Source organism: Leptothrix sp. (in: b-proteobacteria), assembly GCF_965250675.1.
Taxonomy (GTDB): domain Bacteria; phylum Pseudomonadota; class Gammaproteobacteria; order Burkholderiales; family Burkholderiaceae_C; genus Sphaerotilus.
The window spans coordinates 115,344-169,285 of the sequence record NZ_CBDFPH010000012.1 but is presented as its reverse complement, the minus strand read 5'-3'; the positions used below and the strand labels follow the sequence as shown (position 1 = coordinate 169,285).

The following is a 53,942-nucleotide window of genomic DNA, read 5'->3' as shown; positions in this document are numbered from 1 at the left end:
AGAAGTCGCGCGGATGCGGCTCGAAGGTCAGCACGCAGCTGGGCAGGCCACGGTGGCGGGCCTCGTTGGTCAGCAGCGCGAGCATGGCCTGATGGCCGCGGTGCACGCCATCGAAATTGCCGATGGTGAGCGCGCAGGCCGGCGCCAGGCCGGGGTGGTGGTAGCCGCGAAAGATTTGCATGGCGGCGGATTATCTGTGCGGCCAGACCAGTTGCCAGTCGGCGCGGTGTGCCACGGCCGCAATACGGCGCGCATTGGGCTCGTCGGTCTGATCGATCCAGGCCAGCGCGGCCTCGCGGCTGCGACCGTAGCGCATGTGGCGCGCCAGCAGCCAGTCGGCGCGGGCGGCCTCGTCGGTGGCGATGTACCAGACCTCGTCGAGCAGCCCGCGCACGCCCACCCACGCCGGGTCTTCCAGCAGCAGGTAGTTGCCCTCGGTGATGACCAGCTGCGTCTCGGCAAAGACCGGAATCGCGTTGGCGATGGGCTCTTCGATCTCGCGCCGGAATTCGGGCGCGTAGATGGTGGCTCCGCCGTGATGCTGGTCCCGCAGGCGTTGCAGCAGCGCGGTGTAGCCGGCAGCGTCGAAGGTGTCCGGCGCGCCCTTGCGCTGGGCGCGGCCCAGGCGCTCCAGCTCGGCTTGCGCGAGGTGATAACCGTCCATCGGCACCACCTGCGCCGCGCCCGGCAGCGCGGCCAGCAGTGCGGCCGACAGGGTCGATTTACCGGCACCCGGCGGGCCGACCAGGCCGAGCAGCTTGCGCTGGCCGGTGGCCGTCAGGGCTTGCAGGCGGGCGAGGGCTTCCGGTGGAAGGCTTTGGGGCACGGAGGTGGGCGGGGTGGTGTCAGGCATGGCGCGAGTCTGCCTCAAGCCCGCGCCCTCACGGTTTCGCCGCCAGCCTCAAATTGGTCAGGCAAACACGCCCGCCGTGTCCTGCAGGCCGGCGCTGACCTCGCCCAGGTGGTGCAGCGTGTCGCCGAAGGTGAGTTCCATGCAGGTCAGGCGCTTGAAGTAGTGGCTGCCGATGTACTCGTCCGTCACGCCGATGCCGCCGTGCAGCTGCACGCACTGCTGGCCGACGAAGCGCAGGCTCTGGCCCAGCTGCACCTTGGCCTGCGACACGGCGCGGCGGCGCACCTCGGGTGCATCGCCCAGCCGCAGCGTGGCCAGGTAGCTCATGGAGCGGGCGAGTTCGAGCTGCATCTTGCAGTCGGCCACGCGGTGCCGCAGCGCCTGGAAGCTGGCAATCGCCACGCCGAACTGCTTGCGGGTGTTGAGGTAGCCGGCGGTCAGCGCCAGCAGTGCCTCCATCGTGCCGACGCCTTCGGCCGCCAGCGCGGCAATGCCCACGTCCACCGCCTGCTCGATGACCGGCAGGCCGGCGCCGGGCGCGACCAGTAGCGTGGCGGGGCTGGCGCTGAAGTGCACTTCGGCAGCACGGCCGCCGTCCTGCGTTGAATAACCCCGGCAACTGACGCCCGCCGCGCCGCGCTCGACCAGCAGCAGGGCGATGCCGGCGTCGGTGCGGGCCGAGACGATGAAGGCGTCAGCCCAGTCGCCCACGGGCACGAGGCTCTTGGCGCCGGTGACGGTCCAGCCGGCTGCCGTTTCTGTCGCCGCGCAGTTCACCCCATCCAGTCGATACCGCGCCGCACGCTCCTGCTGCGCCAGCACCACCAGCGCGTCACCGCTGGCGATGCGGGGCAGCCACTGCGCCTGCACCGCGTCCGGCGCATGCGCCAGCACGGCGGGTGCCATCAGCGCGCCTTGGGCGTAGGGCTCCAGCACCAGGCCGCGGCCGAGTTCTTCTTGCACCACCATCGCCTCGACCGCGCCCCAGCCCAGGCCGCCGTGTGCCTCGGGCACGGCCAGCGCGGTCAGGCCGAGGTCGGCCAGTTCGCGCCAGACGGCGCGGCTGAAGCCGCCCGATTTTTCGATCTGGCGGCGGCGCTCGAAGGCGTAGTCCCTGGCCACCCAGCGCTGGACGGTGTCGCGCAGTTGCTGCTGCTCGTCGGAGAAATCAAAGTCCATGTCCTGCTCCTGCCGTGGGCTTAACCGAGCACCGTCTGCGCGACGATGTTGCGCTGCACTTCGTTGCTGCCGCCGTAGATGGTGGTCTTGCGGTAGTTGAAATAGACGCTCGCCAGCGGCGCGCAATGGGCCGCGCCCACATGCTCGCCCTGCCAGCCGGCGTCCATCGCCTCGAAGATGTGCGGCAGGCTGTAGGGACCTGCGGCCAGCATCATCAACTCGGTGTAGCGCTGCTGGATCTCGCTGCCGCGGATCTTGAGCAGGCCGGCCACGTCGAGCGACTTCTTGCCGCCGCGTTCAGCTGACAGCACGCGCAGCACCATCATCTCCAGCGCGACGATGTCCACTTCCAGCAGCGCGATCTGGTCGCGCAAACGCAGGTCGTCCCACACGCCTTCGAGCTTGGCGATGCGCTTCAAGCGCTCCAGCTCGCGCTTGGCGCGGTTGACGTCGGCGATGTTGGTGCGCTCGTGCGCCAGCAGGTACTTGGCGTAAGTCCAGCCCTGGTTTTCTTCGCCGATGAGCTGGTCGGCGGGCACCTGGACGTTGTCGAACCAGACTTCGTTGACCTCGTGCTCGCCGTCGAGCGTCAGGATGGGCCGCACCGTGACACCCGGGCTTTTCATGTCGATCAGCAGGAAGCTGATGCCGGCCTGCGCCTTGACGTGCGGATTGGTGCGCACCAGGCAGAAGATCCAGTCGCCGTACTGGCCGAGCGTGGTCCAGGTCTTCTGGCCGTTGACGAGGTAGTGGCTGCTGTCGGCGCTGAGTTCGGCGCGGGTCTTGACGCTGGCCAGGTCCGAGCCGGCGCCGGGTTCGCTGTAGCCCTGGCTCCACCAGATCTCGCCGCTGGCGATGCCGGGCAGGAAGCGCTCCTGCTGTGCCTTGTTGCCAAACGCCATGATCACCGGCGCGACCATCACCGGCCCGAAGGGCACCACGCGCGGCGCGCCAGCCAGCGCACATTCTTCTTCGAACAGGTGGCGCTGCACGGCGTTCCAGCCCGGTCCGCCGAACGCTTTCGGCCAGCCCCAGCCGAGCCAACCCTGGGCGCCCAGGATGCGCGCCCAGCGCTGCAGATCGTCACGCGTCAAGCGCAGCGCGTGGTGCACCTTGTGCGAGATGTCGGCGGGCAGGTTCGCCGCCACCCACTGCTTGACTTCGGCGCGGAAGGCAAGCTCCTCGGCCGTGAAGTTCAGATCCATGCGTTGTCTCCTCACTGGGGGAGACGATTTTTAGCACGGTCGTTCGATCAAGGGCTGTCGCTGCAGCGACAGCCCGCCATCAGTCTGGGATCAGCCCCCGATCAATCGCGGAAGTTGTTGAAGCTCAGCGGGTAGTCCGCTACTTCCTTCTTGATGACGGCCATCGCCGCCTGCAGGTCATCGCGCTTGGCGCCGGTCACGCGCACGGTGTCGCCCTGGATGCTGCCCTGTACCTTGAGCTTGCTTTCCTTGAGCGCTTTCTGGATCTTCTTGCCCACGTCGCCCTCGATGCCGGCCTTGACCAGCACCTTCTGCTTGAGCTTGTCGTGGCTCATCTTCTCGGGCTTGGCTTCGAGGTCGAGGAAGCGGATGTCCACGCCGCGCTTGGCCATCTTGCCCAGCAGGATGTCGGTGACGTTGGCCAACTGCAGGTCGTTGTCGGCAAACAGCGTCAGCTCCTTGTCCTTCTGCTCGACGCGGGCGTCGCTGCCCTTGAAGTCGAAGCGGGTAGTGATTTCCTTGTTGCTCTGGTCGATGGCGTTTTTCACCTCGACGAGGTTGGGTTCGAGGACGGTGTCGAAGGTGGGCATGGCGGTGTCTTTGAAGAGAAGTAAAGCGCGATTTTCTCATTGCGGCCTGCGCACACTCACGTCGCCGGATTCACCGTCTTGCGTGGCCGCCCGCCCAGACGGCCGTTGTCGCGTGCGGCCTGTGCCTTGGCGGGCGAGCGGCTGCGCCCGCCGACAGCGCCCAGGGTGGCGGCGGTCTGGCGCTCGGCGGCGCGCTGGCTCATCCAGGCTGTTGAGCCGAGCAGGCCTTGCAGCAGTGCGGGCAGGTAGAGATCGGCGTCCAACGCCGGAAAGTGCAGACCCAGGCCGCTGGGTGAAATCTCGATCACAGCCAGCTGGGCCGGTTTGGCCTGCTCCAGCCCCTGCGCGTCATGGGGTCGAAAGCCCAGTTCCAACCCATTGTTGAGCGTGATGACCACCCGGCCGGTGCGTCGGTCATAGCGTGCAGCGATGGCACCGGGTTGGGCATTGCGCTGCTGTTGACCTTGCTGGTTGGCGGTGGCGAAGGCGGCTTCAGTGATGTCCATGAATTTGGCTCCAGGCAAGGCAGGCGCGGTCCAGTCGTGCCTGCAGGGCGGTGGCGATGCCACCAAGCGCTGCCCGGCTGAACCCATGGTTCTCACGCAGCTCGGGCGGTCCTCCTGGGCAGTGCAGGATGAACACTGCCTCATGACCCCGGCCCATGACGTGTACATGGGCCGGCCGGTGATCGTTTGGGTAGACCACCACGCGCAAGCCGTCGATGGTGTCTATCGTTGGCATTTCATTAAACCGGACTGCTTGGGTTTTTAGATTATCACGCCCTGCGCCACCGCCCTTGCCGCATGGCACCGCAGTTAGCCACGTCGTGGCCGAAACGCCAGCCATGTCTCGATGGCCTGTGACCGCCACTGAGGCCAATCCAGCCCGATATAGAGCCCCGGATGCACGGTTGAGCCATCTCGCGCCCATTCCTCCGGTCGGTAGCGGTCCGAGCTGATGAAATCCAAGAATGCTTCGTAAAAGCAGCTAATCAGCTCGGACAGCTGGAGGTCAAAACGCAATGTCTGGCGCCTGGGGATCACCTCGTCGTGTTTCATGTCGTTGAGCGGGCGAATCTCAAGGCGAACAATATCCGTCATCCAGCGCACATAGGCGTTCAGCTCGACCCGGTCGTTCTCTTCATCGAGCGTCCATCCGCATCGGTCCAGCCCGCTGGCGAGGGCTTCCAGCCAGGCCAACAGCTTGGGCAACGGGTCATCGAAGTGAGAGCACCAGAGAGTGATGTCCTGCAGGCCATTGCTGATGTGCAAGCGTATCCAGCCTGCTTGGCATAGGCCAAAGTGCACGCTGAGCTTGGGCTTCATCGGCGTCCTTGCCTCCTTATGCCGACGCATAAATGCTGTTGCGTGTGAAGCCGCTCACTTCCTCAGCACCAAAGCCAGCACCGCCACGACCGGGCCGAAGAGTAGGGTGGCGAGCACCACATCGTCAAAGTGATTGGCGATCCAGGCCAGGATGGCGAGGGCAAAGATGGCGCCGAAGAAGGTGACGACCGCAGTCGTCAGCAGGCTGCCGGGGCTGAGGTCGAGTTGGCGTTTGGGCATGGGTTGGGCGAGGTTTGTTTTGAGCGGGTTTTTCGTACTTTATGCCGCTCGCCAGCCATCACCATCGGCACGCGCCCGGGCCAGCGCCTCCAGCGTGTCCAGCAGATCGGGCAGGCGTTTTTTCCAGGGACCTCGGCTGGTGTAGCGGTCGGCGATCTGGTCGATGGAGAGGGCGATGGGGCTGGCGGACAGCAGGTCGGCGACGCTGCGGAGCTGGGCCTTGAGGTCGGATGGCCAGGGTTGGCGGGCGGGTGCGGTGATGGCGGGTGGCGCGTCGGCGTCGATGGTTGGCGTGGCGATCGACGTGGTGACCGATTCGGGTAGGGCCAGGGTGGCTTGCACTGCCACGGCGCGGCGCGTGGGGTCTTGAAACTCTGGGCGCAGCCAGCGCACGGTGCCGGCGGCTTCTTCGGCCGCGCGGCGGGTGTTCAGCGCCACCAGGCGTTCGAGCAGCGATTCGGTCCAGGCGGCGCGGGCTGGCGCGTCGGCCCAGGGTATGGGCCCGAGATCAGCCCAGCCGTAGGCTTGCAGCACGGCGGCGTCCAGCTCGTCGTGCAGGCTTTGCAGCACGCCGACGAGGGCGTGTTCGTGCTGCGCCTTGTCCTTGACCGTGAGCGCCTCGCTGCGGCGTAGCTTGTCGAGCACGTTGTACATGCCGGTGAGGGTGACGGACTCATGCGCTGCCTGCCGCGCCTTGCGGTGCGCGTCGAGTTGCTCGGCTAGGCTGCTGATGCGGTCGGCCAGGGCGGGGGTCAGGCCGGTGTCGGCGGCGGGGAAGGGGAAGGTTTCGAAGCAAGTGGTGTTGTTGTAGACCGGGCGGTCCTCCAATGTCCCGCCGGTAGCCAGCGCCCAATCAACATGAATCGAGCTGCTCAGTGTTCCGAGGATGACGGCGTCATCACTGCCAATGACGCGGATCTTCTGATCTGGCGTTACCGAACCGTCGATGAAACTGAAAAGCCGATGCTTGGCCGTTTCAGTCGTGCCGATGTAGCGCGGCAGGCCCGCGATCGCTTGCCGCAGTTGGATATTCGTGCGGCGGAACAGCCACCAGTTTTCGCGCAGAGACTTATCTTTGCTGACATCACGTTCAGGCTTGACGCGGTCATGCAGGCGCTGAAAGCAGGCTGGGTGGCGCGCTCGCACTTCATCCATCGACAGCCCGTACATGTCGATGACGTAGACCCCGCGTGAACGTTGAGTCAAATCCTTGCCGTTGAGGTACGGGCGAATGCGCTCTGGTTCTGCTGTCAGCAAGGGATCACCATGCTCAATGATGAAACCGCCTCCGACCAGAATCATGCCCATGGCTGAAATGACGCTGTTTGAAGCCAGTCGGCGTGCGTTGGCGACATTGGCACCGATGGCGAGCGTTGGGTGGATGGCACCAAGGCTGCTCGCGAACTTGACGATGACCTCACCGTTCTCACCAGCAACTTCTTCTTGGACGGTGTGCAGTCGGCCGGACGCTTGGCCGGATGCAAGCACAGTCATTGCAATACGGACGGCAGCACCATCTGCAACGTCCACCCACGGGTGATCCGGAATGGCGAACGCCAGATGCACTTCGCCCAAGCCGGGCCGGGGCGTGCCGGCGCCCGATTTCGGCGTATGTCGTGGCATGAGGGCGCCGGCATGCCCTGGCTCGGCGCCGCTCGGTGTTGGCAGACCGGCATTAGCAAGCTGGTCAGACTGTTGGTGGTGATGAGCCCCATGCGCCGTGTCTCGCCAGCCTGAACAGCAAGCGCAGCCTTCTGCCACCAGTACATGACGAAGTCGGCGCTCTCGGGCACATCGCTCCATGCAGCCCGCAAGGCTTCGGCATAGCCATCGCCCAATGCTTCGCGCATCTTCAACTTGCCAATGAACGGCGGATTCCCCACGATGAAATCCGCCTGTGGCCACTCGGCCCGGCGGGGGTTGATGTAGCGCCATTGCGGTACTTGCGCGGTCTCGTCGGGCACTTTCTCGCCGGTGACAGGGTGGGGCTTGCGCGTGACGCCGTCCCAGCGGGTCAGCAGTTGACCGGCGGCGTCAAAGGCGGGTTCTTGCGCGTCCCAGGCCAGCACGGCGTCGCGGCAGTCGATGTTGCGGTAGTCGTGCACCACCGGCTCGGCCACGCTTTGGTTGCCGAAGCTGCGGATTTGCCACTGCAGCCAGCCGATCCACAGCACCAGCTCGGCCAGCGCAGCGGCGCGGGGGTTGAGTTCGATACCCATGAATTGCCGCAGCGTGACGGTCTCGCCTTCCATTCCAAGGCGGCTCTGCACTTCGCCCAACTCGGTCATGCGGTCGAGCACCTCGGCCTCCAGGCGCTTGAGGTGTTCCAGCGTCACGTAAAGGAAATTTCCGCTGCCGCAAGCGGGATCCAGCACGCGCGTGTGGCACAGCTGGTGGTGAAAGCGGCTTGCAGCTCGGCGCGGGCTTCGGCGAGTTTGTCATCGCGCTTTTTGCCGTCATGGATGCCGTCCAGCGCATCGGCCTCACGTGCCAGCAGCAGCGCGGCGGCCTGGGCTTCGGCCCAGTCGGCACGCAGCGGCTCCATCACCGTGGGCAGCACCAGGCGCTCGACATAGGCGCGCGGCGTGTAGTGCGCGCCCAGCGCGTGGCGCTCGGTCGGGCTCAAGGCGCGCTCCAGCAGCGTGCCGAAGATGGCGGGCTCGACCTCGCGCCAGTTGGCCTGCGCAGCGCGCTGCAGCAGCGCGATCTGGTCGCGGTCGAGCGGCAGCACGTAGTCATCGGCTGCGCCGCCCTTGAACAGCTTGCCGTTGAAGCGCATCAGATCGTGCGCCAGCGCGGGCGCGAAGCCGCCGCTGTCCATCGTCATCCACAGCGCGCGCAGCATGCGCGTCAGTGTGTCGGGCTTGCCGGCCCATTGCGTCAACAGGCCGATGAAGGCGCCGTGGCCGTCGGCGCTCGCGTGGCAGCAGCTCGACGTCCTCGGCAAACATGCAGAACAGGCAGCGGCTCAGGAAGGCAGCGACCGACTGCGGCGCGTGGCCGGCGGCTTTCAAGGCTGCGTGCCAGGTCGGCCAACAACGCCGAAACCTGGCGCGTGACGCGGGCGCTGGCGCGGCTGGGGTCGAGGCTGAGCGGGTCGAGCCAGGCGCTGCGCAGGCGCTCGCGCAGCTTGCCGCCGTCCATGCCCGGCCTCGCACAGCGCGGCCAGAGTGATGCGGTGGCTGCGCGCATCCGGAAACGGCGTGTAGGTGGCGCCGCTACGGCTGAATTCGGCGTAGACCTCGATGACATGGCCGACGTCGACCACCAGCAGCAGTGGTGGCCGGCCCTCGGCGGCGGGCAGCGCGCGGGCGTAGGCCTCGGCCTGGCTGCGCGCACGCAGCAGGGCGTCGTCGAAGGTCTTGCGGCCGAGCTTGGCCGCGCCGTCGGCGATCTTCTTGGCCTCCAGCACGAAGTGGCCGCGCCGGTAGCAGTCGATGAAGCCGTTGCTGCTGCTGCCATCGCCATGCGCAAAGACGATGCGGCGCTCGAAGACGTAGGCGTTGTCGCGGGTCTCGTCACGCGCCGGGTCGGGCAACGGCACGCCGAGCAGGGCACACAGCTCGGTGATGAAGAGTTGGTAATTCGCGCGCTCGGTACCGCCGGAGGCTTGCCACCGCGCAAGGAAGGTGTTTAGCCGCTGGTGGGGACCAAGATCAGGGTTGGTTGGTTGGTTGGTTGGTTGGTTGGTTGGTTGGTTGGTTGGTTGGTTGGTTGGGTGGATATGAGGCAAAGGCTGCAAATGCATTTCAATCCAGCCGAATTCGCAGTTGTCGAAATGCACGACCAAGGTCTTCTCGTTCATGCCGCCCTCAACGCCAAAGTCATGGGCGTCCCTGGTTTTGTGTGGCCGCGATTATGTGGAGGTGATGACCGAAAATACCGGCATGCCTTCCGAACTCGCCATCGATCACGCCGTCAACCTCCAGTCCTTCAACACCTTCGGCCTGCCGGCGGTGGCCGAAACCCTGGTCCGCATCCGCAGTGACGCCGACGTGCGCCGGGTGGTCGACCACCCCACGCTCGGCCCTGCGCCCAAGTTCATTCTGGGTGGCGGCAGCAATGTGGTGCTGTTCAAGGACGTGAGCGCCTGTGTGCTCAAGGTCGAGGTGCCGGGGCTGCGGGTGGTGGAAGAACGGGTCGATGCGGTCATCGTCGAGGCCGGTGCGGGCGAGAGCTGGCATGGGCTGGTCGCCTGGACGCTGGACCAGGGCCTGCCCGGGCTGGAAAACATGGCGCTGATTCCGGGCAGCGTGGGCGCCTCGCCGGTGCAGAACATCGGCGCCTACGGGCTGGAGCTGAAGGACCGCTTCGAGTCACTCGACGCGGTCGACCTCATCAGTGGCCGCACCGTGACGCTCGACCGCGCGCAGTGCCGCTTCGGCTACCGCGACAGCGTCTTCAAGCAGGCCCCGGCGGGCAGGAGCGTCATCACCCGCGTGCGCCTGCGCCTGCCGCGACCGTGGCAGCCGATGCTGAGTTATCTGGACCTGCAGCGGCGCATGGACGAGACCGGCATCCACCAGCCCGACGCGCGCCAGATCTTCGACTGGGTCTGCGAGATCCGCCGCGCCAAGCTGCCCGATCCGGCCGTGATCGGCAACGCCGGCAGCTTCTTCAAGAACCCGGTGGTGACGCCCGAGCAGTGCCGCGACATCATCGCGCGCGACCCGCATCTGGTGCACTACCCGATGGACGACGGCAACTTCAAGCTCGCGGCCGGCTGGCTGATCGACGCCTGCGGCTGGAAGGGCAAGACCGTAGGCGGCGCCGGTGTCTACGAGCGCCAGGCGCTGGTGCTGGTCAACCGGGGCGGCGCCCGGGGCGCCGAGGTGCTGACGCTGGCCAGCGCGATCCAGGAGAGCGTCTATGGTCGCTTCGGCATCCGGCTGGAGGCCGAGCCAGTGGTGGTGGGCTGACGCGGCTGGTTCAGCGCCGCTGCACCAGCATCGGCACGAGTTGCAGTGACGTGCGGATGGCCTGGGCGGCGGCTTGCGCCTCTTCGCGGCTGGGGTAGGGGCCCGCCTGGATCTTGTGCAGCGGCTTTTCGTTGAACAGCGCCAGCAGGGGCGCCAGGGTGTCCATCTGTTCGGCCACGCGGCGCTGGAACTGCGCGGCGCTTTCGCTCTGGCTGAAGGCGCCGAGCTGCAGCCACCAGCCGCGTGCGGCGGCGGTGCCGGCGCGGCTGTCGGGCAGGGCTTCCAGGCGGGGTGGCTCAGGCGTTGGGCTGGTGGCTGGCGCCTGAAGGGGGGCTGTCGGCAGATCGGGCATGACGGGCATGACCGGGACGGCTGTTTCAACCGTTGGTTCAGCAGGTGTCGCCACTGCGATCTGGCGGCGTCACGGCTTCGGCCTGCGCGTAGGCCTCGCCGCCGGAGCGGGTGTCGCGGCGCCAGGCGCCGGTGCGGATCATGTCGTGGGTGAGGCGTTCGACCTCCACCGGCGTGACGCCGCGCAGGATGTCGAGCTTGAGTGCGGCGGTGTAGGACACATCCACGACCCGGCCCTTGGCAAAGGGCCCCCGGTCGTTGATGCGCACGATCACCTCGCGGCCGTTTTTCGGATTGGTGATGCGGGCGTAGCTGGGAATCGGCAGCGTCGGGTGTGCCGCCGTCATGGCGTACATGTTGTAGAGCTCGCCGCTGGCGGTGCGCCGGCCGTGAAATTTGCGGCCGTACCAGGAGGCCAGGCCGCGCTCCAGCAGCGGCTCGTCCTCGGTCATGGGCGTGTAGTTCAGCCCCAGCGCGGCATAGGGTTTGTTGGGGCCACCGACGCGGATGAACTCGACCTGCGGCGTGGCGTCGGGCACCAGCGCCAGGTTGGGGGGCGGGTTCGGCTCGGGGCCGTCGCGCTCACCGGGCGCAGCCGGCGAGGCCAATGGCGGCACGGGCGTCTGGTGGCGTTGACCTTTGCCGCGCCGTGCTGCTGCGGGACGATGTCTTGGGTGCGCTGCTGCAGGCGGCCAGCACCGCAGCGATCAGCAGGACCGCCGTGCCGAGCTGGCCGATGCGCTGCAGTTGAGTGAAGCGTCCGGCCATCATTCCCATCCTTCTTTCATGCGGGCGTCAGGCCGCCTGACCGACTGCCAGCACCGGGTAGTCGGTGTAGCCCACGGCGGCACCGCCGCCGTAGAGGTGGGCGGCGTCGAGCGCGTTCCAGGCCGCGCCGCTGCGCAGGCGCGCACCCAGGTCGGGGTTGGCGATGAAGCCCTTGCCGAAGGCGACCAGATCGGCGCTGCCGCGCTCGACCACCTCGCTGGCCATGGCGCTGTCGTAGCCGTTGTTGACCATCCAGGGTGCCTTCAGGCGGGCGCGCAGCGCGGCGTAGTCGAACGGCGCCACGTCGCGCGGGCCGCCGGTCTGGCCTTCGATCACGTGCACGTACATCAGGTCCAGCGGCGCGAGCATGTCGGCCACGGCGTTGAACAGCGCCTGCGGGTTGCTGTCCTGCCCCGCATCGTTGACGGGGGTGACCGGGCTGAGGCGGATGCCGGTGCGGTCGGCGCCGATCTCGGCGGTGATGGCCTGCATCACCTCGGCCAGCAGGCGGATGCGGTGGGCGATCGGGCCGCCGTAGGCATCGGTGCGGTCGTTGATGCTGTCGCGCAGGAACTGCTCGATCAGATAACCGTTGGCCGCGTGCACTTCCACGCCGTCAAAGCCGGCGTCGATGGCGCAGCGTGCGGCGTGGCGGTAGTCGGCCACCAGCGTCGGGATTTCCTCAGTCGGTCGAGCGCGCGTGGGGTCGACACCGGCACGAAGCCTTCGGTCGTGAAGGTCATGCCCTTGGCGACCTTGGCCGTCGATGACACCGGTGCCGCGCCGCCCAGCAGCGAGCTGTGCGAAATGCGGCCCACGTGCCAGAGCTGGATCACGATCTTGCCGCCTTCGGCGTGCACCGCGTCGGTGATCTTCTTCCAGCCGGCCACCTGCTCGGGCGTGAAGATGCCGGGGGTGTCGAGGTAGCCCTGGCCGTCGGGGCGGATCTGCGAGGCCTCGGTGATGATGAGCGCCGCGCCGGTGGCCGGGTTGGCGCGCTGGCGGTAGTACTCGACCATCAGGTCATTGGGCTGCTGGCCGGGGGCGCGGTTGCGCGTCAGCGGCGCCATCACGATGCGGTTGGCAAGCTCGATGGCACCGAGGCGGGTAGGGGAATAGAGGTTCGTCATGGCCCGCATCTTCGCAGCGTCCCCAGCAACCGCAACCACCTTGGGGACACGGTGGGCTGTGTTAGGACAAGCCTTGAAGCACGCCGGGTTCCAGCTCGACCCACACCGGCGCGTGGTCGCTGGGCCGCTCGTTCTTGCGCGGCGCCTTGTCGATGGCGCAGGCCTTGACGCCGGCCACCAGCGGCGTGCTCACCAGAATGTGGTCGATGCGCAGTCCCTGGTTCTTGCGGAAGGCCAGGTTGCGGTAGTCCCACCAGCTCCAGGGCTTGGGCGGTTGCTCGAACAGCCGGAAGGCATCGACCAGGCCCAGCGCCACCAGCGCCTGAAAGTGCGCGCGCTCCTCCACCGTGCAGTGGATCTGGTCCTTCCACGCGACCGGGTCGTAGACGTCCGCGTCGGTGGGCGCGATGTTGAAGTCGCCCATCAGCACCAGCTGCGGGTGCGCGGTCAACTCGTCCCGCAGCCAGGCCTGCAAGGCGTCCAGCCAGCCCATCTTGTAGGCGAACTTCTCGCTGCCCGGCGCCTGACCATTGGGAAAGTAGCCGCCCACCACGCGCACGCCGCCGACCGTGCCGGCAATCACGCGCGCCTGCTCGTCGGCCAGGCCGGGGATGTTGCGCACCACGTCGGTGACCTCGCCCAGCGCCGCGCGCGACAGCAGCGCCACGCCGTTGTAGGTCTTCTGGCCGTGAAAGGCGACGTGGTAGCCGGTGGCCTCGATCTCGGCGGCCGGAAACTTGTCGTCGGTGAGCTTGGTCTCCTGCAGCACCAGCACATCGGGCTGATGCGCGGCCAGCCAGTCGAGCAGCTGTGGCAGCCGTACGGCGAGGGAGTTGACGTTCCATGTGGCGAGTTTCATGGGTGACGTGCTCATTGGCCAGTGGGGGCCGGGGCTGCGCCCCAACGATCGATGCCGTGAACGAAGCGGCCCAGCGGCCCCAGGCGTGCGGCCTGGGCCGACACCAGCGCCAGATCACTGGCCTTCCAGGCGCGCAGCAGCAGCGTGGCGGCCGGATAGGCCACGACGAACAGGCAGCCCGCCGTGAACTGTCCCCATGTTCCGGTCGAGAACAGCAGGGGAATGCATGCGAGCACTCCTGCGCCGAGCGCGGCCAGTGTTGTGCGCAGCAAGGCTTGTGTTGGCGGCTTGAAGCCGACCAGGCGGGTGGCGACCAGGATGACGCAGGGGTAGACCAGCAGGTTCGTCGTGGCGTATGAGGCCAGCGCACCGTGCAGGCCGTAGGCGGGCACCAGCCACCAGGCGGTGGCGGCGGATACCGCGACGCCGCCAGCGGCCACGCCGAAGCGCAGGCCCTGCTGGTCGGTGGTCGACAGCAGCGTGCTCAGCACGCCGCTGGGCAGGGTCAGTCCGCCCACCACGATCAGCACCTGGAAGGCAAATGCTGCTTCCGAGAACTTGCTGCCGAACATCAGCCACACGATCGGGTAGGCCCACAACAGGCCGACGCCGGTGAGCATCAGCCCGAAGAAGTGAAACATGCGCATGGCGTCCGAGGTGATCTGGAGCGTGCGCTCGCGCCCGCCCTTGCCGAAACCGTGCGCCATCAGCGGCATCAGCACCGAGTTCAGGCCTGAGGAGAGCAACTCCACGCCGCCACGTGTCAGTGCGATCGCCACGCTGAAGAAACCGATGGCGGCCGCACTGCCGTGGGAGTTGAGAAAGAACATCGGAATCGTCGAGCCGTAGAACACCGCCACCAGCGTGAGCATCACGGTCCAGTAGAAGTGCGGCTTCAGGCGGGTGATCAGTTCGGGGTCGACCGTGCGTGCTGCCGTTCGCCTCGGGCGGTTGCGCAGTCGTGCCAGCAGCGCCGGATGCGCCAGGCTGGAAGCCACGAACAGGCCCAGATAGGCGTACAGATGAACGTCGAAGAACATCATCACGACCACCGCCGCCGCCGTGATCAGGCTCATGGCGCTCATGCTGGTGGCTTCGATGCCGAAGCGGCCGTAGCCCTTGGCGGTGGAGACACCGAACAGATACCAGGCCTTGGGCACTGAAGCGACCACCACCACGGCGGCCACCAGCAGCAGGCTGGACTCCCAGCCGGCGGGTTTGACGTAGGGCAGCGCGAAGGAGAACAACACCCCCACGATGCCCACCGCCCACCACTGCCGCCGCCAGAACCAGTGGTGCAGCGCGCTGGCCGAGGCGTCATCGCCCCGACCGATGCTCTCGGAGATGAAGCGGATCGACGAGGTGGTCAGGCCGTTGTTCATCAACAGCACCAGAATGCCCGACAGCCACACCAGATAGGCGTAGCGGCCGTAGTCTTCCGGCCCGAGCGCGCGTGCAATCAGGGTGCTGGTGATCAGGCCGGCGGCGTAGGCGACGTAGGTCGAGCCGGTGACAAGCAGTGCCGCGCGCAGTGCGGCAGCCGCGCCGAATGGTTTGGCCATCGATCAGGCCTCTTCTTTGGTCATGAGCAATCCTGCGCCTGTTGGAGTGTGGCGCGCAACCCGTAAGAATAGCTGCGCCGGGCCTGTCCGCCCGGCAGGGTGACCCCGAACAGAGACCGTCGAGTCGTCAGGAGTTCGCGATGCGCAGCTTGTGCTCCGCCGGTTCCTGTTCCGGGGCGGACGCTGCTGGTGCGATCCCGCTGGCGGTCGTGGGCTGGCGCAGCCGCTCGATCAGGGTCAGCACCCATCCGGCCAGCGTGTGGTTGTAGAGCCGCAGATGCCGGTGGGGCCGCACGGTCTCTGCCCATTCGAGCTTGTAGCTCTCGTTGCCGCCCAGGAAGTCGTACTCCAGGCAGCCCCGGTCGAAGTAGTGCGACAGCAGGTAGATCATCAGCATATTGCCGGGAGACAGCCTGGACAGTGATTGATCGAACGTGCTTTTGAGGCCCAATACCCGTGTGCCGTGCAGCAACTCCAGACTGTGCGCGACCGGCTGATCGCCGATGAACATGATCGCGCCCTTGAGAACGCCGGAGGGCCCCAGGCGTGCCAGCAGGTCTTCATAAAAAAGTTGTTCCCAGGTGCGTGAGGTGATGGCGCTGCCCTCGGCGTGTTTCCAACTGCGTGCCTCGATCAGCAGCGCACGGCTCAGGTAGTGCGCCAGTTCTTCGGGCTGCTGATAGAACTCCACGCGCACGTTGTCGTCCAGTTCGACATCGCGCAGCAGCCCGCGCACTTTCTTGCGGAACTTCTTCGACTTCTGCACCAGAAAGTCTTCCAGCGAGCCCTGATGCGTCAGGTACGGCGAGTGCAGGCCCTCGCGCACCCGAAGGGCATGGCGCCTGCTTCGGGACTCGGATTGCCAGACCTCGTACGTGGGTGAGTTGCCATCGAGATTCTCGATTTCCAGCCAATGCCAGGTCTGCTGCCAGCGTCGCAGCGCGTTCATCACGAGCGGGATCGAGCGCTTGGCATCGAGCCGGCTCAGCACCTCGGCGTACATGCCGATGACGTTCTGAAGTGGCTCCACATAAGACAGCGTCAGCGGGCCCTTGCGCTGGGTCTTGAGCTGGATCGGCCAGACCAGCAGCAGCGCCTGGTCCTTGTCGCGAGCCACGACGACATGCAGTGTCTGTGGGGGGAGTGCATGCCCGGTCACCATGGCTTGCGCCCACATCGGGCTCAGGTCGTGCAGGGCGCCAAGGTCTTGCCACAGTGCGAGCCATTGGGCTTCGCTGTTCGCCAGAAAAGTGGTCCAGGGAAGAATTCCTGCTTGGGCGTCTTGATGCATGTTGGTGTGACAGAGGTTCAATGTCGTCGGGGAAGCCGGTCCTCAATGCGCTGGTAGACCGCGTAGGTCAGTGCCGCGAGCCTGTCCGTCGGGGCGAGCCGTGCCATCGAGCGCAGCACCCTGACGGAGGGCCAGCGCAGCCAGCGGTGCGCAAAGCGCAGGTGTTCGCGCGCTTCTGCACGCAGGCCAAAGGACAGTGCGGCCTTGCCAGCCTCCAGGCGCCGGAAGGCGTAGATGCGCTGTACCTCGACGTCATCGGGCATGCGGCGCAGGAAGCACTCTTCGATCACGGCTGCATAGTTGCGCGTGAAGCTCACGTAGGAGCGGCCGGCGGTCAGCTGCGAGGCAGCCTGGCTGCTCGGCGGGACGAGGTTCTTTCGTACCGCCGGCACGGCGATCAGGTTGCTCGGGTGGCTCAGGGCCAGCTCGATCAGGAACTGCAGGTCGTTGCAGTTGCGCCGTTCCACCGGAAAGGGGCTCAGGCCCTGCAGTGCCTCCGTGCGCATCACCAGACACCACAGCGCATGGAAGTAGCCCCAGCGGTAGTGCTCGCCGATGTTGCCCCGGTACCAGCGCACCTGCTCTTCATCGATGCCCAGATCGCGTGCCAGCGGCAATGCCCAGTCGCCCAGCGGTTGGCATGTGGTGAAAACGCGCAGGTAGTCATCTTTCTTGCCCTGCGGCAGGGCCAGCGCCGATGAGCCCAGGCTGCGGGCCAGATCGACATAGTGACCAGCCAGCGCGTGCAAGTCCTGGCGCAGCAGGCGTCCATCTGCCTTGGCCTCATACGACTCGGTCGCGACCCAAGCCTCCTGGGGGTGGCGATCAAGGAAGCCGCAGGACAGGGCCAGGAAATGCGGCAGCCATTCGTCGTCGGAATCCAGGAAGCTGATGTAGCGCCCGCAACTCTCGCGCAGGCCCAGGTTGCGTGCTGTGGCTGCACCGGCGTTCGCCTGGACGATCACGCGCAGTCGGGGCTCGTCAAGCGCGGCCAGCAACTCCTTTGAGCCGTCGGTCGAGCCGTCATCGATGACGAGCAATTCCCAGTCGGTGTAACTCTGGGCCTGCACGCTACGCACGGCACGCAGCAAGGTGTCTCGCCGGTTGTAGGTCGGGAGGATGACCGTGACGGCGGGGGGGGGCTTGTGAATGGAGGAACTCGTGGGCGCGGTCATGTGGACAGAAAGAGGCCTGAGGCGGGTGCAGTGCCCGTACGTTTTCAGCGTGCAGTGCGAAAGCGCAAGCGAACCAATGTGACTGCTTTTGCCCTGTTGTCGATTGACGTTTGGCAATTCCTGTTCATCCCTTCAGCACGCTTCTCGACGCCTGGAAAAGTGGGCCTGTCAGCTGAAAGCTCAGGACTTACCCTCGTTTCAGTGCTCAGCCCTGACCCCTTCGTTGACAGGGCGCAATCGATTGCGTTAGATTTGAAAAGCGGCAAGTAATACGATTTACCTAAGTCTGATTTCGTGATCAGGCACCGCGCGAGCATTTCGCTGTCCAGCACAGGCCACCGCGTTCGTGGCCCTTCAAACACCCCGGAGAGAGACGATGAAACTGAGCCCCAAGCTCCTGGCCGCCGCAGCGCTGGCCGTCCTGTCGCAAGCTGCCTTCAGCGCCGATGTGCTGCGCGTCTGGCACCACGGTGGCCGCGCCGACAACGAGCGCGAGCGCATGGCCGCACTGATCGAGAAGTGGAACAAGGCCAACCCCACCATGCCCGCCAAGCTGGAAATCCAGCCCGAGGGTTCGTACAACGAGCAGGTGCAGGCTGCGGCGCTGTCGGGCAACCTGCCCGACCTGCTGGACCTGGACGGCCCGAACTACGCCAACTACGTCTGGTCGGGCTATCTGGCGCCGCTCAACGGCCTGGTCTCGGCCAAGACCGTGGGCGACATGCTGCCCTCGCTGATCAACCAGGGCACCTACCCGCCGGACGGCAAGCTCTACGCGCTGGGCCAGGGCGATTCCGGCCTGAGCATCTGGGGCCGCAAGAGCCTGCTCAACGCCGCCAAGGTGCGCATCCCCAAGGGCGTCGATGACGCTTGGACGCTGGCTGAATTCGAAGACGCGCTCGCCAAGCTCAAGGCCCAGCCGGGCATGAAGTACGCGCTGGACGTCAAGCTCAACTACGGCCAGGGCGAGTGGTACACCTACGGCTTCAGCCCCTGGGTGCAGTCGATGGGCGGCGACCTGATCGACCGCAAGAGCTGGAAGGCCGACGGCACCATGAACGGCCCGGCCGCCGTCAAGGCGCTGACGCTGCTGCAGGGCTTCGTCAAGAAGGGCTACATCGCCCCGGCCAGCGAAGGCGATGACAGCTTCTACGGCAAGAAGACGGCGGCGCTGTCCTTCGTCGGTCACTGGATGTGGCCGGCGCACAGCAAGGCGTTTGCCGACGATCTGGTGCTGCTGCCCATGCCCAAGTTCGGCGCCAAGGCCGTGACGGGCAACGGCGGCTGGGCCTGGGCCATCAACGGCAAGAGCAAGCAGCAGGCCGCCACCGGCAAGCTGCTGGACTTCATGCTGGCCACCGACAACGTCGCCGAGCTGTCGACCGCCATGGGCGGCGTGCCGGGCGTGAAGTCGGCCGCACCCAAGGTCGACCTCTACAAGGCCGGCGGCCCGCTGTCGCTCTACATCGACCAGCTCGCCAAGGTCAGCGTGGCGCGTCCGGCCCACCCGGCCTACCCGACCATCACGGCCGCCTTCGCCAAGGCGGTGGCTGATGCGGTGGACGGCGGCGACGTGAAGAAGGCGCTTGATGCCGCAGCCAAGAAGGTCGACCAGGACATCGCCGACAACAAGGGCTACAAGCCGTTCGGCAAGTAAGCCCGCCGGTACGGCAGGCGAGGGCGGCCCGGTGCCGCCCCCGCCGCCCTGCATCGCGCCCGCCGGGCGCGTCCCCTGTCAACGGAGACTCCGCCCCATGCTCGCCGTGCGCCAGCAGACAGCGCTGCGCCCCTGGCTGTTCCTCAGCCCGGCGCTTGCGCTGATCGTGCTTTTCCTGATCCTGCCCTTCGTGCTGACGGTGATCTTCTCGTTCACCGACCAGCGCCTGGTTCCCAACCTCAACGTGCCGACCGAGGGGGTCGGCTGGCGCAACTACCTGCGCATCTTCGAGAACGAGGACTTCGTCCGCACCCTGCTCAACACCGCCTACTTCACGGTGCTGGTGGTGCCGCTGCAGTGCGGGCTCGGCCTGGCCGTGGCCATGCTCATCAACACCAGGCTGCCGATGCGGCAGGCGTTTCGGGGCATCTACTTCCTGCCGACCATCATCTCGATGGTGGTGGTCTCGGTGATCTGGTTCTCGCTGTTCCAGATCGGCGGTTTCTTCAACACCGCGCTCACCACGCTGACCTTCGGCTACGCCAATCCGGTCGACTGGCTCGCCAACCCCGCCACCGCGATGCCGGCCATCGTGCTGATGTCGGCCTGGCAGGGCTTCCCCTTCCAGATGGTGGTCTACCTGGCCGGCCTGCAGAGCATCAACACCGACCTGTACGAAGCCGCGCGTCTGGACGGCGCCAACCGCTTCAACGAGTTCTGGCACGTGACCATGCCCGGCCTGCTCAACACCCACATCCTGGTCGTGATGACCACCACCATCCTGGCCTTCAAGCTCTTCACGCAGGTGGAGCTGCTGACCAAGGGCGGGCCGTCAGGCTCGACCGACACGCTGGTGCGCTTCATCTACCTGACCGGTTTCCGCCAGGGCAAGGTCGGCATCGCGGCCGCTGCGGCGGTGATCTTTTTCCTGATCGTGCTGGGCATCAGCCTGGTGCAGCGCCGCCTCGTCAAGGAAGAAAGGGCGATCGAATGAGCACCCGCATCGAACGACTGTTCCTGATGATCATCGCGCTGGCGCTGCTGGCCTTCGTGCTGGCGCCGCTGATGCTGATGGTCGCCACCTCGCTCAAGGGCGACGAGCAGCAGATCCTGCTTGACTTCGGCAACTGGCGCGCCTTCTGGGTCTCGCCGGACCAGATGTCGCTGGAGAACTTCCGCCAGGTGCTGAGCGACACCACATCGCCCGTGCCGCGCTACCTGATGAACTCGGCGCTGATCGTCTTCTGCATCGTCTTCTTCGGCGTGTTCGTCAACTCGCTGGCAGCGTATGCGCTGGCGCGCATCAGCTTTCCGGGCCGCAACTTCGTGGTGATGGCCATCATTTCGCTCATCATCATTCCGATGGAAGCGCTGGCCGTGCCGATGCTGCTGATGATGAATCAGGTCGGCTGGGTCGACACCTACCAGGCGCAGATCGTGCCGTTCATCGCCCACCCGTTCTCGATCTTTTTGTTCTATCAATTCTTCGCCAAGATCCCCAAGGACTACGACGAAGCCGCCTACCTGGATGGCGCCTCGCACCTGAAGATCTACTGGCAGATCATCATGCCGCTGTCGCTGCCGGCCATCGCCACCGTGGCGATCCTGCAGAGCCTGGAGTACTGGAACGCCTTCCTGTGGCCGCTGATGGTCACGCGCGGTGCCGAGGTGCGGCCGGTGTCGCTGGCACTCGCCCAGTTCTTCGGCACGCCGCCGCCGGTGTGGGGCGACGTGATGGCGTTTTCGGTGCTGATGTCGGCGCCGATCCTGCTCGTTTATCTGCTGTTCCAGCGCTGGTTCATCCAGTCCGCGATGGGCAGCGGCGTCAAAGGTTGAACCCCCATGCTTGCACTCAAAGACCAATGGATCTGGGACTTCTGGACCTTGAAGGACGGCGACCAGTGGCATTGCTGGTTCCTCCAGGCCGACAAAGCCCTCAAGGATGAAGGCCTGCGCCACTGGAACGTCAGCTACGGCCACGCCACCAGCACCGACCTGACGAACTGGACCCACCACGGCACCTGCTTCACGCCGTCGGCGACGCCGTCGTGGGACGACAAGACGGTCTGGACCGGCTCGGTCGTGCGGCCTGAGGCCCACGGCGACTGGCACCTGTTCTACACCGGCACCTGCGCGGCCGAGAACGGCCGTCGCCAGCGCCTCGGCCACGCCATCAGCACCGATGGCCACCACTGGCAGCGCGTGGGCGACGGTTTGATCGTCGACCTCAAGGCCGACGACGCCGTCAGCGCCCTCTACGAGGAATACGCCTTGCCCGACGGTGGCCCGTGGGACGGCCGCGCCATGCGCGACCCGTGGGTCATGAAAGACCCGCACGGTCCCGGCTGGCTGATGTACTTCACCGCCCGCGTGCCGCATGGCGACGAACTCAACACGCGCGGCGCCATCGGCCTGGCGCGCTCGGACGATCTCTACCACTGGACGCTGCAGCCGCCGGTCTACGCGGGAGGCGACTACGGTCAGCTGGAAGTGCCGCAGGTGTTCGAGATCGACGGCCGCTGGTACATGGTGTTCTGCAACGCCGGCGAGCATTGGTCGCACAAGGTGGTGCAGGCCTACGCCGCAGCCGGCCACGGCACGCCGGTGTGGGGTACGCATTACCTGATGGCCGAGCACCCGCTCGGGCCGTGGCAGCTGCCGGAAGGGCCGTTCCTCGACGGTGCGATGCCCTGCGAGCGCTATGCCGCCAAGGTGCTCAAGACCGGCAACGACAGCGGCGCCGGACTGGCGCTGATCGGCTTCAAGTACTGGGGCACGGGCGAGCGCCAAGGCGAGTTCATCGGTGAACTCTGCGACCCCGCGCCGGTGCTGCGCGACCCCGCGACCGGGCTGCTGCGCCTGGCCGAGTAACCAATTCAAAGACAGGAGCGCCACTATGGCCAGCGTGACGATGCGGGGTATCCGCAAGAGCTATGACTCGTCCCTCGAAGTGATCAAGGGCGTGGATCTGGAGGTGCGCGACGGTGAGTTCATGGTCTTCGTCGGCCCGTCGGGCTGCGGCAAGAGCACCATGATGCGCATGATCGCGGGCCTGGAAGGCATCACGGCCGGCGAATTGCGCATCGGTGACAAGGTCGCCAACGACCTGCCGGCGCCGATGCGCGGCGTGGCGATGGTGTTCCAGAGCTACGCGCTCTACCCGCACATGACCGTGGCCGAGAACATGGGCTTCAGCCTCAAGATGGCCAAGGTGCCCAAGGCCCAGGCGCGCGAGCAGGTCGAGCACGCCGCCAAGGTCTTGCAGATCACCCACCTGCTGGACCGCACGCCCAAAGCCTTGTCGGGCGGCCAGCGCCAGCGCGTGGCGATCGGCCGCGCCATCGTGCGCAAGCCCGAGGTGTTTCTGTTCGACGAGCCGCTCTCGAACCTCGACGCCGGCCTGCGCGTGCAGATGCGGGTGGAACTCACCAAGCTGCACCGCGAGCTGGGCAGCACCATGATCTACGTGACGCACGACCAGGTCGAGGCCATGACGATGGGCGACCGCATCGCGGTGTTCAACGCCGGCCGCATCGAGCAGGTCGGCTCGCCGCTGGAGCTGTACCAGCATCCGGCCAACGTGTTCGTGGCCCAGTTCCTGGGCAGCCCGAAGATGAACGTGCTGCCCGGCACCGCGCAGGCGGTGGAGGGTGGCGTGCGCATCGGCGGCCCGAGCGCCGGCTTCGTGCTGCCGGCGGCGGGCCTCACCGAAGGCGTGCATTCGCGGCTGGCCGAGGTGGCTCAGGTCGGCATCCGGCCCGAGTCGATGACGGTGTCGGCCGGCCCCTCGGCCGAGCCCGGCTGGCCGGCCCGCATCGACGTGGTCGAGCACCTGGGCGACACCGTGCTGATCTACGCGAGCGTGGCCGGCGTGGATCAGCCCGTGAGCCTGAAGCTGAGCGCCGAGGACGGCCAGCCCTGGTCGGTCGGCTCCCAGGTCAACCTGCACCCGAAGGCCGGCGCGCTGCATCTGTTCGACGCGCAGGGCCAGCGCATCGGCGCGGTCTGATCAGGCAGGTTTCAGCGGGGGCGCCACCGAGTGGCGCGCCACCAGCGGGCAGCGCAGCAGCGTGCGCCCGCCCGGCAACGGTGCGCCGCTCAACAGCGCCTGCGCCCCCCACTGGCCCATCTCGTAGTGCGGCAGCTGCATGGTGGTGAGGGTGGGGCGCAGGTGGGCGGCGATCACGTCCTGGTTGTCGAAGCCGACGATCGATACGTCCTCCGGCACGCGCAGGCCGAGCGATTGCACGGCGGCGTAGGCGCCCATCGCGGCGCGGTCGTTGAGGCAGAACAGCGCCGTGGGCCGCTCGGCGGCATCCAGTCCGTGCAGCCCTTGCAGCAATTGCATGGCGCCGTCAAAGCCCGCTTCCTGCCAGCCGCTCACGCGCACGATCAGGCGCGGGTCGGCGACCAGCCCCGCATCCTTCAGCGCCTGCTGATGGCCCTGGAGGCGCAGCGGCGCGGCCACCGAGTCGTCGAGGTTGTCGATCACGCCGATGCGCCGGTGTCCGTGCGCCAGCAGGTGCGCGGTGGCGTCGAAGCCGCCCTGGACCTCGTCGGGCACCACGGCGCTGATGCGCGCATCAGCGCTGTAGGCGTTGACCAGCACGACCGGAAAACCCTCCAGCAGCGGCGGCACGATGATTTCCTTGTGCGCCATCGCGGCCAGGATGATGGCGTCGACCTGGTGCTGCAGCAGCGCGCCGAGCGCTTCCTGCTCCAGCTCGCTCTGGTGGTCGGTGTTGATCAGCGTCAGGATGCGCCGGTGCTGCCAGGCCACGTCCTGTGCGCCGCGCACGATCAGGCCGGCAAACGGCGTGGTGGCGATCTCGTCGGACACGAAGCCCAGCAGGCTCGACGTGCCCTGGCGCAGCGCGCGCGCCATGGCGTTGGGCCGGTAGCCGAGCTGGTGCACGGCGGTCCAGACGCGCTCGCGCGTGTCCTTGGGGATGCTGGCGTCGGCCCGGTCATTGAGCACGAACGACACGGTGGTCTGCGACACCCGCGCGGCCTGCGCCACATCGAGCATGGTGACGCGGGGCTTCATCCGCGCAGCAACTCCAGCACCTCGCGCTCCAGCTTCCCGGGCTTGGTCTGCGGCGCGAAGCGCGCCACCACGCCGCCCTGGGCATTGAGCAGGAACTTGGTGAAGTTCCACTTCACGCTGCAGGTGCCCAGCACGCCGGGTGCTGCCGCCTTGATGTGGCGGTAAAGCGGGTGGGCGTTGGCGCCATTGACGTCCAGCTTGGCGAACAGCGGAAAGCTCACGCCGTACTGCAGCGCGCAGAAGCGCTGGATCTCGCTCTCATCGCCCGGCTCCTGGTGGCCGAACTGGTTGCACGGGAAGCCCAGCACCGCCAGGCCGGCATCGCGGTGCTGGCGGTAGAGCGCCTCCAGCCCGGCGTACTGCGGCGTGAAACCGCACTGGCTGGCGACGTTGACGACCAGCGTCGCCCGGCCCAGAAAGTCGCCCAGCGGGCGGCGCTGGCCGTCGATGGTGGTGAGTTCGATCTGCGCGATGTTGTGCATGGAGGGAAGACGCTCAGGAGCCGGACGCGCGCTGGTAGGTGACGAAAGAGAAACCGAAATCGTTCGGTGCCGCACTGTGCAGGCGCTGACGTGACAGTTCGATGAATTGCGCGCGCTCCCAGGCCGGAAAGTGCGTGTCGCCGGCAAAGTCGCGCTCGATCTCGGTCAGCCACAGCTCGTCGGCCTGCGGCAGCGCGGCGGCGTAGATTTCAGCGCCGCCGATGACGAAGACACGCGCCTCGTTTTTTAGCTGCGCCAGCGCCTGGCTCATGTCATGCGCCACCTCGGCGCCGTCGGCCTGCCAGTCGGTCTGGCGCGTCAGCACGATGTTGCGGCGGCCGGGCAGGGGGCGAAAGCGCGCCGGCAGCGAATCCCAGGTCTTGCGGCCCATGAGGACCGGCGCGCCCAGCGTGCTGCGCTTGAAGTGCGCCAGGTCTTCCGGCAGGTGCCACAGCAGCTGGTTGTCGTGGCCGATGACGCCGTTGCGCGCCACGGCGGCGATGAGTGCGAGCTTCATGCGGCGCGCCTCAGACCGCCACCGGCGCCTTGATGGCCGGGTGGTGCTGGTAGTCGGTCACGTCGAAGTCGTCCAGCTCGTAGTCGAAGATCGACGCCGGCCGGCGCTTGATCTGCAGCGTCGGGTAGGCGTAGGGCGTGCGCGCCAGTTGCGTCTCGACCTGCTGGGCGTGGTTGCTGTAGAGGTGGCAGTCGCCGCCGGTCCAGATGAAGTCGCCCACCGCCAGATCGCACTGCTGCGCCACCATGTGCGTGAGCAGCGCGTAGGACGCGATGTTGAACGGCACGCCCAGGAAGATGTCCGCGCTGCGCTGATACAGCTGGCAACTCAGCTTGCCGTCGGCGACGTAGAACTGGAACAGCGCGTGGCAGGGCATCAGCGCCATCTGGTCGAGCTCGGCCACGTTCCAGGCGCTGACGATGATGCGGCGCGAATCGGGGTTGCTCTTGATCTGCTCGATCACCTGGGCGATCTGGTCGATGTGGCCGCCGCTGGCGGTGGGCCAGCTGCGCCACTGCACGCCGTAGACGGGGCCGAGGTCGCCGTCGTCGCGCGCCCATTCGTCCCAGATGGTGCAGCCGCGGTCCTGCAGCCACTGCACGTTGCGCTCGCCGCGCAGGAACCACAGCAGTTCCAGGATGATGGAGCGCAGGTGTACCTTCTTGGTCGTGACGAGCGGGAAGCCCTCGTTCAGGTCAAAGCGCATCTGGTGGCCGAACACGCTTTTCGTGCCGGTGCCGGTGCGGTCGGATTTGGGCGTGCCGTGGTCGCGCACCAAGCGCATCAGATCTTCATACTGACTATGGGCGGTACGGTACAACATTGCGGCCACCTAGAAAAACTGAACATTATCTTTCCTATACGGTAAAGCCAGTAATTCCTGTCGAGTACCCAACATCACCCTTGCGCTGGTTCGGTATTGAACTGCATCGCGGCGAGCCGCGCGTACAGGCCGTCGCGGGCGACCAGTTCGGCGTGGGTGCCGATGTCGACGATACGCCCGCCCTCCATCACCACGATGCGGTCGGCGCGTTGCACCGTCGCCAGCCGGTGCGCGATGACCAGGGTGGTGCGGTCGCGCATGGCGGCCTCGAGCGCGGCTTGCACGGCGCGCTCGCTTTCGGCGTCGAGCGCGCTGGTGGCCTCGTCGAGCAGCAGCAGCGGCGGGTTCTTGAGCATGGCGCGCGCGATGCTGATGCGCTGGCGCTGGCCGCCTGAGAGGCGCACGCCGCGCTCGCCCAGGAAGGTCTGGTAGCCCTCGGGCAGCGCGGTGATGAAGTCGTGCGCGTGGGCCGCTTGTGCAGCGGCGATCACGTCGGCGTCAGACGCATCGGGCCGGCCATAGCGGATGTTGTCGAGCGCGTTGGCCGAGAACAGCGTGCTCTCCTGCGGCACGATGCCGATGCGGCCGCGCAGGTCGGCCAGCGAGGTCTGGGCGATGTCGACGCCATCGAGCCGCAGCTGGCCGGTCTGCGCGTCGTAGTAGCGCAGCAGCAACTGGAAGACGGTGGATTTGCCCGCGCCGCTCGGGCCGACCAGCGCGACGGTCTCGCCCGGCCGCACCGTCAGGCTGAAGTCCTGCAGCGCCGCCTGCAGCGGGCGCGACGGGTAGTTGAAGGTGACGCCCTCGATCTGCAGTGCCGAGCCGCCGCGCGTGGCCGGCAGCGGCTGCGGCTGGGGGGGCTCGGCCACCGGCGAGCGGCTGGCGAGCAGCTCCATCAGGCGCTCGGTCGCGCCAGCGGCGCGCAGCAGGTCGCCGTAGACCTCCGACAGCACCGCGACGCTGCTGACCAGGATCACCACGTAAACCACGGTCTGGCCCAGATGCCCGGCGCTGACCTCGCCACGGATCACCGCCTGCGTGCCCTGGTACAGGCCCCACAGCAGCGCGCCGAAGGTGGCACTGATGATGAACGCGACCAGAAACGCCCGCACGCGGGTGCGGCGGCGTGCGGTCTCGAACGCGTCTTCGGTCGAGGTGGTGAAGCGCTGCGCCTCACGCCCTTCCTGGGTGTAGCTCTGCACCACCGGAATGGCGTTGAGCACCTCGGCGGCAATCGCGCTGGAGTCGGCCACGCGGTCCTGGCTGGCGCGGCTCAACTTGCGCACGCGGCGGCCGAAGTACAGGCTCGGCAGCACCACCAGCACCAGGATGCCCATGACCTGCGTCATCACGTAGGGGTTGGTGGCGATCAGCATGCCGATGGCGCCCAGGCCCATCACGCTGTTGCGCAGCCCCAGGCTCAGGCTGGAGCCGACGACGGTCTGCACCAGCGTGGTGTCGGTGGTCAGGCGGCTGAGCACCTCGCCGGTCTGGGTGGTCTCGAAGAAGGCCGGGCTCTGGCGCAGCACGTGGCTGTAGACGGCGTTGCGCAGGTCGGCCGTGACGCGTTCGCCCAGCCAGCTGACCATGTAGAAGCGCGCTGCCGACAGCACGCCCAGCGCCGCGCCCACGGCAAACAGCGCCAGGAAGTGCTCGCGCAGCGCCATGACGCGCTCGCCGGGATCGGCCGGCATCAGGCCCTGGTCGATCAGCGTGCGCAGCGCCAGCGGAAACACCAGCGTGGTGGCGGCGGCCAGCACCAGAAACAGGCCAGCCAGCGCGATGCGGCCCCGGTAGGGGCGCAGAAACGGCGTCAGGCCGCTCAGCGACTTGGGGCTCTTGGCGCGGGCGCGGCCGGCGTCCTTGCTGTTCTTGGACGGGGTCGGACTGGTTGTTTGACTCATGGGCGCGCAGTGTAGAGACCCGGCCGCAGGCGGCGCTACAGCTTCAGCCTTGCGGCGTAGCCCGTCATCTCCAGGTAACCCAGGCCGAGGCGTGCGCCGCGCTCGTCGAGCAGCTCGCTCAGGCCTTCCCAGTAGACCGTGCCGGTGCTGGCGCGGCTGTCGAGTTCCTGGGCGTCGAGCAGTGCGCGCAGCGTGTGGCGGCCGGCGGGCGTGGTCACGGCCCACTCGACCGGGTAGCGCGCGCCGGTGGCGGGGCTGGTCCAGAGCCGGCCGGGCGTGAACTGGACCTCGCCGGGCGCGAAGCTCTGCGCGGTGCCGTCCGCACGGCGCCAGGAGCCGCCGGCCCACAGCGCCGTTCCGTCGGCGCGGCGCAGGCGGAAGGCGGTCAGCGTGCTGCCGTCGAGCAGGTTGATGCCCAGCCAGTCCCAGCCGACTGCGTCGGGCGCGAGCACGCTTTCGCTCCACTCATGGTCGAGCCAGGCGCGGCCCGTGACGGCGACGCGGCGGCCGTCGATCTGCAACTGCCCGCGCGTGGCGAGTTGCGGCTGGCTGTAGTAGTGGCTGGCCTGCTCAGGCGCCGGCCCCTTGCGCGAGTAGCCGGCCTGGCCCTGCAGCAGCAGCGGCTGGGTGGGGGTGAATTGCAGGTCGAGGCCGAAGGCTGCCGCCGTGCTCTGCAGCGTGGCTGAATAGGCCGATGAGCTTGATGCGCCCGTGCGGTTCAAGCGCCAGTCTGCCAGCCGCACGGCGGTGTCGCCGGTGGTGGCTTCCGTCAGGCCGAAGCCAGCACGGGCGATGCGCTGGTCATGCCGTTGCTTGCCGGCGCGCAAGTCGGTCAAGGCGGCGTGCGCCATCACCAGTTGCCTGGCGGCGAAGGCGCTTGGGTGGTCGGCCGCAACCCCGGTGCGCGAGCGGAAGAAGGTGATCTGGAAGCCGTACTGCGGTACGTTTTGTGACGCGCCGTCCTCGCTCAACCAGCCGGTGACGTACCACCATTCGGTGCGCGTCTCGGGGTGCGCGCCGAAGTCGGTGGGGAATTGCAGCGTGCGTGGGGCGATCAGCCCGGCGGCCTGGGTTGACCAGGGCGTCAGGCCGGCAAGGGCGATCGAGCCAGCCTGAGCCAGCCAATCACGGCGTTTCATGGGGGCCGACATCACCAATCCTCCTTCACCGCCAGCGCCAGATCACGCCCGGCGGCCGCCCGCCCGGCCAGTACCGCCGTCAAGGTGCCTGCCACCAGCACCGCGCCGCCGAGTGCGGCGAGCTTGGCCCACGGCAGGCTCAGGTCCATGGTCCAGTGGAAGCTCTGCGGGTTGACCACGAACACCAGCACCGCGCTGATCAGCACGCCCAGCAGCAGGCCGATGAGGGTGCCGGCGGCGGTCCACACCGCGCCCTCGGCGCCCACCAGCAGCAGCACCTGGCGCCGGCTCATGCCCAGGTGGCGCAGGGCGCCCAGCTCGCGCCGGCGCGAGAGCACCTGGGCCGAAAAGCTGGCGGCGATGCCGAACAGTCCGATGCCGATCGCCACCGCCTGCAGCCAGTAGGTGACGGCAAAGCTGCGGTCGAAGATCGCCAGCGAACTGGCGCGGATCTGTCCCGGCGTGGCCAGTTCCAGCGCCGGGGCCAATTGGCGCAGGCCGGTCTGCACGGCGGCCACGTCGGCGCCGGGCTGCAGCCACAGGCCGAGGTCGTTGAGGCGTTGGTCGCCGCTCAGGCGCTGCCAGTCGGTGTCCGATATCGCCAGCGCGCCTTGCTGGCGGGCGTAGTCGCGCCAGACGCCGCGCAGCCAGACCGACACGCGCCGACCGTCGGGCAAGGGCAGCTCGATGCGCTGGCCGAGCCGCGCGCCGTGCAGCGCCATGAAGCCCTCGCTGCCGTAGACCGCCGGCAGCGCGCGGTCGGCGGGTGCGGTGGCCTGGTCGAGCAGGCCGCCCAGCAGCGGCAAGTCCTTGGCCGGGTCAGCCAGCGGGCGCGCCAGCAGCACCAGCGGTGCGGTGTTGCTGGCCAGCGTCAGGCTGACGATGCGCAGGCCCTGTACCCGCGCCACGCCCGGCAGCGCAGCGGTGGCCTGCAGAAAGCCCGGCTCCAGATAGACCGCGTCCGCCTGCGCGCTGGAGTTGGCGCTGCGTGCGTACAGGTCCGCCGGCAGCACCTGGTCGAGCCAGACGCGCACCGAGTCGCGAAAGCTCGCCACCATCACCGTCAGTGCCACCGACAGCGCCAGGCTTGCCACCACGCCGGCCACGGCCACCGTGGCGGCCTGGCGCTGGTCGCGGGCGCGCTCGATCGCCAGCAGCCAGATCGGGTGGCGTGCCTGGGGTTGGTCGGCGTGCTTGTCATGCCCCAGCCCGAGCAGGGCGCCGATCAGCGCCGGCACGCAGCTGATGCCGCCCAGCAGCAGCAAGGCCACCGACGCATACGCCGCCAGCGGCAGATCGCCCAGCGGCGGCGCCAACGCCAGTGCGCCACTCAAGACCAGCAGCAGCGGCCCGAACCACGGCCGCGCCGGGCCGGCCGATTCACCACCCAGGCCCTTCAGGCTGGCGGCAGGCGACAGCCGCTGCGCCAGCCGCGCCGGCTGCCAGCCGCCAGCCAGCGCCGCCACCATGCCCAGCGCGGCGCAGACCAGCGCCGCCGGCGTGGACCACTGCAGCGCCGGCGCTGCGCCGCCCAGCATGCCGCTGCCCAGATCGCCACCCAGCACCCGCAGCGCCAGCGCGGCCAGCGCGGTGCCCAGCGCCACACCCAGCGCCGCGCCGATCACGCCAATCGCGGCCGATTCGGCCAGCACCAGCTGCAGCCGCTCCCGCGCGCTCATGCCGATCACGCCCAGCAGCGCCAGTTGCGGCACGCGCTTGGCCACTGCCAGCGCCTGGACCGAAAACACCAGAAAGCCGCCGACGAACAGCGCCACCAGCGCCAGCACGCTGAGGTTGACGCGGTAGGCGCGCGACAGGTTGGACACGCGCACCGCAGTCGCCTCGTCCGGCGCGGCCGAGCGCAGCGGCGCGCCGGCTTGATCGGCAGCTCGAGGGCTGCGCAGCAGCGTGCGTGCGGTCCGCACCCGGCACCAGCCGCAGGTCGAGCCGGCTCAAGCCGGCCGAGCCAGCCGAAAGTGCTGCTCGCGCGCCGGCGATGTCGATCACCGCCAGCGGCGGCCCCTCGGCATTGACGCTGGCCGCGCAACGTCCAGCGTCCATCAGCTGCGGTGCCGGCTCTGCACGCTGCAGCGTTTTGCGCAGCTCGCCCAGGCAGCGCGCGGGCAGCCGGGTTGAGGAAGAGCGCCTGCGGGTCGAGCATGCGATCATGGCGAACCGGTCCGCATCGGCTCGTCCAGGCCGGGGCACCAGCGCCGGCGACGATCGCCCCGGCGATCTGAAGCGTATCGAGCCCCAGCACTTTGCAGCGCTGACCCGCTTCTGCCCTTGGGCGTCCAGCGCATAGCGTCTCGAGCTCGATCACCGGGCTGGCCAGCGTGCCACCAGCGGGTGGCGCGGCCATGCGCGGGCATAGAGCGCCTCGTCGAAGCTTGTGCGCGCTGGGCGCGCGCAGCTCGAGGTCGGGCTGGCCGTTGATCGAGCGCACCGCCTGGCGCTGAACTCCGACAGCGCCGAGGCATTGATCAGGTGGACGGAGAAGCGCCAGCGCCACGCCGAGCGCGATCGCCAGGCCGCGCGATCGCCATGCCGCCAGCGGATGGTGGCGCCAGCTCGGGCCAGGAAAGGGACGACAGCAAGGCCCACATCGGGTGCGATTGCCGCGGCGGGGGCGATGACCCCGTGCGGGGCCGCCCGGGGCCGTGGCCCGTCAGGCGGTCTCGAGGCCGTGTGGCGGTCAGCCGCAGCACCCGGTCGGCCCGCTCGCGCCGCCGCGTGGCGAGTGCGTCACGAGCAGGCAGGCCGCGCCTTGCGAGCGCACCTTGCTGCGCACAGCAGGTCCAGAACCCGCTCGGCGGTGTCCGGCGTCGAGGTTGCCGGTGGGCTCGTCGGCCAGCACCAGCGCGCGGACCGTGCACCAGCGCGCGGGCGATCGCCACCCGCTGCAGCTGCCCGCCGGACAGGGTCACGCGTGGCATGCGGGCTGCCCAGGTCCATCCAGGCCGACCTGCGCTGCAGCATCCAGCGGACGCGCTCGGCCAGCGCCTGCCGCATCGCGGCCTGCCCTGCAGCAGCAGCGGCAGGGCCACGTTGTCGCGCCACGCTCCAGGTGCGGCAGCACGTGGAAGGCCTGGAAGACAAAGCCGAGCGTGGTTGCGGCGCAAGCGCGGCCTGCTTCGGGCTCGGCCAGCGACGGCGATGTCGCGGCCCTCGCATCAGCGCATGCGGCCGGCCTCGCACCGTGTCGAGCCCGGCGATGCAGTTCAGCAGGCGTCGACTTGCCCACGCCGGACTCGCCGAGGATGCGCGACGATCTCGCCGGGCTGCAGCGTGAAGGTCGAGGCGTTGGCGAACACGGCGGTGGCCTGCGCATAGGCGCTTGGCAAGGCCGGTGTACTTCAAGCAGCGGAGCGAGTGCGCGGGGCGTGGCGTCAGGTGCGTCATGGCGCGCACCATGCCTGCACTTGACTGCGGCGCGCTGGCGTCCGGCTTTTCGCCGTCGCAGGCGATGCACCTGGCGCTGCGGGCATGGCCGCGCAGCCAGGTGAGTCTGCCGCTTGGCGAGCTGGCGGGTGGCGGCCATGCCGCGCTGGGCGGGCCAGGCGGCCAGCGCCGCAGGCAGCTGCCGTCGTCGAGCAGCCGCCCAGGCCTGGCGGTAGCCGACGCAGCGCATCGACGGCAGGCCGGGATGTCGAGATCGCCGCGCGCGCGCAGGGCGCTGCACCTCGTCGAGGAAGCCCGGCCGCGCAGCATCTGCCTGCAGGCGTTGCGCGATGCGCTCGTGCAGCGTGGCACGCGATTGCACCGGCTCCAGCGACAGGATCAGCCGGTTCGGCACAGCCTGCGGCGTCCGCGTCGCGCGCCCCGGCCGCCGGCCTGCCAGCTCGACAAGCGGCCGGCCGCTGACCCGCCAGACCTCGAGCGCACGCTGGATGCGCTGGCGAGTCCCCCGGCGGCAGGCGGGCCGCCGTGACGGGGTCGACCTGCGCCAGCTCGGCGTGCAGCGCCGGCCAGCCGTGCTGGCGGGCGCGCTCGTCAAGGGCGGCGCGCACGGCGGGGTCGGCGGGCGGCAGCTCATCAAGGCCCTCGAACAGCGCCTTGAAGTACAGCATCGTGCCGCCCACCAGCAGCGGCAGTGCGCCACGCGCGGTGATTTCGGCCATCAGGCGCTGCGCGTCGGCGACGAACTCGGCGGCGGAGTAGCTCTGCGTCGGCTCGATCAGGTCGATCAGGTGGTGCGGCGCCTGCGCCAATTCAGCCGCGCTGGGCTTGGCGGTGCCGATGTCCATGCCGCGATAGACCAGCGCCGAGTCGACGCTGATGATCTCCACGGCTGTGCTGCCTTGGGCCTTGAAATGCTGCGCCACGGCCAGCGCGGCGGCGGTCTTGCCGCTGGCGGTCGGGCCGGCGATGACGATGTGGCGGGGCAGGGCGGTGAGGTTGACATCAGCCATGGCGTGCTCCCGCAGCGGGCTGGCCGTGGCGCTGCACCAGCGTCCACGCGACCGTGGTGGTGGCGATGGCGCCGGTCGCAATGCCCAGCGCCAGCGGCAGGGTGGTGCCGTCCAGCGCCACGCCCAGCCAGCGGCCGACGCCGAAGGCCGTCAATGCCAGCAGGAAGCCCGACAGCGCCGACGCCGCGCCCGCCTCCTGCGGAAACGGGCCGACGGCGCCCGCCTGGCCGCAGCTCTGGTGGATGCCGTGGCCGAAGGTGTAGGCCAGCTGCGGCAGCAGGATCGCCCAGACCGTCTGCACGCCCGCCAGCGCCAGCGCCGCCATGCTCAGCCCACCCACCAGGGTGAACGCCGCCGCGCGCTTGACCGCACCGGCGCTGCCGTGGCGCAGCAGCCAGCGCCGGCACCAGACGGTGCCCAGCAGGTAGGACACCGAACTGCTGCACAGCGCCAGGCCGTACTGGCCGGCGCTCAGGCCCAGCACGTCCATGTAGACAAAGGACGAGCCGGCCAGAAACACGAACAGCCCGCCGTAGGTGCAGGTGCTCAAGCCCGCCCAGGCCAGGAAGGTCGGGTTGACGATGATGCGGCGCCAGGTGGCTACCATCAGCGCCGGACGCAGCGCGAGCGGGTTGGCGCGCGGCAGCGACTCCGGCAAGGCGCGCCATACGAACAGCCACACGGCCGCGCCCACCAGCGCCACGCACCAGAACGGCGCCCGCCAGCCGCCGTGGGATACCAGCCCGCCGCCCAGCAGCGGGCTGGCCATGGCGATCAGCCCCAGGCCGGACATGCCCAGCGACATCACCCGCATGCCCTCGCTGGGCTGGAACAGGTCGCGCACCATGGCGCGGGCGACCACCACGGCGGCGGCCATGGTCAGGCCTTGCGAGATGCGGGTCAGCACCAGCACCTCGATGCTGCTGGCCAGCGCCGAGGCGACGCTGGCGGCCACATAGCCCGCCAGTCCCAGCAGCAGCACCGGCCGGCGGCCCCAGCGGTCGGCGACCGGGCCCCAGATCAGCTGGCCCAGGCCGAAGGCCAGGATCAGCGCCGACAGGGTCAGCTGCGCCGTGGCCATCGGCGCGGCCAGGTCACGCGTCAGGGCGGGGAAGGCGGGCAGATAAAGATCGGTGGTCAGCGGCTGGATGCCCAGCAGCAGCGCCAGCGCCAGGGCGATGACGAGGGTGCTGGCACGGGCGTTGGCGGAGGCGTTGGCAGGGGCGCTTGGCACGTTGTTTTCAGGCGTGGAATCAGGCATCCGGAGAGCGTAGCAGGTGAGATTTGCGCCCCGCTGCCCCCTGTTGCTCGGGGCTTGATGCGTGATCGGTTTCACGTCTGCTAGGCTGGCGTGGCCCGATGAATCGATTTCATCCCACCCTGAATGGAGCTTTTCACATGACTGCATCCCGCCTCGTCCGCCACGCCCGCCGCGCCCAGCGTGCCACTGCACTGGCCCTGGCCGCCTGCCTGACCAGCGTCACGCTGCTGCCGGTGGCCCACGCCGGCATGATCGGCACCCCGGCCGTGGCCCAGTCGCTGGCACCGGCCGTGGTCGCCGACAGCCCTCAAGCGCGCCTGCTGTCGACGCTGGACCGCAGCGATGTCGTGCAGGCGCTGGCCCAGCGCGGTGTCAACGCGCAGGACGCGCGCGACCGCGTCGCCGCCCTCAGCGACGATCAGGCGCAGGCCCTGCTGGCGCAGATCGACAGCGCGCCCGCCGGCGCCAGCATCATCGAGACCGTGGTCTTCATCTTCCTGGTGCTGCTGGTGACCGACATCCTGGGCTTCACCAAGGTGTACCCGTTCACGCGCTCGATCCGCTGAATCTGCGCATGACGTGGAGGGCCCGGCGGCTGGCCGGCGCCGTGCTCATGGCGGGCGCGCTGGCCTTGAGCGGCTGTTTGAGCGGCTGCGCCAGCGTCTGGCGGCCACCGCAGACGGCGGCGCTGGAGGCCGATCCGGCGGCAGTGCAACGGGCCGGCCTGCCCGAGCAGGTCGAGCTGACCGCGCTGCCGTTCTTCCCGCTCACCGACGCCGCCCAGGCGCGCCACTGCGGCCCGCAGGCGCTGGCCACCGTGCTGCAGCCGCTGGGCCTGCCAGCAGACCTGCCGACGTTGACCCAGGCGGTCTACCTGCCTGAGCGCGGCGGCAGCCTGCAGATCGAGATGCTGGCCGCCGCCCGCCGCAGCGGCGCGCTGGCGGTGCAGTTGCCCGGCCGGCTCGATGCGTTGCTGCTGGAACTGGCCGCCGGTCACCCGGTGGTGGTGTTGCAGAACCTGGGGCTGAACTGGGGCGAGAGCCTGGCGCGCCGGTTGGGCATCACGGCGTTGGCGCGTTGGCATTACGCGGTGGTGGTGGGCTATGACCGTGAGCGGCATGAACTGATCCTGCGCAGCGGCAACGAGGCGCGCCAGGTGCTGCCGTGGTCGACGTTTGAGTACACCTGGGCGCGTGGCGGCCATTGGGCCATGGCGGTGCTGCCGCCGGACGAGTTGCCGCTGACGGGCACCCAGGCCAGCGCCATTGATGCTGCGCTGGGCCTGGAGCGCGTTGCGCCGCCCGCCACCGCCGTGACCGCCTGGCGCACCGTTCTGGCGCGCTGGCCGCTCAACCTGACAGCTGCCATCGGCCTGGGCAACAGCCTTTACGCCAACGGCCAGATCGACGAGGCGGCGCGGGCCTGGTCAGACGCCGCCCGACGCCACGACAGCGCCGTGGCCTGGAACAATCTGGCGCAGCTTGAACTCGCCCGCGCCCGCTGGCCGGCTGCGCGCGCCGCCTTGACGCGAGCGCTGCAGCGCGCCCAAGCGGCCGAGCCGCAGTGGCTGGCTGCCGTGCAGCAGACCGCACAAGAGTTGGACCGCGCGCAAGCCGCGGCGCCCGCCCGATAAAAGGTTTTTGCCTCAGCCCGGCTGTTGCAACAGATGCAGCTTGTGGGGCTGATCGCGCCACAGGGCGTGGTCGGCCAGCGGCGCCTTGCGGCGGCTGATCGAGCGCCAGCGCGGGTCCTGCGCCAGGCGGGCATTCAGCGCGATGAAGGGCTGCTGCGCGGCGCTGGCTTCGCTGGCGTTGACGATGGCACCGACCGGGCATTCCCCCACGCACACCGAGCAGTCGATGCAGGTCTCGGGGTTGATGGCGAGGAAGTTCGGCCCTTCGACGAAGCAGTCCATCGGACAGACTTCAACGCAGTCGGTGTACTTGCACTGGATACAGGCTTCGGTGACGATGAAAGGCATGTCGACATCGTCGCGCGCCGATGTGGCGGGCGTGTGAAAGGGGTTGTGGTGCGCTGCGACGCGTTCAGCGCGTCGCGCGCCGCCGTACATCGTCCAGATAGGCGTGCGGGTCCGGCGGCTGGCCGCTGCGCTGGCTCTGCCAGATCATGCTGCCGAGCGCTTCCATCACCTCGTGCTGGGCCTGATGCAGGTCGTTGCGGCGCTTGGCCAGCAGCTCGACCGCCTGCCGGATGCCGCGCGGCTGGTCGATGCTGACCTGCTCGCTGATCGAGAGGTGCATCGACAGGTGCAGGAAAGGATTCTCGCGTCCGGCCTCGGGCGGGTAGGTGGCGGCGAGTGCGGCGGTCACATCGGACAGGTCGGCGTGGTATTCGGCGTGTCGATCGATCCACTCGGCGGCGATGGTCTCCATCGGCGTGAGCGGCTCGGCCGCGCGCTGCTTGCGCCACACCTCGCAGAAAAAAGTCCGGACATCGTTTTGGCTGGGGGCGAACATTCGACAATTGTCGGCTGTGCCGCGTTCGATGGCATCCCAACCCTGCAAAGCCCTGCCCATGACCTCTGCCCTGACGCTCGAAGCCGCTGCCCTGTTGTTCGACAACGCCCGCACCCACAACGCCTGGACCGACGAGCCGGTCTCTGCCGAAACCCTGCACCAGCTGCACGACCGCATGAAGTGGGGCCCGACCGCCATGAACACCTGCCCGCTGCGGGTGCAGTTCGTCGTCAGCCCGGAAGCGCGTGCGCGCCTGCTGCCGCTGATGGCCGAGGGCAACCGTGCCAAGACGGCCGCCGCGCCGGTGATCGCGATCCTGGGCCGCGACGTGGCTTTCCACGAGCACCTGCCGCTGCTGGCGCCGCACATGGCCGGCATGCGCGAGAAGCTCGCTGGCGCCGAGGCCGCGCGCGACGGCATGTCGATGCTCAACGGCAGTCTGCAGGCGGGCTATTTCATCCTGGCGGCACGCTCGCTCGGGCTGGACTGCGGCCCGATGGGTGGCTTTGACGCTGCCGGTGTCGACGCCGAGTTCTGGGCCGGCACGGCGGTCAAGAGCCTGATCGTCTGCAACCTCGGCCACGGCGACCCGGCCGGCTTGCGCCCGCGCGCGCCGCGCCTGTCGTTCGAGCAGGCCTGCCGCATCATTTGACGCGCTGCTGAAAAGTCGCTGAAACGCCGCGCCGTGATCGCCCTCATCACCGACCCCCACTTCTACGCGCTGGCGCTGCCGGCGGCGCTGCTGGTGGGCATCTCCAAGTCGGGCTTTGCCTCGGGCATCGGCGCGCTGGCCGTGCCCATGCTGGCCATGAGCGTGACCGTGCCGCAGGCCGCCGCGCTGGTGCTGCCGCTGCTGGCGCTGTCCGACCTGATGGGCCTGATCGCGCTGCGCCGCCACGCCGACTGGGGCGTGCTGCGCCAGTTGCTGCCGGCCGGGCTGGTGGGCATCTTCATCGGCTGGCTCAGCTTCGGCCTGCTGCCCAGCCATGTGGTGGGCGGCATCACGGGTGCGGTGACGCTGGCCTTCCTGGGCTGGCAGATGCTGTTTCCCGCCAAGGCCGACGCGCCGCCGCCCGGTGCGCTGGCCAGCGGCGCGCTGGCGCTGACCTCGGGCTACACCAGCTTTGTGGCCCACAGTGGCGGCCCGCCCATCGTGATGGCGCTGCTGCCGCGCCGCATGGCGCCGCTGGTCTACGCCGGCACGTCGGCGGTGTTCTTCGCCAGCATCAACGCCGCCAAGTGGCTGCCCTACGGCGTGCTCGGCCTGCTCGATTTGCGCAACCTGGCCACCTCCGCTGTGTTGATGCCGGTGGCGGCGGGCGGCGTGCTGCTGGGCGTCTGGGCCACCAAGCACGTCTCGCCGCGCTGGTTCTACCGGCTGGTGCAGGGCGGCATGCTGCTGACGGGGCTCAAGCTGCTGGCGGATGGGTTCTGGCACGGGTGAGAGCCGAGCCGGCTTCGGGCTAACGATGAGCGCCGCACTGCAAGGCGCGCGATAGCATCGCCGGCCGGCGGATTCGCCGCCCTCAGTCCACCTGCCGGAGACCGCATGCCCCGCCTGATTTCAATCCACCGCCGTCGCCTGATCGCCCTGGCGCTGTGCGCTGCACCCTGGCTCGCGTCACCCGCTGCGGCCCAGACCTGGCCCGCCAAGCCGGTGACCTGGGTCGTGCCGTTTCCCGCCGGTGGTGGCACCGATGCCTTCGCCCGGCCGCTGACGGCGGTGCTGAGCAAGCAGCTGGGCATGCAGGTCCTCATCGACAACAAGGGCGGCGCGGGCGGCAATGTGGGGGCCACGGTGGCGTCCCGGGCGGCGCCCGATGGCTACACCTGGTTCATGGGGGCGGTGCACCACGCGATTGCGCCGGCCATGTACCCCAAGCTGGACTACAAGCTGCAGGAAGACTTCATTCCGGTGGCGTTGCTGGCCAGCGTGCCGCAGGTCATCGTCGTCAACGCGCAGAAGGTGCCGGGCGCGACGCTCGCCGAGTTGCTGGCGCAGGCCAAGGCCAGGCCCGGCCGGCTCAACTACGGCTCGGCCGGCAACGGCACCTCGCACCATCTGGCGGGCGAGCTGTTCAAGCTGCAGACCAAGACCTTCATCACCCACATTCCCTATCGCGGCGCCGGCCCGGCGCTGCAGGATTTGATGGCCGGGCAGGTGGAGATGATGTTCGATGGCCTGGGCTCGTCGGCGGCGCACATCAAGAGCGGCCGCATCAAGGCGCTGGCGGTGGCCGGTACGCAGCGCGCACCGGGTTTTCCGGATATTCCGACTGCGGCCGAAGCCGGCGTGCCCGGCTACCAGGTCGCCACCTGGTACGGCCTGTGGGCGCCCAAGGGCACGCCGCCCGAAGCCATCGCCCGCATGACTGCCGAGTTGCAGAAGGCCTACGCCACGCCCGAGATCAAGGCGGTCTGGAACGGCCTCGGCGCCGAGGTGCCCAACCAGTACGGCAAGGCGTTTGATGACTTCGTGACCAGCGACATCAAGCGCTGGGGCGAGGTGGTCAAGGCGTCGGGCGCCAAGCTGGACTGAATCTTTTTCAAGGCTCCCAACGATGACCCAAGCCAACCTCTTCGCCGCGCTGCGCGCGGGCTTTCCCGCCGATCTGGACACCACCGCGATCGAGACCGACAGCGGCCTCGTCTACAGCTGGCGCGACCTCGACCGCGCCAGCGCCATGCTGGCCAACCTGCTGCAGTCGCTGGAGATCGCGCCCGGCAGCCGCGTGGCCGCGCACACCGAGAAATCGGTCGAGGCGCTGCTGCTCTACCTGGCCACGCTGCGCGCCGGCCTGGTCTACCTGCCGCTCAACACCGCCTACCAGCAGGCCGAGCTGGACTACTTCATCGACAACGCCGAGCCGGCAGTGGTGGTCTGCGCGGGCAAGAACTTCCCGTGGCTCAGCAAGCTGGCGTTCCAGAAGGGCGTGGCGCATGTGTTCACGCTCAACGAGGACCGCACCGGCACGTTGCTGGAGCGGGCCTCGCACTTCAGCGATCAGCACGAAGTGGCGCCCAAGCAGGCCGACGATCTGGCCGCGATCCTGTACACCAGCGGCACGACCGGACGCAGCAAGGGCGCGATGCTGAGTCACGGCAACCTGCTGAGCAACGCGCAGACGCTGAAAGAGTTTTGGGATTGGCAACCTGGCGACGTGCTGATCCACGCGCTGCCGATCTTCCACGTCCACGGCCTGTTCGTCGCCAGCCACGGCGCGCTGCTCAACGGCAGCAAGATGCTGTGGCTCGCCAGGTTCGATCCCAAGGCCGTGATCGAGCGCCTGCCGCGTGCCACCGTCTTCATGGGTGTGCCGACGCTCTATGTGCGGCTGCTGCAGGAGGCCGGCCTGACGCGGCAGGCGTGCGCTCACATGCGCTTGTTCATCAGCGGCTCGGCGCCGCTGCTGATCGAGACCTTCCGCGACTGGCAGCGCCGCACCGGCCACACCATTCTGGAGCGCTACGGCATGAGCGAAACCGCGATGCTGACGTCGAACCCGTGCCGGCCGCAAGACGGTGAACGCGTGGGCGGCACCGTCGGCCCCGCGCTGCCCGGCGTGGGCGTGCGAGTGGTGGACGATGCGGCTTCGGCCGTGCCCGTAGGCGAGATCGGCCACGTGCAGGTGCGCGGCCCGAACGTCTTCGGCGGCTACTGGCGCATGCCGGAGAAAACGGCCGAAGAATTCACTGCAGACGGCTGGTTCAAGACCGGCGACGTCGGCCGCTTCGACACGAACGGCTACCTCACCATCGTCGGCCGCAGCAAGGACCTGATCATCAGCGGCGGCTACAACGTCTACCCGGCCGAGATCGAGGGCTACCTGAACGACCTAGCCGGCGTGGCCGAATCGGCCGTGATCGGCGTGCCACACCCGGATTTCGGCGAGGCGGTGGTGGCGGTGATCGTGCCCAAGCCCAATGCCGCAGCTGCCGCGCTGGACGCCGACGCGCTGGTCGCACAGTTGAAGAAACTGATCGCCAACTACAAGACGCCCAAGCGCGCCTTCATCGTCGCCGACCTGCCGCGCAACGCCATGGGCAAGGTGCAGAAGAACCTGCTGCGCGAGCAGTACAAGGCGCTGTTCACCTGAAGCACCTGACCAGTTTCAGCGCGTCGGTGTCGCGCCGCCCTTGAACAGCGCCATGGCGGTGCCGATCAGCCCGGCGACCTCGCTCATGTTGCCCGGCACGATCATGGTGTTGTTCTTTTGCGCCAGCTGGGCGTAGGCCTCGACCGCCTTCTCGGCCACCTTGAGTTGCACCGCCTGCTGGCCGCCGGGTTGTTCGATGGCGGCGGCGATCTTGCGGATGGCTTCGGACGTGGCTTCGGCCACGGCCATGATGGCGGCGGCCTCGCCCTGGGCCTTGTTGATCTCGGCCATCTTCTGGCCTTCGGAGCGGGCGATGAAGGCCTCGCGCTCGCCGGTGGCGATGTTGATCTGCTCCTGGCGGCGGCCTTCGGATGCGGCGATCAGCGCGCGCTTGCCGCGCTCGGCGGTGATCTGCGCCTGCATGGCGTGCAGGATTTCGGCCGGTGGCGTCAAGTCCTTGATCTCGTAGCGCAGCACCTTGACGCCCCAGTTCATGGCGGCTTCGTCGAGCGCCGAGACCACCGAGGCGTTGATCAGCTCGCGCTCCTCGAAGGTCTTGTCGAGCTCCATCTTGCCGATCACGCTGCGCAGCGTGGTCTGCGCCAGCTGGGTGATGGCCATCATGTAGTTCGACGAGCCGTAGCTGGCCAGCCGCGCGTCGGTCACCTGGAAGTAGATGATGCCGTCGACCTGCAGCTGGGTGTTGTCGCGCGTGATGCAGACCTGGCTGGGCACGTCGAGCGGGATTTCCTTGAGCGAGTGCTGGTAGGCCAGCCGGTCGACGAAGGGCACCAGGAAGTTCAGCCCCGGCATCAGGGTGCTGTGGTATTTTCCCAGCCGCTCGACCACCCAGGCGTGCTGCTGCGGCACGACCTTGACCGAGCGCATCACGAAGATGCCCGCGACGACCAGCACGATCACGGCGACGATTTCCATGGCGTATCCCTTTTGATGGTTGAAGACGGCCTCAGCGGCCGACGAGGAACTGATTGCCTTGCAGCGCCCGGATGACGTAGTAGCCCGGGCCGGGCGGTGGCTCGGCGGGCGTGGCGCCTTGCCAGCGCACCGTCCAGGCCGTGCCGCGATAGTGCACCCGCGCGCTGCCGTCGGCGGCCCAGTGCGTCACATGCACCTGCTGGCCGATGTCGAGGTTGACGTCCGGGTTGTCTTGCGCGGACAGCGCCTTGGGCTGGCGCTGGCGGTAGAGCGTCCAGGCCACCACGGCGCCGCTGCCGACCACCGCCGCGCAGACTAGTTGCGCCGTCAGCCCCGCGCCCAGGTGCGCGCCGAGGGCACCGGCGGCCAGCCCGAGCGCGATCATCAGCAGATAGAAGGTGCCGCTGGCCAGTTCAGCCGCCACGGCCAGGGCGGTGGCGATCCACCACCAGGTGCTGGGACTCATGCGGGACTCTCCTTGGAAGGTCGTGCGTTCGGGCGGTGAATCAGTGTAGGACTCATGCCTGCCAATCCCCGCTGCGGCGCTGTTCGCGCTCGGCGCGCTCCTGGCTGAAGAGTTCTTCGAGCTGTTCGCTGCCCTGCTTGGCCAGCGCGATGAGTTGCTTGCGGTCGGCGCGGTGCGGCCAGGTGCGCTCCAGCAGCGCGAGGTTGAAGCGCTTGAAGCGGTGCGCCAGCTGCCAGGCGCGGTGCGGCTCGCAGCCCATCAGCTCCAGCACGCTGCGGCCGCTGGCCAGTGCCGACTCGAAGGTCTCGCGCTCGATCAGCGTCACGCCGCGCGCGCGCAGCGCGAAATGGTGCTGCACGTTGCGGGCGCGCACCACCAGTTGCGCCTGCGGGAAGTGCTGGCGTGCCAGGTCGACGATGGTCAGGCTCTGCTCGATGTCGTCCACCGCCACGACGATGACGCGCGCCTGCTCGGCGCCGGCCTTGCGCAGCAGGTCGAGCCGGGTGGCGTCGCCGTAGTAGGCGCGAAAGCCGAAGCGGCGCATGACCTCGACCTGATCGGGGTCGTGGTCGAGCAGCGTCGCCTTCAGGCCGTTGGCGTAGAGCAGCCGGCCGACGATCTGGCCGTAGCGGCCGTAGCCGCAGACGATGATCGGCGCCTCCTGTGGCTCGTTGAGGTGGTGCTCCGGCGGCGCGCTGGCGCTGGCGGCGTAGCGCGGCAGCAGCCAGCGCGTCACGGCCACCAGCAGCAGCGGCGTCACCAGCATCGACAGCGCCACGGCGGCGATCAGCACCGACGTGACTTCGGCGCTGAACACGCCCGCGCCCTCGGCCTGCTGGAACACCACGAAGGCGAATTCGCCGCCCTGGGCCAGCAGCAGGACCCAGACCGGGCGCTCGACCCTGGGCAGGTCCATGGCGCGGGCGATGCCGAACAGCACCAGCACCTTGAGCAGCAGAAAGCCCAGCAGCAGCGCCGCAACCAGGCCGGGATGGGCCCGCACGGCGGCAAAGTCGATGCTCATGCCCACGGCCATGAAGAACAGGCCGAGCAGCAGGCCCTTGAAGGGCTCGACGTCGGTTTCCAGCTCGCGCTTGTATTCACTCTCGGCCAGCAGCACGCCGCCCAGGAAGGCGCCGAGTGCCATCGACAGGCCGACCGCCTGCATCAGCGCGGCAATGCCGACCACCAGCCCGAGCGAGGCGGCGGTGAAGACCTCCGGCGTGCGGCTGGCCGCCACCCAGCGCAGGCCGTGGCGCAGCAGCAGGCGCCCGCCCAGCACGATGGCCAGCACCATGCCGAGGGCCTTGCCGGCCTCGATCCACGGGTTGCCCGCCGCCGCCCGGCCGCTGCCCAGCAGCGGCAGCAGCGCGAGGATGGGAATGGCCGCCACGTCCTGGAACAGCAGGATCGAGAAGCCGGCCTGGCCGCTGCGGGTGGGCAGCAGGTTGCGCTCACCCATGACCTGCAGCGCCACGGCGGTGGACGACAGCGCCAGCCCCAGCGCGCCCACCGCCGCCCAGCGCCACGGCGCGCCGGCCAGCATCCCCACGCCCGCCAGCGCGGCGGCGCAGGCCAGCACCTGCGCGCTGCCCCAGCCGAAGATCGGCCGGCGCAGGGCCCAGAGCCGGCGCGGCTCCAGCTCCAGCCCGACCAGGAACAGCATCAGCACCACGCCGAATTCGGCCACCTGCAGCGTGGTGTCGGGGTTGCTGATCAGCCCGAGCGCCTGCGGGCCGATGACGATGCCGGCCACCAGGTAGCCAATGATCGCGCCCAGCCCGAGCCATTGCGCCAGCGGCACGGCCACCACGGCGGCCAGAAAGAACACCAGGCTGTTGAGCAGCCAGGTCGAGTCGTGCGTCATGGTCGGTCCTGGGCGGAGAGGGGCTGCGGGCGGTCGGAGGGTGGGGTGACGCAGGCGATGCACTCGGGCAGGTCGTCCAGCTCGGGCCAGTCGGGATAGCTTTGCAGGCGGGCCTGGAAGACCTCGGCGTGCGCGGCCAGTTCCTGCGGGCTGACGGCCTGCGCGCCGTGCAGCAGCAGCGGCGGCAGGAAGCGCAGGCCGCACAGCGCGGCGGTCTGCTCGTAGGGCGGCAGGAAGGCGTCGAAGAAGTGGCGGTTGTAGCCGCTCGGGTGGTAGCTGGCCTCGGGCGCGCCAGTGGAGGCCACCAGCCACAGGTCCTTGCCCGCCAATGCCTGGCCGCCGCGGCCGTAGGCCCAGCCGAGGGTCAGCACCTCGTCGAGCCAGAGTTTCATCAGCGCCGGCATGGCGTACCACTGGATGGGGTGCAGCCAGACGATCAGGTCGGCGCGCGCGGCAGCGGCCTGCTCGGCGGCGACGTCGATGGCGTAGTCGGGGTAGAGCGCGTAGAGGTCGCGCAATTCGAGGCCCGGCACGTCGCGGCAGGCGGTCTGCAGGCGGCGGTTGACGCGCGAATGGCGCAGGTCGGGGTGGGCCAGCAGGACGAGGATTCGGGATGCGGTCATGGGTATGGCAGCGGTCGGGTCGGAAGGAGGCACGCCGCTAACATAGCTCAAGCCCGGAACGGGGTCCGGACGGGTTGGGCAGGCGGGCGATTCATGGCCCGCACGCGCCACCAGCTTCCACCAATGGGGGGAGATGACCGGGCCTTGGCTGGGGCTAGCATGATATTTTCACGGAAGTGGCCCTTTGCGCTCATGCGCGAGCCGCCTTCCCGGTCAGGAGGCCACCCCATGAAAGTGCTGTTGATTGACGATCACCCCCTGATCCTGTCCGCGATGCAGAGCGTGATCCGCCATCTGGACAACCATGTTCAGGTCGTGGGCGTCGAGACCGCCGACGAGGCGCGCAGCCTGCTGCGGCAGCGGGTGGATTTCGATCTGGTGCTGCTGGATCTGCAGCTGGGAGATGTCAGCGGCTTCGACGTGCTGCTGGAGTTTCGTGCCCACTATCCGGCGCTGCCGGTGGTGGTGGTGTCGGCGTCGGACCGCCCCAGCGACATGCTGCGCTGCATCGACAGCGGTGCCATGGGTTATGTGCCCAAGCGGTCGAGCACCGAGATGCTGTTCGAGGCGCTGCATCTGGTGATGTCCGGCGGCATCTACGTGCCGCCGGTGGGGTCGAGTTCCGGCGACGGTGATGTACCTGCGGCGGATCGCTTGAATTCACTCCCAGGGGCCTTTTGTGCCGGACTCGATCTCCAGCATCTCCATGACGGCCATGCTGGATCCGCTGGACGTGCCCGCTGCGGGCGCTCCTCGCAAAGGAACTGCCGCGTGCGGCCACGCCTGCGGTATCGGTGTCGGTCGAGGCGCTCGGGTTGACGCCGCGTCAGACCGAGGTGCTGCTGCTGCTGCTGCAGGGCGAGCCCAACAAGGAAATTGCGCGTCTGCTCGGGTTGTCGGTCGAGACCGTCAAGGATCATGTTGCGGCCGTGCTGCGCTGTCTGGGCGTCCATTCACGCACGCAGGTTGTGCTGGCCGTCAGCCAGATGCAGCAGAGTGGTGTGCCCCCGATGCGGACGCTGCGCGCATGAAGGGCCGCGACTGGAAGGGCGGTCATGGGTCGTGAGGTCGATCCGGACCTGGTCGCCAGCCATTACGCCCAGACGCCCGTCAGTCTGCTCGGCCATGGCGTGGGGGCCGCAGCGCTGCTGATGCTGTTCTGGGGCCATGGCGAGCTGCGCGTTCAGTTGCAGGCCTGGCTCACGCTGTTTGCCCTCGTGTGGGTCGGGCGGGCTGCGCTGGCTTGGCGCTATGCGCGTGCGCGGCCCATCGCATCCTGCCAGTGGCATGCCTGGCAGCGTCGCTTGACGCTGGTCACACTGGCGGGTGGGGCGGTCTGGGCGCTGGCGGCCACGCTTTTCTATGGTGCCGCGGACATGCTGCAACGCATCGCGCTGGTCATGATCCTTTATGGCTACTGTGCCGGTCTGTCCAGCACCAGTTATCGGGTATTTCTGGTCTACACGGGCATGACTTTCATACCGCTGATTGCCTGGGAAGCCTCCGAAGGCCTGTCGCACAGTCTGCCGCTGGCGGGGGTGTTTACATTGGCCTGGGTGACCACGGCGGTGATCGGACGCCATCACCGCACAGCGTTTTTGCAGGTGTTGGCCCTCAAGCGCCGGACCCAGCGCCTGGCCGAGCACCTGCGGCAGGAAAAAGCCGCCGCAGAGGCCGCCCGCAGCCGTGCTGAAGCCGCCACCCGCGCCAAGACCCAGTTCTTCCAGGCCGCCAGCCACGATCTGCGCCAGCCGCTGCATGCACTGGGCCTGTTCGCCGGGGCGCTGCAGCACCAGCCGCACGATGAGGCGTCGGCACGGCTGGTGCACAGCATTGCCGAGTCGGTCGATGCACTTGAAGGCCTGTTCACCGAACTGCTCGACCTGACGCGCATCGACAGTGGCGGGATCGATGTGCGACCTCAGTCGGTGTCACTGCAAGAGGTGTTTGGCCGTTTGCAACTGGACTTCGAGCCGCTGGCGTTCGACAAGGGCTTGGCGCTGCACTTTGTGGGCGGACGGCATTGGGTCCATGTCGATCCGGTGGTGCTGGAGCGCATCCTGCGCAACCTGCTGGCCAACGCCATCCGCTACACCGAAGACGGTGGCGTGTTGCTGAGCTGCCGGCCTCGCGCCGGACAACTGCTGTTGCAGGTCTGGGATACCGGCATCGGCATTCGGGCCGAGGCCTTGCCCTACATCTTCGATGAGTTCTATCAGGTCAGCGGCGCGCGGCGGCTGCAGTCGCACCACCGCAAGGGTCTGGGGCTGGGGTTGGCCATCGTCAAGCGGCTGACCGATCTGGTGCAGGTGCCGCTGCAGGTGCGTTCCGTGCCGGAGCAAGGTTCGGTCTTCTCGCTCACGCTGCCGATGGGGGTGCCGATGCAGCTGGGCACGCAGCCCGCACCGGCGCCGGCTGCATCAAGCCTGACGCTTGCAGGCCGCCATATCGTGGTGGTCGAAGACGACACCGTGGTGATGCAGGCGCTGCAGGCCCTGCTGGAGAGCTGGGGCGCGCGGGTGCGGGGTTTCATGTCGTATGCCGAAGCCGTGCAGTGGGCCGGCCTGCCTGCCGTGGCCGCGCCCGATCTGCTGATCGTCGACCACGGGCTGCCCGAGGGCCGCACGGGTCAGGAGGTGCTGGCTGTGTTGCGCGAGCGCTTCGGCCCCAGCCTGCCGACGGTGATGGTCACCGGCGACAAGCTGCTCAACCTGGAGCGGGAGGTGGCGGCGTTGGACTGCCATCTGCTCTACAAACCTGTCGCTCCCAACCGGCTGCGCGCGCTGGTGGCGTACAAGCTCTCGGGCCCAGGTGGCGGATGACGAGTGGCGCCCGCATACAATCACGACCCAAATTGAAGGTGACTCATGGGCATGCACGATCGCGAAGGCAAGATTTGGATGGACGGCCAGATGGTGGAGTGGCAAGACGCCAAGATCCACGTACTGAGCCACACGCTGCACTACGGCTGCGGCGCATTCGAGGGCGTGCGCGCCTACAAGACGGCGGACGGCACGGCGATCTTCCGCCTGCGCGAGCACACCGAGCGGCTCTTCAACAGCGCCAAGATCCTGCGCATGAAGATCCCGTTCACGCTGGAGCAGGTCATGCAGGCCCAGCTTGATGTGGTGCGAGAGAACAAGCTCGAGAGCGGCTACATCCGCCCGCTGACCTGGATCGGCTCCGAGAAGCTCGGCGTCAGCCCCAAGGGCAACACCATCCACCTGATGGTCGCGGCCTGGACCTGGGGCGCCTACCTCGGTGAAGAGGGCATGAAGCGTGGCATCCGCGTCAAGACCAGCAGCTTCACGCGCCACCACGTCAACATCACCATGATCCACGCCAAGGCGGTGAGCAACTACACCAACTCGATCCTGGCCAACATGGAAGCGACCGACGAGGGCTACGACGAGGCGCTGCTGCTCGACCCGCAGGGTTTTGCCTCCGAAGGCGCGGGCGAGAACCTGTTCATCGTGCGCAAGGGCGTGGTCTACACGCCGGACTCCAGCGCCGGCGCGCTCAACGGCATCACGCGCAACACCATCTTCAGCATCTGCAAGGACCTTGGCATCGAGATCAAGGAAAAGCCGATCACCCGCGACGAGATCTACATCGCCGACGAAGCGTTTTTCTCGGGCACGGCCGCTGAAGTGACGCCGATCCGCGAGCTCGACCGCATCGAGATCGGCAGCGGCTCGCGCGGCCCGATCACCGAGAAGATTCAAGCCGCGTTCTTCGACATCGTCAACGGCCGCAATCCCAAGTACGCCGAATGGCTGAGCAAGGTCTGAGGACAGCAGCATGAGTGACAACAAATCTGTCGTCGAAGTGCTGGCCAGCGACCTGCAAGGCCCGGGCGTGGTGTTCTGCCCCAACCCGAAGCAGGCGCTGTGGAGCAACCACCCACGCGTCTACATCGACGTGGCCACCACCGGCGAAGGCAAGTGCTCGTACTGCGGCACGGTCTACCGCCTCAAGGCTGGCGAGAAGGTACATGGCGCTCACTGAGCCATTGAACTGAGCCACCGGCTCTCCATGAAAAACGGCGTCCATTCGGACGCCGTTTTTCATTTGCCTTGCTCTTGACGGGGCACCCGCAGGCGCCCGATATGTCTTACATGCCGTAGAAGACGTACTCAGCCGAGTAAGGGACCTGCGTCTTCTGGCCCAGGTTGGCGAAGGCGCAAGCCGAGGCCGGTGCCACGCCGCCCTTGGTGTTGAGGCGCTGGATGTAGGTCACGCCCTGCATCGCGCCAACACCCATGGCCGGATCGGCCTTGACCAGTTGCAGCGGGATGTTGCCGGCCGGTGCCGGCGACACGGCCACTTGCTTGCCGGTGACCTTGGAGCCGTCGTTGGCCTGCCAGGTCGGGCCACCGTAGTAGGTACCGATCTTCTTGCCCGCGCCGTCGATCAGGTCGGCCACAGGGCCGGCGAAGACCCATTCGTACTGGCCGGCCATGTCCTTCTTGACGCGGCACTCATAGGTCAGCTCGCCCACGCCGGTGGCTTGCATGGTTTGGCGGTTGCCAGCGGGAACGCGGATGGCGGCAGCGACGGCGTCGTTGTCGAACTTCATCGTCGTCATGGCTGGCTGGCTGGCGCAGGCGCCAAGCAGAGCGGTGGCGGCAAGGGCGATCAGGCTGAGGCTTTTTTGCATGGAGTGCTCCGGGGTGTTGAGTGACAGGAAAGGTGACAGGAAAAGAGTGACTTGGGGTTCCAAGTCCAGCGAACTACCGCTGCATATCGACCTTTACGCAGGCCGCTTGAATCTGGATGCGCCCAAGCGCAAAAAAACCTCGAATCCGACCGATCAAAGCTCCAGCTTGCCCACCGAGACCACCGGACCCGTCGGTGCGCCGGTAGGCGAGCCCCCGTGGGCTCGATGCTGACGGCAAACGCTGCCGTGCCGCTCAGCAGCTGCGCACGCAGCACCGTGGTCGCCTTCTTGTTGGACACCAGACCCAGCGAGCGCGGATGGCCTGCCGGTGGCACCGCCCACAGCTCCAGCGCCCGGTCGGAGGCCAGCGTCACGCCTTCCAGCGGCTTGAGCACCAGGCTGCGGCCGTCGGCGCTGACGCTGGCGACAAAGCTGGCCGAGCCGCCCTGCGGCGACATCACCACCAGCACCGGCGGCTGAGGCGGCATGGGCAGGCTCAGGTAGACCGCCAACGCGACTGTGGCCAGGCTGGTCGCCCCGGCCCAGCCCTGCCACAGGCCCAGGCGCTGCCACCAGCGTGTGGCGGCCGCTGGCACTGCCTTGTTGAACAGGCGTCGCTCCAGCCCGGCCCACACTCTGGGTGACGGGGTGACCGCTGGCACCGACACCGCCAGCGGCAGCAGCCGGTCCTGCCAGCGGCCGACGGCAGAGCGCAGTTGCGGGTGGGCGGGCAGCAGGGCTTCGAAGCGGCGGCGCGCGGCGCCGTGCAGTGTGCCCAGCACGTATTCGGCGGCCAGGCGGTCGGCCAGCAGGGGGCGGCTGTAGTCCATGACTCAGACCTTGCCGAGGGCGGTGGACGCGCCAGGAGCCGTCACGCCGGCGCGGTCCAGGCAATCGCGCAGGCTCTGCAGGCCGCGCCGGACCCAGCTCTTGACGGTGCCGAGCGGCTGGCGCAGGTGGTCGGCCACCTCGGCGTGCGACAGGCCCTGGTAGAAGGCCAGCGCGATGCTCTGCTGCTGTTCGCCGGAGAGGCCGCCCATGCAGTGGTTGACGGCCAGCGCTTCCGAGGCCTGGCTCAGGAGTTCGTGGGGCGTCGGGGCGTCGGAAGGGTGGTCCTGCAGCATGTCGTGTTCATCGTCGTCATCGTCACCCGTACGGTGGGTGCTCACCAACTCGGGCTCGGTCTGGCGGCGGCGCAGGCTGTCGATGGCGCGGTTGCGGGCTACGCTGCTCAGCCACGTCATGGGCTGGGCGCGTTGTGCATCGAACGTGCCGGCGCTGCGCCAGACATTGACGTACACCTCTTGGAGTATGTCTTCGGCGAGTTCCCGGTTACGTTGTATACGCAGGATCACGCCCAGTAGATGCGCACTGCTGCGCTGGTAAAGCGCCGAGAAGGCGCTGCGGTCGCCGAGCGCAGTGCGCGAGAGCAACTCCCCCAACTCCAGGGCGCGCTCCCGGTTGCGTTGACTTGCGGTGTTGTCTGCGTTGTGGATGGACATGGCACACGGTCAGCTGCAGGAAGGCGCATTCTAGGGAGCACGCCCGAGTCACGGGCGCTACGTAGAATCCCGAGGCTGCCCACTGGGCGCGCCACCGCGCTGCCACCGCACCGTCAACCCCCGAGGCCCGAGCCCATGCCGACGCCACCCAAACCTTTGCAAGCCGCCCTGATGGCCACGCCCGACGACACCGAGGCGCAGTTCTACGAGGCGCTGCAGAGCGCCGACATTGAGCGCCTGATGTCGGTCTGGGCCGACGATGAGGACATCGCCTGCGTCCATCCGGGCGGCCCGCGTCTGGTCGGCTCCCACGCCATCCGCGCCGGTTTCGATGCGCTGTTCGCCAGCGGCAGCGTCGATGCGCGCTGCGCCCAGGTGCGCCGCATCACGCTCGGCAACACCGCCGTGCACCACGTGCTCGAGGAGGTGCGGGTGGCCACCGAGCAAGGCCCGCGCAGCGGCTATGTACTGACCACCAACATCTACCTGAAAACCCCGCTCGGCTGGCGCCTGCTGGTGCATCACGCCAGCCCGGGCACGCCGGCCGAGTTGCAGGAGTTCACCGAGGCTTCGGCCACCTTGCACTGACATGCGCGCTCATTCATCGTCTTCGGCGCTGGCCGATCTGCCGGTCGCGCCGCGCTGGCTGCCCGGCGGCCATGCCCAGACCATCTGGCCCGCGCTTTTCTCCCGCAGCCACATCGGCTCCGCGCCCCGCTGGCGGCGTGAGCGCTGGACCACGCCCGACGGCGACTTCATCGACGCCGACTGGCTGCAGCCTGACACCCCGCCCGAGCCGGCCGCCTTGCCCGCGTCACAGCCGCTGCTGGTGCTGTTCCACGGCCTGGAAGGCTCGTCGCGCAGCCACTACGCGCTGGCGTTCGCCGATTGGGCGCGCCGCCACGGCTGGGCGATGGTGGTGCCGCATTTCCGGGGCTGCTCAGGCAGCATCAACCTGGCGCCGCGCGCCTACCACTCGGGCGATCACACCGAGATCGGCTGGATGCTCGACCAGATCCGCCACCACCACACCGGCCCGCGCGTGGCGGTTGGCGTGTCGATGGGCGGCAACGCGCTGATGTGCTGGGCGCAGGAAGCGGGCGAATCCGCCCTGCAGACCGTCAGTGCCGTGGCGGCGCTGTGCTCGCCGCTGGACCTGGGCGCGGCGGGCCACGCCATCGGCCAGGGCCTGAACGGGCGCATCTACACGCCCATGTTCCTGCGCACCATGAAGCCCAAGGCGCTGACCAAGCTGGCGCAGTTTCCGGGCCTGTTCGACGCCCGGCGCCTGCAGGCCGCCCGCAACCTGCACGAGTTCGACGACGTGTTCACCGCACCGCTGCACGGCTACCGCAATGCCGACGACTACTGGCAGCGCGCCTCGGCCCTGCCGCGCCTGGCCAGCCTGCGCATTCCGGCGCTGCTGGTCAACCCGCGCAATGACCCGTTCGTGCCGGCGGCCAGTTTTGACGGCGTCACCGCGCTGGGGCCGAACGTCACCTGGTGGCGTCCTGCCGACGGCGGCCATGTCGGTTTCGCCACTGGCGGTTTTCCTGGCCACCTGCACGACCTGCCGCGCGCGGTGATGGGCTGGATGCAGCCGCGCATGAGCCTCTGAAGCCGGAGCAATCACCATGGATGACATCGTCAAGGCCGCGCTGCGCAAGTGGCCCCATGTGCCCGATTGCCGTGGCTGGCTCGCGCTCGACGCACGCGGCGACTGGTACATGCGCGACGACCGCGTCCAGGCGCTGGGCGCATTCCCCCACAGCAAAGGCAGTTGCATCCGCCACGACAAGCTGCGCGACTTCATCCAGCGCAACTACGAGGCCGATGCCAGCGGGTGCTGGTACTTCCAGAACGGCCCGCAGCGCGTCTATGTCGAGCTGGAAACCGCGCCGCTGATCCTGGGCGTGCAGCGCATTGCCCAAGGCTGGCAGGTGCGCACGCACTGCGACAGCGTCGTCGCAGCGGTGCGGGATGTGCTGGTCGATGAGGCCGGGCGCCTCTACCTCCACACTGAACAGGGCCTGGGCCTGATGCGCTCGGCCGACATGGACACTGCCGCTGACGCCGTGCTGGCGGGTCTCTGGACGCCGCAAGAAGTGCTCAGCACCGATTTGCCCGCCCGTTTCAGCTTCTGCCTGAGCCCACACGCTGCGCTGGGGCTCTGATTCATCAGACTCGGCCTGAAATGAAAAAAGCCGGCACTGGGCCGGCTTCCTGTTTCGGGCGAGGCGGCTGCTGAAGCCGACCCGCACCTTCGCAAGATTCTTACTTGGACGCTGCTGCGTCTGCCGCTGCAGGCGCCTTGGGTTCTTCGAACTTGCCGCCGGCGTTGTTGGCCATGTAGACCACTGCGCGTGCAATCTCGACGTCGTTGAAGTCCCCACCACCTTGAGCACCCATGGCGCCCTTGCCCTTGAGTGCCGAGTTCACGAGAGCCTCATAGCCGGTCGCAAGGCGAGCCGTCCAGGCGCCAGCTTCGCCAAACTTGGGTGCGCCCGCCAGACCAGCGGTATGGCACGCAGTGCATTGAGCCTTGAAGACTTCTTCGCCGCTCTTGAGCGGGCCACCTTCAAGCTTGATCGCCACCATGCCCACGGGCTGGATGCGAGCGGCCGT

General features: G+C 68.2%; 58 protein-coding genes and 4 pseudogenes (2 of these 62 cut by a window edge). 20 read left to right on the top strand and 42 right to left on the bottom strand.

Features of this window, described 5'->3' with window-relative positions; translation table 11 throughout:
* The 14 genes and pseudogenes from AC5IG3_RS18325 to AC5IG3_RS18260 form a co-directional block, all read right to left on the bottom strand.
* Window positions 1-181 carry the 5' portion of a bifunctional riboflavin kinase/FAD synthetase gene (locus AC5IG3_RS18325; RefSeq protein WP_491907730.1) on the bottom strand. Its footprint begins 842 nt before the window's first position, so only the first 181 of its 1,023 coding nucleotides appear in the window; the start codon lies at window positions 179-181; the stop codon falls past the left edge of the window.
* Between the two features lie 9 nt (window positions 182-190).
* Window positions 191-853: a nucleoside/nucleotide kinase family protein gene (locus AC5IG3_RS18320; RefSeq protein WP_491907729.1), complete on the bottom strand. Its 663-nt coding sequence runs from the start codon at window positions 851-853 to the stop codon at window positions 191-193.
* Window positions 854-910: 57 nt separating this feature from the next.
* Window positions 911-2,032, bottom strand: coding sequence for an acyl-CoA dehydrogenase family protein (locus tag AC5IG3_RS18315; protein ID WP_491907728.1), 1,122 nt, complete (start codon window positions 2,030-2,032; stop codon window positions 911-913).
* 20 nt (window positions 2,033-2,052) lie between these two features.
* Window positions 2,053-3,237 (bottom strand): acyl-CoA dehydrogenase family protein, encoded by a 1,185-nt coding sequence (locus tag AC5IG3_RS18310; RefSeq protein ID WP_491907727.1) that lies wholly within the window; start codon window positions 3,235-3,237, stop codon window positions 2,053-2,055.
* 101 nt (window positions 3,238-3,338) lie between these two features.
* Window positions 3,339-3,827, bottom strand: a complete 489-nt coding sequence (locus AC5IG3_RS18305) for a YajQ family cyclic di-GMP-binding protein (RefSeq protein ID WP_491907726.1) — start codon at window positions 3,825-3,827, stop codon at window positions 3,339-3,341.
* Window positions 3,828-3,883: 56 nt separating this feature from the next.
* Window positions 3,884-4,333, bottom strand: coding sequence for a DUF2442 domain-containing protein (locus AC5IG3_RS18300; protein WP_491907725.1), 450 nt, complete (start codon window positions 4,331-4,333; stop codon window positions 3,884-3,886).
* Window positions 4,320-4,490, bottom strand: a complete 171-nt coding sequence (locus tag AC5IG3_RS18295; RefSeq protein WP_491907753.1) for a hypothetical protein — start codon at window positions 4,488-4,490, stop codon at window positions 4,320-4,322. The genes AC5IG3_RS18300 and AC5IG3_RS18295 overlap by 14 nt, the downstream gene beginning before the upstream one ends.
* 152 nt (window positions 4,491-4,642) lie before the next feature.
* Entirely contained in the window at window positions 4,643-5,152 is a 510-nt protein-coding gene (locus AC5IG3_RS18290) for a hypothetical protein (RefSeq protein ID WP_491907724.1), read from the bottom strand.
* Window positions 5,153-5,206: 54 nt separating this feature from the next.
* Window positions 5,207-5,392, bottom strand: a complete 186-nt coding sequence (locus AC5IG3_RS18285; RefSeq protein ID WP_491907723.1) for a hypothetical protein — start codon at window positions 5,390-5,392, stop codon at window positions 5,207-5,209.
* Between the two features lie 39 nt (window positions 5,393-5,431).
* Window positions 5,432-6,958 (bottom strand): type IIL restriction-modification enzyme MmeI, encoded by a 1,527-nt coding sequence (locus AC5IG3_RS18280; protein ID WP_491907752.1) that lies wholly within the window; start codon window positions 6,956-6,958, stop codon window positions 5,432-5,434.
* Complete coding sequence (locus AC5IG3_RS18275; protein WP_491907722.1) at window positions 6,883-7,767, bottom strand: DNA methyltransferase; 885 nt, start codon at window positions 7,765-7,767, stop codon at window positions 6,883-6,885. The genes AC5IG3_RS18280 and AC5IG3_RS18275 overlap by 76 nt, the downstream gene beginning before the upstream one ends.
* Entirely contained in the window at window positions 7,725-8,339 is a 615-nt protein-coding gene (locus AC5IG3_RS18270) for a hypothetical protein (protein ID WP_491907757.1), read from the bottom strand. Before AC5IG3_RS18270 ends, AC5IG3_RS18275 begins: the two co-directional genes overlap by 43 nt.
* A 1-nt stretch (window position 8,340) precedes the next feature.
* Window positions 8,341-8,406, bottom strand: a pseudogene (locus tag AC5IG3_RS18265) (hypothetical protein); the annotation flags it as partial.
* Window positions 8,403-9,140, bottom strand: a complete 738-nt coding sequence (locus tag AC5IG3_RS18260) for a PT domain-containing protein (protein WP_491907751.1) — start codon at window positions 9,138-9,140, stop codon at window positions 8,403-8,405. The pseudogene AC5IG3_RS18265 and the gene AC5IG3_RS18260, both read right to left, overlap by 4 nt.
* A gap of 139 nt (window positions 9,141-9,279) precedes the next feature.
* On the opposite strand from AC5IG3_RS18260, the gene murB reads away from it, so the two are divergent.
* The gene (gene murB / locus AC5IG3_RS18255) at window positions 9,280-10,311 is read left to right on the top strand and encodes a UDP-N-acetylmuramate dehydrogenase (RefSeq protein WP_491907721.1); all 1,032 of its coding nucleotides are present in this window, start codon (window positions 9,280-9,282) and stop codon (window positions 10,309-10,311) included.
* A gap of 10 nt (window positions 10,312-10,321) precedes the next feature.
* On the opposite strand, the gene AC5IG3_RS18250 is transcribed toward murB, so the two are convergent.
* The 8 genes and pseudogenes from AC5IG3_RS18250 to AC5IG3_RS18215 form a co-directional block, all read right to left on the bottom strand.
* Window positions 10,322-10,672 carry an SPOR domain-containing protein gene (locus AC5IG3_RS18250; protein WP_491907720.1) on the bottom strand — a complete coding sequence of 117 codons (351 nt, stop codon included), beginning with the start codon at window positions 10,670-10,672 and terminating at the stop codon, window positions 10,322-10,324.
* 28 nt (window positions 10,673-10,700) lie between these two features.
* Window positions 10,701-11,279: a septal ring lytic transglycosylase RlpA family protein gene (locus tag AC5IG3_RS18245; RefSeq protein WP_491907719.1), complete on the bottom strand. Its 579-nt coding sequence runs from the start codon at window positions 11,277-11,279 to the stop codon at window positions 10,701-10,703.
* Entirely contained in the window at window positions 11,245-11,430 is a 186-nt protein-coding gene (locus AC5IG3_RS18240) for a hypothetical protein (RefSeq protein WP_491907718.1), read from the bottom strand. The genes AC5IG3_RS18245 and AC5IG3_RS18240 overlap by 35 nt, the downstream gene beginning before the upstream one ends.
* 27 nt (window positions 11,431-11,457) lie before the next feature.
* Window positions 11,458-12,560: pseudogene (locus AC5IG3_RS18235) on the bottom strand (alkene reductase).
* Between the two features lie 61 nt (window positions 12,561-12,621).
* Window positions 12,622-13,419 (bottom strand): exodeoxyribonuclease III, encoded by a 798-nt coding sequence (xth, locus tag AC5IG3_RS18230; protein WP_491907717.1) that lies wholly within the window; start codon window positions 13,417-13,419, stop codon window positions 12,622-12,624.
* 11 nt (window positions 13,420-13,430) lie between these two features.
* Entirely contained in the window at window positions 13,431-14,981 is a 1,551-nt protein-coding gene (locus tag AC5IG3_RS18225) for a lipopolysaccharide biosynthesis protein (protein WP_491907716.1), read from the bottom strand.
* A 127-nt stretch (window positions 14,982-15,108) separates the two neighbouring features.
* On the bottom strand, window positions 15,109-16,272 hold the full coding sequence (locus tag AC5IG3_RS18220) for a GNAT family N-acetyltransferase (RefSeq protein WP_491907715.1): 1,164 nt from the start codon (window positions 16,270-16,272) through the stop codon (window positions 15,109-15,111).
* 17 nt (window positions 16,273-16,289) lie between these two features.
* Window positions 16,290-17,447: a glycosyltransferase family 2 protein gene (locus AC5IG3_RS18215; protein ID WP_491907714.1), complete on the bottom strand. Its 1,158-nt coding sequence runs from the start codon at window positions 17,445-17,447 to the stop codon at window positions 16,290-16,292.
* Between the two features lie 376 nt (window positions 17,448-17,823).
* Here AC5IG3_RS18215 and AC5IG3_RS18210 point away from each other — a divergent pair, with 376 nt between their 5' ends.
* From AC5IG3_RS18210 to AC5IG3_RS18190, 5 genes are all read left to right on the top strand, one after another.
* Window positions 17,824-19,104: an ABC transporter substrate-binding protein gene (locus tag AC5IG3_RS18210; RefSeq protein ID WP_491907713.1), complete on the top strand. Its 1,281-nt coding sequence runs from the start codon at window positions 17,824-17,826 to the stop codon at window positions 19,102-19,104.
* 97 nt (window positions 19,105-19,201) lie between these two features.
* Window positions 19,202-20,098: a carbohydrate ABC transporter permease gene (locus tag AC5IG3_RS18205; RefSeq protein WP_491907712.1), complete on the top strand. Its 897-nt coding sequence runs from the start codon at window positions 19,202-19,204 to the stop codon at window positions 20,096-20,098.
* Entirely contained in the window at window positions 20,095-20,940 is an 846-nt protein-coding gene (locus tag AC5IG3_RS18200; RefSeq protein WP_491907711.1) for a carbohydrate ABC transporter permease, read from the top strand. Before AC5IG3_RS18205 ends, AC5IG3_RS18200 begins: the two co-directional genes overlap by 4 nt.
* Window positions 20,941-20,946: 6 nt before the next feature.
* A complete protein-coding gene (locus tag AC5IG3_RS18195; RefSeq protein ID WP_491907710.1) occupies window positions 20,947-21,975 on the top strand; it encodes a hypothetical protein in 1,029 nt (342 codons plus the stop codon).
* A 25-nt stretch (window positions 21,976-22,000) separates the two neighbouring features.
* The gene (locus tag AC5IG3_RS18190) at window positions 22,001-23,113 is read left to right on the top strand and encodes an ABC transporter ATP-binding protein (RefSeq protein ID WP_491907709.1); all 1,113 of its coding nucleotides are present in this window, start codon (window positions 22,001-22,003) and stop codon (window positions 23,111-23,113) included.
* On the opposite strand, the gene AC5IG3_RS18185 is transcribed toward AC5IG3_RS18190, so the two are convergent.
* The 10 genes and pseudogenes from AC5IG3_RS18185 to AC5IG3_RS18140 form a co-directional block, all read right to left on the bottom strand.
* Complete coding sequence (locus tag AC5IG3_RS18185) at window positions 23,114-24,151, bottom strand: LacI family DNA-binding transcriptional regulator (RefSeq protein ID WP_491907708.1); 1,038 nt, start codon at window positions 24,149-24,151, stop codon at window positions 23,114-23,116.
* Entirely contained in the window at window positions 24,148-24,633 is a 486-nt protein-coding gene (locus tag AC5IG3_RS18180) for a glutathione peroxidase (protein ID WP_491907707.1), read from the bottom strand. The genes AC5IG3_RS18185 and AC5IG3_RS18180 overlap by 4 nt, the downstream gene beginning before the upstream one ends.
* Window positions 24,634-24,646: 13 nt before the next feature.
* Window positions 24,647-25,150, bottom strand: a complete 504-nt coding sequence (locus AC5IG3_RS18175; protein WP_491907706.1) for a dihydrofolate reductase — start codon at window positions 25,148-25,150, stop codon at window positions 24,647-24,649.
* Window positions 25,151-25,160: 10 nt separating this feature from the next.
* Window positions 25,161-25,973 (bottom strand): thymidylate synthase, encoded by an 813-nt coding sequence (locus AC5IG3_RS18170; RefSeq protein WP_491907705.1) that lies wholly within the window; start codon window positions 25,971-25,973, stop codon window positions 25,161-25,163.
* Window positions 25,974-26,047: 74 nt separating this feature from the next.
* Window positions 26,048-27,877: an ABC transporter transmembrane domain-containing protein gene (locus tag AC5IG3_RS18165; RefSeq protein ID WP_491907704.1), complete on the bottom strand. Its 1,830-nt coding sequence runs from the start codon at window positions 27,875-27,877 to the stop codon at window positions 26,048-26,050.
* A gap of 35 nt (window positions 27,878-27,912) precedes the next feature.
* The gene (locus AC5IG3_RS18160; RefSeq protein WP_491907703.1) at window positions 27,913-29,016 is read right to left on the bottom strand and encodes a lipocalin-like domain-containing protein; all 1,104 of its coding nucleotides are present in this window, start codon (window positions 29,014-29,016) and stop codon (window positions 27,913-27,915) included.
* Window positions 29,017-29,027: 11 nt separating this feature from the next.
* Window positions 29,028-30,941: an FtsX-like permease family protein gene (locus AC5IG3_RS18155; RefSeq protein WP_491907702.1), complete on the bottom strand. Its 1,914-nt coding sequence runs from the start codon at window positions 30,939-30,941 to the stop codon at window positions 29,028-29,030.
* Window positions 30,942-31,706: 765 nt separating this feature from the next.
* Window positions 31,707-32,330, bottom strand: a pseudogene (locus AC5IG3_RS18150) (ATP-binding cassette domain-containing protein); the annotation flags it as partial.
* A 118-nt stretch (window positions 32,331-32,448) separates the two neighbouring features.
* Window positions 32,449-33,428 (bottom strand): annotated as a pseudogene (gene miaA / locus AC5IG3_RS18145) (tRNA (adenosine(37)-N6)-dimethylallyltransferase MiaA); the annotation flags it as partial.
* Window positions 33,421-34,689, bottom strand: a complete 1,269-nt coding sequence (locus AC5IG3_RS18140) for a multidrug effflux MFS transporter (RefSeq protein WP_491907701.1) — start codon at window positions 34,687-34,689, stop codon at window positions 33,421-33,423. The gene AC5IG3_RS18140 and the pseudogene miaA, both read right to left, overlap by 8 nt.
* 137 nt (window positions 34,690-34,826) lie before the next feature.
* On the opposite strand from AC5IG3_RS18140, the gene AC5IG3_RS18135 reads away from it, so the two are divergent.
* Together AC5IG3_RS18135 and AC5IG3_RS18130 are read left to right on the top strand one after the other, a co-directional pair.
* Window positions 34,827-35,255: a PA2779 family protein gene (locus AC5IG3_RS18135; RefSeq protein WP_491907700.1), complete on the top strand. Its 429-nt coding sequence runs from the start codon at window positions 34,827-34,829 to the stop codon at window positions 35,253-35,255.
* Window positions 35,256-35,263: 8 nt separating this feature from the next.
* Window positions 35,264-36,322, top strand: coding sequence for a PA2778 family cysteine peptidase (locus AC5IG3_RS18130; RefSeq protein WP_491907699.1), 1,059 nt, complete (start codon window positions 35,264-35,266; stop codon window positions 36,320-36,322).
* Between the two features lie 12 nt (window positions 36,323-36,334).
* Here the strand turns inward: AC5IG3_RS18130 and fdxA are convergent, their stop codons facing one another.
* Window positions 36,335-36,670 (bottom strand): ferredoxin FdxA, encoded by a 336-nt coding sequence (fdxA, locus tag AC5IG3_RS18125; protein ID WP_491907698.1) that lies wholly within the window; start codon window positions 36,668-36,670, stop codon window positions 36,335-36,337.
* A 64-nt stretch (window positions 36,671-36,734) separates the two neighbouring features.
* The gene (locus tag AC5IG3_RS18120; protein WP_491907697.1) at window positions 36,735-37,166 is read right to left on the bottom strand and encodes a DUF1841 family protein; all 432 of its coding nucleotides are present in this window, start codon (window positions 37,164-37,166) and stop codon (window positions 36,735-36,737) included.
* Window positions 37,167-37,224: 58 nt separating this feature from the next.
* Between AC5IG3_RS18120 and AC5IG3_RS18115 the strand changes: the two genes are divergently transcribed.
* From AC5IG3_RS18115 to AC5IG3_RS18100, 4 genes are all read left to right on the top strand, one after another.
* A complete protein-coding gene (locus AC5IG3_RS18115) occupies window positions 37,225-37,818 on the top strand; it encodes a malonic semialdehyde reductase (RefSeq protein WP_491907696.1) in 594 nt (197 codons plus the stop codon).
* 33 nt (window positions 37,819-37,851) lie between these two features.
* Window positions 37,852-38,610, top strand: coding sequence for a sulfite exporter TauE/SafE family protein (locus AC5IG3_RS18110; protein ID WP_491907695.1), 759 nt, complete (start codon window positions 37,852-37,854; stop codon window positions 38,608-38,610).
* Between the two features lie 105 nt (window positions 38,611-38,715).
* A complete protein-coding gene (locus AC5IG3_RS18105) occupies window positions 38,716-39,705 on the top strand; it encodes a Bug family tripartite tricarboxylate transporter substrate binding protein (protein ID WP_491907694.1) in 990 nt (329 codons plus the stop codon).
* 22 nt (window positions 39,706-39,727) lie between these two features.
* Complete coding sequence (locus tag AC5IG3_RS18100) at window positions 39,728-41,263, top strand: malonate--CoA ligase (protein ID WP_491907693.1); 1,536 nt, start codon at window positions 39,728-39,730, stop codon at window positions 41,261-41,263.
* Window positions 41,264-41,278: 15 nt separating this feature from the next.
* Here AC5IG3_RS18100 and AC5IG3_RS18095 read toward each other — a convergent pair whose 3' ends face one another.
* The 4 genes from AC5IG3_RS18095 to kefF are packed head-to-tail and all read right to left on the bottom strand — an operon-like array spanning window position 41,279 to window position 45,155.
* Complete coding sequence (locus tag AC5IG3_RS18095; protein ID WP_491907692.1) at window positions 41,279-42,199, bottom strand: SPFH domain-containing protein; 921 nt, start codon at window positions 42,197-42,199, stop codon at window positions 41,279-41,281.
* A gap of 31 nt (window positions 42,200-42,230) precedes the next feature.
* Complete coding sequence (locus tag AC5IG3_RS18090; RefSeq protein ID WP_491907691.1) at window positions 42,231-42,665, bottom strand: NfeD family protein; 435 nt, start codon at window positions 42,663-42,665, stop codon at window positions 42,231-42,233.
* A gap of 52 nt (window positions 42,666-42,717) precedes the next feature.
* The gene (kefC, locus tag AC5IG3_RS18085; protein ID WP_491907690.1) at window positions 42,718-44,532 is read right to left on the bottom strand and encodes a glutathione-regulated potassium-efflux system protein KefC; all 1,815 of its coding nucleotides are present in this window, start codon (window positions 44,530-44,532) and stop codon (window positions 42,718-42,720) included.
* The gene (gene kefF / locus AC5IG3_RS18080) at window positions 44,529-45,155 is read right to left on the bottom strand and encodes a glutathione-regulated potassium-efflux system oxidoreductase KefF (protein ID WP_491907689.1); all 627 of its coding nucleotides are present in this window, start codon (window positions 45,153-45,155) and stop codon (window positions 44,529-44,531) included. Before kefF ends, kefC begins: the two co-directional genes overlap by 4 nt.
* A 228-nt stretch (window positions 45,156-45,383) precedes the next feature.
* Here kefF and AC5IG3_RS18075 point away from each other — a divergent pair, with 228 nt between their 5' ends.
* From AC5IG3_RS18075 to AC5IG3_RS18055, 5 genes are read left to right on the top strand one after another with little or no spacing between them, the layout of a single operon-like run.
* Entirely contained in the window at window positions 45,384-45,974 is a 591-nt protein-coding gene (locus AC5IG3_RS18075; RefSeq protein WP_491907688.1) for a response regulator, read from the top strand.
* 17 nt (window positions 45,975-45,991) lie between these two features.
* On the top strand, window positions 45,992-46,186 hold the full coding sequence (locus AC5IG3_RS18070; RefSeq protein ID WP_491907687.1) for a response regulator transcription factor: 195 nt from the start codon (window positions 45,992-45,994) through the stop codon (window positions 46,184-46,186).
* A gap of 24 nt (window positions 46,187-46,210) precedes the next feature.
* Window positions 46,211-47,977, top strand: a complete 1,767-nt coding sequence (locus AC5IG3_RS18065) for a sensor histidine kinase (RefSeq protein WP_491907686.1) — start codon at window positions 46,211-46,213, stop codon at window positions 47,975-47,977.
* Window positions 47,978-48,022: 45 nt separating this feature from the next.
* The gene (locus tag AC5IG3_RS18060) at window positions 48,023-48,946 is read left to right on the top strand and encodes a branched-chain amino acid transaminase (RefSeq protein ID WP_491907685.1); all 924 of its coding nucleotides are present in this window, start codon (window positions 48,023-48,025) and stop codon (window positions 48,944-48,946) included.
* 10 nt (window positions 48,947-48,956) lie between these two features.
* Window positions 48,957-49,163: a zinc-finger domain-containing protein gene (locus AC5IG3_RS18055; RefSeq protein WP_491907684.1), complete on the top strand. Its 207-nt coding sequence runs from the start codon at window positions 48,957-48,959 to the stop codon at window positions 49,161-49,163.
* Between the two features lie 106 nt (window positions 49,164-49,269).
* On the opposite strand, the gene AC5IG3_RS18050 is transcribed toward AC5IG3_RS18055, so the two are convergent.
* From AC5IG3_RS18050 to AC5IG3_RS18040, 3 genes are read right to left on the bottom strand one after another with little or no spacing between them, the layout of a single operon-like run.
* On the bottom strand, window positions 49,270-49,815 hold the full coding sequence (locus tag AC5IG3_RS18050) for a DUF3455 domain-containing protein (protein WP_491907683.1): 546 nt from the start codon (window positions 49,813-49,815) through the stop codon (window positions 49,270-49,272).
* Entirely contained in the window at window positions 49,794-50,645 is an 852-nt protein-coding gene (locus AC5IG3_RS18045; RefSeq protein WP_491907682.1) for an anti-sigma factor, read from the bottom strand. The genes AC5IG3_RS18050 and AC5IG3_RS18045 overlap by 22 nt, the downstream gene beginning before the upstream one ends.
* A gap of 3 nt (window positions 50,646-50,648) precedes the next feature.
* Complete coding sequence (locus tag AC5IG3_RS18040) at window positions 50,649-51,317, bottom strand: sigma-70 family RNA polymerase sigma factor (protein WP_491907681.1); 669 nt, start codon at window positions 51,315-51,317, stop codon at window positions 50,649-50,651.
* Between the two features lie 135 nt (window positions 51,318-51,452).
* Here AC5IG3_RS18040 and AC5IG3_RS18035 point away from each other — a divergent pair, with 135 nt between their 5' ends.
* The 3 genes from AC5IG3_RS18035 to AC5IG3_RS18025 are packed head-to-tail and all read left to right on the top strand — an operon-like array spanning window position 51,453 to window position 53,491.
* Window positions 51,453-51,905, top strand: coding sequence for a YybH family protein (locus tag AC5IG3_RS18035; RefSeq protein ID WP_491907680.1), 453 nt, complete (start codon window positions 51,453-51,455; stop codon window positions 51,903-51,905).
* Window position 51,906: 1 nt separating this feature from the next.
* Window positions 51,907-52,935 (top strand): YheT family hydrolase, encoded by a 1,029-nt coding sequence (locus AC5IG3_RS18030; RefSeq protein ID WP_491907679.1) that lies wholly within the window; start codon window positions 51,907-51,909, stop codon window positions 52,933-52,935.
* Between the two features lie 16 nt (window positions 52,936-52,951).
* Window positions 52,952-53,491: a DUF2946 family protein gene (locus AC5IG3_RS18025; protein WP_491907678.1), complete on the top strand. Its 540-nt coding sequence runs from the start codon at window positions 52,952-52,954 to the stop codon at window positions 53,489-53,491.
* 100 nt (window positions 53,492-53,591) lie between these two features.
* On the opposite strand, the gene AC5IG3_RS18020 is transcribed toward AC5IG3_RS18025, so the two are convergent.
* A protein-coding gene (locus AC5IG3_RS18020; RefSeq protein ID WP_491907677.1) for a c-type cytochrome crosses the window boundary here: on the bottom strand, window positions 53,592-53,942 show its 3' portion. It continues 192 nt past the right edge of the window; the window shows 351 of its 543 coding nt (coding positions 193-543); its start codon lies off the right edge, out of view — the gene reads right to left on this strand; the stop codon is at window positions 53,592-53,594.

Coding starts and splice junctions, on each gene's coding strand:
- AC5IG3_RS18320 (WP_491907729.1), bottom strand. CDS start 853: ATGCCTGACACCACCCCGCCCACCTCCGTGCCCCAAAGCCTTCCACCG.
- AC5IG3_RS18315 (WP_491907728.1), bottom strand. CDS start 2,032: ATGGACTTTGATTTCTCCGACGAGCAGCAGCAACTGCGCGACACCGTC.
- AC5IG3_RS18310 (WP_491907727.1), bottom strand. CDS start 3,237: ATGGATCTGAACTTCACGGCCGAGGAGCTTGCCTTCCGCGCCGAAGTC.
- AC5IG3_RS18305 (WP_491907726.1), bottom strand. CDS start 3,827: ATGCCCACCTTCGACACCGTCCTCGAACCCAACCTCGTCGAGGTGAAA.
- AC5IG3_RS18300 (WP_491907725.1), bottom strand. CDS start 4,333: ATGGACATCACTGAAGCCGCCTTCGCCACCGCCAACCAGCAAGGTCAA.
- AC5IG3_RS18295 (WP_491907753.1), bottom strand. CDS start 4,490: ATGGGCCGGGGTCATGAGGCAGTGTTCATCCTGCACTGCCCAGGAGGA.
- AC5IG3_RS18290 (WP_491907724.1), bottom strand. CDS start 5,152: ATGAAGCCCAAGCTCAGCGTGCACTTTGGCCTATGCCAAGCAGGCTGG.
- AC5IG3_RS18285 (WP_491907723.1), bottom strand. CDS start 5,392: ATGCCCAAACGCCAACTCGACCTCAGCCCCGGCAGCCTGCTGACGACT.
- AC5IG3_RS18260 (WP_491907751.1), bottom strand. CDS start 9,140: ATGCATTTGCAGCCTTTGCCTCATATCCACCCAACCAACCAACCAACC.
- murB (WP_491907721.1), top strand. CDS start 9,280: ATGCCTTCCGAACTCGCCATCGATCACGCCGTCAACCTCCAGTCCTTC.
- AC5IG3_RS18250 (WP_491907720.1), bottom strand. CDS start 10,672: ATGCCCGTCATGCCCGATCTGCCGACAGCCCCCCTTCAGGCGCCAGCC.
- AC5IG3_RS18240 (WP_491907718.1), bottom strand. CDS start 11,430: ATGGCCGGACGCTTCACTCAACTGCAGCGCATCGGCCAGCTCGGCACG.
- xth (WP_491907717.1), bottom strand. CDS start 13,419: ATGAAACTCGCCACATGGAACGTCAACTCCCTCGCCGTACGGCTGCCA.
- AC5IG3_RS18225 (WP_491907716.1), bottom strand. CDS start 14,981: ATGGCCAAACCATTCGGCGCGGCTGCCGCACTGCGCGCGGCACTGCTT.
- AC5IG3_RS18220 (WP_491907715.1), bottom strand. CDS start 16,272: ATGCATCAAGACGCCCAAGCAGGAATTCTTCCCTGGACCACTTTTCTG.
- AC5IG3_RS18215 (WP_491907714.1), bottom strand. CDS start 17,447: ATGACCGCGCCCACGAGTTCCTCCATTCACAAGCCCCCCCCCGCCGTC.
- AC5IG3_RS18210 (WP_491907713.1), top strand. CDS start 17,824: ATGAAACTGAGCCCCAAGCTCCTGGCCGCCGCAGCGCTGGCCGTCCTG.
- AC5IG3_RS18205 (WP_491907712.1), top strand. CDS start 19,202: ATGCTCGCCGTGCGCCAGCAGACAGCGCTGCGCCCCTGGCTGTTCCTC.
- AC5IG3_RS18200 (WP_491907711.1), top strand. CDS start 20,095: ATGAGCACCCGCATCGAACGACTGTTCCTGATGATCATCGCGCTGGCG.
- AC5IG3_RS18195 (WP_491907710.1), top strand. CDS start 20,947: ATGCTTGCACTCAAAGACCAATGGATCTGGGACTTCTGGACCTTGAAG.
- AC5IG3_RS18190 (WP_491907709.1), top strand. CDS start 22,001: ATGGCCAGCGTGACGATGCGGGGTATCCGCAAGAGCTATGACTCGTCC.
- AC5IG3_RS18185 (WP_491907708.1), bottom strand. CDS start 24,151: ATGAAGCCCCGCGTCACCATGCTCGATGTGGCGCAGGCCGCGCGGGTG.
- AC5IG3_RS18180 (WP_491907707.1), bottom strand. CDS start 24,633: ATGCACAACATCGCGCAGATCGAACTCACCACCATCGACGGCCAGCGC.
- AC5IG3_RS18175 (WP_491907706.1), bottom strand. CDS start 25,150: ATGAAGCTCGCACTCATCGCCGCCGTGGCGCGCAACGGCGTCATCGGC.
- AC5IG3_RS18170 (WP_491907705.1), bottom strand. CDS start 25,973: ATGTTGTACCGTACCGCCCATAGTCAGTATGAAGATCTGATGCGCTTG.
- AC5IG3_RS18165 (WP_491907704.1), bottom strand. CDS start 27,877: ATGAGTCAAACAACCAGTCCGACCCCGTCCAAGAACAGCAAGGACGCC.
- AC5IG3_RS18160 (WP_491907703.1), bottom strand. CDS start 29,016: ATGAAACGCCGTGATTGGCTGGCTCAGGCTGGCTCGATCGCCCTTGCC.
- AC5IG3_RS18140 (WP_491907701.1), bottom strand. CDS start 34,689: ATGCCTGATTCCACGCCTGAAAACAACGTGCCAAGCGCCCCTGCCAAC.
- AC5IG3_RS18135 (WP_491907700.1), top strand. CDS start 34,827: ATGACTGCATCCCGCCTCGTCCGCCACGCCCGCCGCGCCCAGCGTGCC.
- AC5IG3_RS18130 (WP_491907699.1), top strand. CDS start 35,264: ATGACGTGGAGGGCCCGGCGGCTGGCCGGCGCCGTGCTCATGGCGGGC.
- fdxA (WP_491907698.1), bottom strand. CDS start 36,670: ATGCCTTTCATCGTCACCGAAGCCTGTATCCAGTGCAAGTACACCGAC.
- AC5IG3_RS18120 (WP_491907697.1), bottom strand. CDS start 37,166: ATGTTCGCCCCCAGCCAAAACGATGTCCGGACTTTTTTCTGCGAGGTG.
- AC5IG3_RS18115 (WP_491907696.1), top strand. CDS start 37,225: ATGACCTCTGCCCTGACGCTCGAAGCCGCTGCCCTGTTGTTCGACAAC.
- AC5IG3_RS18105 (WP_491907694.1), top strand. CDS start 38,716: ATGCCCCGCCTGATTTCAATCCACCGCCGTCGCCTGATCGCCCTGGCG.
- AC5IG3_RS18100 (WP_491907693.1), top strand. CDS start 39,728: ATGACCCAAGCCAACCTCTTCGCCGCGCTGCGCGCGGGCTTTCCCGCC.
- AC5IG3_RS18095 (WP_491907692.1), bottom strand. CDS start 42,199: ATGGAAATCGTCGCCGTGATCGTGCTGGTCGTCGCGGGCATCTTCGTG.
- AC5IG3_RS18090 (WP_491907691.1), bottom strand. CDS start 42,665: ATGAGTCCCAGCACCTGGTGGTGGATCGCCACCGCCCTGGCCGTGGCG.
- kefC (WP_491907690.1), bottom strand. CDS start 44,532: ATGACGCACGACTCGACCTGGCTGCTCAACAGCCTGGTGTTCTTTCTG.
- kefF (WP_491907689.1), bottom strand. CDS start 45,155: ATGACCGCATCCCGAATCCTCGTCCTGCTGGCCCACCCCGACCTGCGC.
- AC5IG3_RS18075 (WP_491907688.1), top strand. CDS start 45,384: ATGAAAGTGCTGTTGATTGACGATCACCCCCTGATCCTGTCCGCGATG.
- AC5IG3_RS18065 (WP_491907686.1), top strand. CDS start 46,211: ATGGGTCGTGAGGTCGATCCGGACCTGGTCGCCAGCCATTACGCCCAG.
- AC5IG3_RS18060 (WP_491907685.1), top strand. CDS start 48,023: ATGGGCATGCACGATCGCGAAGGCAAGATTTGGATGGACGGCCAGATG.
- AC5IG3_RS18055 (WP_491907684.1), top strand. CDS start 48,957: ATGAGTGACAACAAATCTGTCGTCGAAGTGCTGGCCAGCGACCTGCAA.
- AC5IG3_RS18050 (WP_491907683.1), bottom strand. CDS start 49,815: ATGCAAAAAAGCCTCAGCCTGATCGCCCTTGCCGCCACCGCTCTGCTT.
- AC5IG3_RS18045 (WP_491907682.1), bottom strand. CDS start 50,645: ATGGACTACAGCCGCCCCCTGCTGGCCGACCGCCTGGCCGCCGAATAC.
- AC5IG3_RS18040 (WP_491907681.1), bottom strand. CDS start 51,317: ATGTCCATCCACAACGCAGACAACACCGCAAGTCAACGCAACCGGGAG.
- AC5IG3_RS18035 (WP_491907680.1), top strand. CDS start 51,453: ATGCCGACGCCACCCAAACCTTTGCAAGCCGCCCTGATGGCCACGCCC.
- AC5IG3_RS18030 (WP_491907679.1), top strand. CDS start 51,907: ATGCGCGCTCATTCATCGTCTTCGGCGCTGGCCGATCTGCCGGTCGCG.
- AC5IG3_RS18025 (WP_491907678.1), top strand. CDS start 52,952: ATGGATGACATCGTCAAGGCCGCGCTGCGCAAGTGGCCCCATGTGCCC.